The organism is Dokdonella immobilis (genome assembly GCF_900115085.1).
Taxonomy (GTDB): Bacteria; Pseudomonadota; Gammaproteobacteria; order Xanthomonadales; family Rhodanobacteraceae; genus Dokdonella; species Dokdonella immobilis.
Genome location: NZ_FOVF01000021.1, coordinates 1 through 57,671 on the forward strand (window position 1 = coordinate 1; position 57,671 = coordinate 57,671).

50 protein-coding genes (1 of these 50 running past the window's edge) are annotated in these 57,671 nt (G+C 65.7%); 23 read left to right on the forward strand and 27 right to left on the reverse strand.

Annotation, left to right across the window (positions count from 1 at the left end; genetic code table 11):
* From BM125_RS13430 to fghA, 3 genes are all read left to right on the forward strand, one after another.
* Nucleotides 1-350 (forward strand): integrase core domain-containing protein (locus tag BM125_RS13430; protein WP_245778921.1); only part of this gene is annotated, 350 nt, incomplete at its 5' end.
* A 465-nt stretch (nt 351-815) separates the two neighbouring features.
* Complete coding sequence (locus BM125_RS13435; protein ID WP_092408826.1) at nt 816-2,108, forward strand: NTP/NDP exchange transporter; 1,293 nt, start codon at nt 816-818, stop codon at nt 2,106-2,108.
* Between the two features lie 40 nt (nt 2,109-2,148).
* The gene (gene fghA, locus BM125_RS13440; protein WP_092408828.1) at nt 2,149-2,997 is read left to right on the forward strand and encodes an S-formylglutathione hydrolase; all 849 of its coding nucleotides are present in this window, start codon (nt 2,149-2,151) and stop codon (nt 2,995-2,997) included.
* A gap of 15 nt (nt 2,998-3,012) precedes the next feature.
* Here the strand turns inward: fghA and BM125_RS13445 are convergent, their stop codons facing one another.
* From BM125_RS13445 to BM125_RS13455, 3 genes are all read right to left on the reverse strand, one after another.
* Nucleotides 3,013-3,453 carry a hotdog fold domain-containing protein gene (locus tag BM125_RS13445; RefSeq protein WP_245778922.1) on the reverse strand — a complete coding sequence of 147 codons (441 nt, stop codon included), beginning with the start codon at nt 3,451-3,453 and terminating at the stop codon, nt 3,013-3,015.
* A 25-nt stretch (nt 3,454-3,478) separates the two neighbouring features.
* Nucleotides 3,479-5,950 (reverse strand): acyl-CoA dehydrogenase, encoded by a 2,472-nt coding sequence (locus BM125_RS13450; RefSeq protein ID WP_092408938.1) that lies wholly within the window; start codon nt 5,948-5,950, stop codon nt 3,479-3,481.
* 208 nt (nt 5,951-6,158) lie between these two features.
* On the reverse strand, nt 6,159-7,031 hold the full coding sequence (locus tag BM125_RS13455; RefSeq protein WP_092408832.1) for an alpha/beta fold hydrolase: 873 nt from the start codon (nt 7,029-7,031) through the stop codon (nt 6,159-6,161).
* A gap of 98 nt (nt 7,032-7,129) precedes the next feature.
* On the opposite strand from BM125_RS13455, the gene BM125_RS13460 reads away from it, so the two are divergent.
* The 6 genes from BM125_RS13460 (at nt 7,130) to BM125_RS13485 (ending at nt 13,429) form a co-directional block, all read left to right on the forward strand.
* A complete protein-coding gene (locus BM125_RS13460) occupies nt 7,130-7,714 on the forward strand; it encodes a TetR/AcrR family transcriptional regulator (RefSeq protein WP_092408834.1) in 585 nt (194 codons plus the stop codon).
* Nucleotides 7,715-7,825: 111 nt separating this feature from the next.
* Nucleotides 7,826-9,607, forward strand: coding sequence for a phosphoenolpyruvate carboxykinase (GTP) (locus BM125_RS13465; RefSeq protein WP_092408835.1), 1,782 nt, complete (start codon nt 7,826-7,828; stop codon nt 9,605-9,607).
* 142 nt (nt 9,608-9,749) lie between these two features.
* Nucleotides 9,750-10,334 (forward strand): RNA polymerase sigma factor, encoded by a 585-nt coding sequence (locus tag BM125_RS13470; protein ID WP_175498085.1) that lies wholly within the window; start codon nt 9,750-9,752, stop codon nt 10,332-10,334.
* Nucleotides 10,327-10,797, forward strand: a complete 471-nt coding sequence (locus tag BM125_RS13475; protein ID WP_092408839.1) for a hypothetical protein — start codon at nt 10,327-10,329, stop codon at nt 10,795-10,797. The genes BM125_RS13470 and BM125_RS13475 overlap by 8 nt, the downstream gene beginning before the upstream one ends.
* 9 nt (nt 10,798-10,806) lie before the next feature.
* The gene (locus BM125_RS13480) at nt 10,807-11,715 is read left to right on the forward strand and encodes a DUF4097 family beta strand repeat-containing protein (protein WP_092408841.1); all 909 of its coding nucleotides are present in this window, start codon (nt 10,807-10,809) and stop codon (nt 11,713-11,715) included.
* Nucleotides 11,716-11,827: 112 nt separating this feature from the next.
* Nucleotides 11,828-13,429 carry a peptide chain release factor 3 gene (locus tag BM125_RS13485; protein ID WP_092408843.1) on the forward strand — a complete coding sequence of 534 codons (1,602 nt, stop codon included), beginning with the start codon at nt 11,828-11,830 and terminating at the stop codon, nt 13,427-13,429.
* A 59-nt stretch (nt 13,430-13,488) separates the two neighbouring features.
* Here BM125_RS13485 and BM125_RS13490 read toward each other — a convergent pair whose 3' ends face one another.
* From BM125_RS13490 to BM125_RS13505, 4 genes are all read right to left on the reverse strand, one after another.
* Complete coding sequence (locus tag BM125_RS13490; protein WP_092408845.1) at nt 13,489-14,028, reverse strand: hypothetical protein; 540 nt, start codon at nt 14,026-14,028, stop codon at nt 13,489-13,491.
* Nucleotides 14,021-14,572: an RNA polymerase sigma factor gene (locus BM125_RS13495; RefSeq protein ID WP_092408847.1), complete on the reverse strand. Its 552-nt coding sequence runs from the start codon at nt 14,570-14,572 to the stop codon at nt 14,021-14,023. The genes BM125_RS13490 and BM125_RS13495 overlap by 8 nt, the downstream gene beginning before the upstream one ends.
* A 132-nt stretch (nt 14,573-14,704) precedes the next feature.
* A complete protein-coding gene (locus tag BM125_RS13500) occupies nt 14,705-16,660 on the reverse strand; it encodes a M48 family metallopeptidase (RefSeq protein WP_092408849.1) in 1,956 nt (651 codons plus the stop codon).
* A 67-nt stretch (nt 16,661-16,727) separates the two neighbouring features.
* The gene (locus tag BM125_RS13505; RefSeq protein ID WP_092408940.1) at nt 16,728-17,315 is read right to left on the reverse strand and encodes a LemA family protein; all 588 of its coding nucleotides are present in this window, start codon (nt 17,313-17,315) and stop codon (nt 16,728-16,730) included.
* Nucleotides 17,316-17,364: 49 nt separating this feature from the next.
* Between BM125_RS13505 and BM125_RS13510 the strand changes: the two genes are divergently transcribed.
* The gene (locus tag BM125_RS13510; RefSeq protein WP_245778923.1) at nt 17,365-18,660 is read left to right on the forward strand and encodes a serine hydrolase domain-containing protein; all 1,296 of its coding nucleotides are present in this window, start codon (nt 17,365-17,367) and stop codon (nt 18,658-18,660) included.
* Nucleotides 18,661-18,819: 159 nt separating this feature from the next.
* Complete coding sequence (locus tag BM125_RS13515; protein WP_092408853.1) at nt 18,820-19,446, forward strand: GPP34 family phosphoprotein; 627 nt, start codon at nt 18,820-18,822, stop codon at nt 19,444-19,446.
* A gap of 381 nt (nt 19,447-19,827) precedes the next feature.
* On the opposite strand, the gene BM125_RS13520 is transcribed toward BM125_RS13515, so the two are convergent.
* Nucleotides 19,828-20,781, reverse strand: coding sequence for an energy transducer TonB (locus tag BM125_RS13520; RefSeq protein ID WP_139225003.1), 954 nt, complete (start codon nt 20,779-20,781; stop codon nt 19,828-19,830).
* A gap of 501 nt (nt 20,782-21,282) precedes the next feature.
* Here BM125_RS13520 and BM125_RS13525 point away from each other — a divergent pair.
* Both BM125_RS13525 and BM125_RS13530 read left to right on the forward strand, forming a co-directional pair.
* A complete protein-coding gene (locus tag BM125_RS13525) occupies nt 21,283-21,684 on the forward strand; it encodes a glycine zipper domain-containing protein (protein WP_139225004.1) in 402 nt (133 codons plus the stop codon).
* A gap of 10 nt (nt 21,685-21,694) precedes the next feature.
* A complete protein-coding gene (locus tag BM125_RS13530) occupies nt 21,695-22,159 on the forward strand; it encodes a hypothetical protein (protein WP_092408859.1) in 465 nt (154 codons plus the stop codon).
* A 313-nt stretch (nt 22,160-22,472) separates the two neighbouring features.
* On the opposite strand, the gene BM125_RS13540 is transcribed toward BM125_RS13530, so the two are convergent.
* The 14 genes from BM125_RS13540 to BM125_RS13600 all read right to left on the reverse strand — a co-directional run bounded on the left by BM125_RS13540 (nt 22,473) and on the right by BM125_RS13600 (nt 38,304).
* A complete protein-coding gene (locus tag BM125_RS13540) occupies nt 22,473-24,197 on the reverse strand; it encodes a glycoside hydrolase family 44 protein (protein ID WP_092408863.1) in 1,725 nt (574 codons plus the stop codon).
* A 352-nt stretch (nt 24,198-24,549) separates the two neighbouring features.
* Entirely contained in the window at nt 24,550-25,095 is a 546-nt protein-coding gene (metJ, locus tag BM125_RS20825) for a met regulon transcriptional regulator MetJ (RefSeq protein WP_092408865.1), read from the reverse strand.
* Between the two features lie 184 nt (nt 25,096-25,279).
* Nucleotides 25,280-25,552, reverse strand: a complete 273-nt coding sequence (locus tag BM125_RS19875; RefSeq protein ID WP_139225005.1) for a hypothetical protein — start codon at nt 25,550-25,552, stop codon at nt 25,280-25,282.
* A gap of 208 nt (nt 25,553-25,760) precedes the next feature.
* On the reverse strand, nt 25,761-26,156 hold the full coding sequence (gene gcvH, locus BM125_RS13550; RefSeq protein ID WP_092408867.1) for a glycine cleavage system protein GcvH: 396 nt from the start codon (nt 26,154-26,156) through the stop codon (nt 25,761-25,763).
* A 74-nt stretch (nt 26,157-26,230) separates the two neighbouring features.
* Nucleotides 26,231-27,316, reverse strand: coding sequence for a glycine cleavage system aminomethyltransferase GcvT (gene gcvT / locus BM125_RS13555; RefSeq protein ID WP_092408869.1), 1,086 nt, complete (start codon nt 27,314-27,316; stop codon nt 26,231-26,233).
* A gap of 66 nt (nt 27,317-27,382) precedes the next feature.
* Nucleotides 27,383-27,844, reverse strand: a complete 462-nt coding sequence (locus BM125_RS13560) for an NfeD family protein (protein ID WP_092408871.1) — start codon at nt 27,842-27,844, stop codon at nt 27,383-27,385.
* 12 nt (nt 27,845-27,856) lie between these two features.
* Nucleotides 27,857-28,816 carry an SPFH domain-containing protein gene (locus BM125_RS13565; protein ID WP_092408873.1) on the reverse strand — a complete coding sequence of 320 codons (960 nt, stop codon included), beginning with the start codon at nt 28,814-28,816 and terminating at the stop codon, nt 27,857-27,859.
* A 61-nt stretch (nt 28,817-28,877) separates the two neighbouring features.
* Nucleotides 28,878-30,203, reverse strand: a complete 1,326-nt coding sequence (locus BM125_RS13570) for a sensor histidine kinase (protein WP_092408875.1) — start codon at nt 30,201-30,203, stop codon at nt 28,878-28,880.
* A gap of 303 nt (nt 30,204-30,506) precedes the next feature.
* Nucleotides 30,507-31,850, reverse strand: a complete 1,344-nt coding sequence (locus tag BM125_RS13575; RefSeq protein ID WP_092408877.1) for a sigma-54-dependent transcriptional regulator — start codon at nt 31,848-31,850, stop codon at nt 30,507-30,509.
* A 211-nt stretch (nt 31,851-32,061) separates the two neighbouring features.
* A complete protein-coding gene (locus BM125_RS13580; protein ID WP_175498086.1) occupies nt 32,062-33,273 on the reverse strand; it encodes an ABC transporter permease in 1,212 nt (403 codons plus the stop codon).
* Between the two features lie 112 nt (nt 33,274-33,385).
* The gene (locus BM125_RS13585; RefSeq protein ID WP_092408881.1) at nt 33,386-34,597 is read right to left on the reverse strand and encodes an ABC transporter permease; all 1,212 of its coding nucleotides are present in this window, start codon (nt 34,595-34,597) and stop codon (nt 33,386-33,388) included.
* A 111-nt stretch (nt 34,598-34,708) separates the two neighbouring features.
* Entirely contained in the window at nt 34,709-36,013 is a 1,305-nt protein-coding gene (locus BM125_RS13590) for an ABC transporter permease (RefSeq protein ID WP_092408883.1), read from the reverse strand.
* A gap of 103 nt (nt 36,014-36,116) precedes the next feature.
* Complete coding sequence (locus BM125_RS13595; RefSeq protein ID WP_092408885.1) at nt 36,117-36,872, reverse strand: ABC transporter ATP-binding protein; 756 nt, start codon at nt 36,870-36,872, stop codon at nt 36,117-36,119.
* Nucleotides 36,873-37,032: 160 nt separating this feature from the next.
* Complete coding sequence (locus tag BM125_RS13600) at nt 37,033-38,304, reverse strand: efflux RND transporter periplasmic adaptor subunit (RefSeq protein WP_092408887.1); 1,272 nt, start codon at nt 38,302-38,304, stop codon at nt 37,033-37,035.
* 278 nt (nt 38,305-38,582) lie between these two features.
* Between BM125_RS13600 and BM125_RS13605 the strand changes: the two genes are divergently transcribed.
* The 5 genes from BM125_RS13605 (at nt 38,583) to BM125_RS20830 (ending at nt 44,957) form a co-directional block, all read left to right on the forward strand.
* On the forward strand, nt 38,583-39,176 hold the full coding sequence (locus BM125_RS13605) for an RNA polymerase sigma factor (protein ID WP_245778924.1): 594 nt from the start codon (nt 38,583-38,585) through the stop codon (nt 39,174-39,176).
* Nucleotides 39,173-39,718: a hypothetical protein gene (locus BM125_RS13610; protein WP_092408891.1), complete on the forward strand. Its 546-nt coding sequence runs from the start codon at nt 39,173-39,175 to the stop codon at nt 39,716-39,718. Before BM125_RS13605 ends, BM125_RS13610 begins: the two co-directional genes overlap by 4 nt.
* A 21-nt stretch (nt 39,719-39,739) precedes the next feature.
* Nucleotides 39,740-41,050 (forward strand): PDZ domain-containing protein, encoded by a 1,311-nt coding sequence (locus BM125_RS13615; protein WP_175498087.1) that lies wholly within the window; start codon nt 39,740-39,742, stop codon nt 41,048-41,050.
* A 108-nt stretch (nt 41,051-41,158) separates the two neighbouring features.
* Nucleotides 41,159-44,128, forward strand: a complete 2,970-nt coding sequence (locus BM125_RS13620) for a serine/threonine protein kinase (RefSeq protein ID WP_175498088.1) — start codon at nt 41,159-41,161, stop codon at nt 44,126-44,128.
* Nucleotide 44,129: 1 nt separating this feature from the next.
* On the forward strand, nt 44,130-44,957 hold the full coding sequence (locus BM125_RS20830; RefSeq protein ID WP_092408897.1) for a hypothetical protein: 828 nt from the start codon (nt 44,130-44,132) through the stop codon (nt 44,955-44,957).
* A gap of 116 nt (nt 44,958-45,073) precedes the next feature.
* Here the strand turns inward: BM125_RS20830 and BM125_RS13630 are convergent, their stop codons facing one another.
* The 4 genes from BM125_RS13630 to BM125_RS13645 all read right to left on the reverse strand — a co-directional run bounded on the left by BM125_RS13630 (nt 45,074) and on the right by BM125_RS13645 (nt 51,332).
* Entirely contained in the window at nt 45,074-46,342 is a 1,269-nt protein-coding gene (locus BM125_RS13630) for an OmpP1/FadL family transporter (RefSeq protein WP_092408899.1), read from the reverse strand.
* A gap of 211 nt (nt 46,343-46,553) precedes the next feature.
* The gene (gene dusA / locus BM125_RS13635) at nt 46,554-47,558 is read right to left on the reverse strand and encodes a tRNA dihydrouridine(20/20a) synthase DusA (protein ID WP_092408901.1); all 1,005 of its coding nucleotides are present in this window, start codon (nt 47,556-47,558) and stop codon (nt 46,554-46,556) included.
* Nucleotides 47,559-47,764: 206 nt separating this feature from the next.
* Entirely contained in the window at nt 47,765-48,244 is a 480-nt protein-coding gene (locus tag BM125_RS13640; RefSeq protein ID WP_092408903.1) for a VOC family protein, read from the reverse strand.
* Between the two features lie 91 nt (nt 48,245-48,335).
* Nucleotides 48,336-51,332 carry a ligand-binding sensor domain-containing diguanylate cyclase gene (locus tag BM125_RS13645; protein ID WP_092408905.1) on the reverse strand — a complete coding sequence of 999 codons (2,997 nt, stop codon included), beginning with the start codon at nt 51,330-51,332 and terminating at the stop codon, nt 48,336-48,338.
* A 484-nt stretch (nt 51,333-51,816) separates the two neighbouring features.
* On the opposite strand from BM125_RS13645, the gene BM125_RS13650 reads away from it, so the two are divergent.
* Nucleotides 51,817-52,905, forward strand: a complete 1,089-nt coding sequence (locus BM125_RS13650; protein ID WP_092408907.1) for a phytanoyl-CoA dioxygenase family protein — start codon at nt 51,817-51,819, stop codon at nt 52,903-52,905.
* Nucleotides 52,906-52,960: 55 nt separating this feature from the next.
* A complete protein-coding gene (locus tag BM125_RS13655; protein WP_092408909.1) occupies nt 52,961-54,262 on the forward strand; it encodes a cupin domain-containing protein in 1,302 nt (433 codons plus the stop codon).
* A gap of 103 nt (nt 54,263-54,365) precedes the next feature.
* Here BM125_RS13655 and BM125_RS13660 read toward each other — a convergent pair whose 3' ends face one another.
* The gene (locus tag BM125_RS13660; protein WP_092408911.1) at nt 54,366-55,106 is read right to left on the reverse strand and encodes a TorF family putative porin; all 741 of its coding nucleotides are present in this window, start codon (nt 55,104-55,106) and stop codon (nt 54,366-54,368) included.
* Nucleotides 55,107-55,313: 207 nt separating this feature from the next.
* Between BM125_RS13660 and BM125_RS13665 the strand changes: the two genes are divergently transcribed.
* The 3 genes in view from BM125_RS13665 to BM125_RS13675 are tightly spaced (at most 5 nt apart) and all read left to right on the forward strand, a layout consistent with a single transcriptional unit that may run on beyond the window.
* Nucleotides 55,314-55,949: an RNA polymerase sigma factor gene (locus tag BM125_RS13665; protein ID WP_092408942.1), complete on the forward strand. Its 636-nt coding sequence runs from the start codon at nt 55,314-55,316 to the stop codon at nt 55,947-55,949.
* Nucleotides 55,946-56,689, forward strand: coding sequence for a zf-HC2 domain-containing protein (locus tag BM125_RS13670; protein ID WP_092408944.1), 744 nt, complete (start codon nt 55,946-55,948; stop codon nt 56,687-56,689). Before BM125_RS13665 ends, BM125_RS13670 begins: the two co-directional genes overlap by 4 nt.
* Before the next feature lie 5 nt (nt 56,690-56,694).
* Nucleotides 56,695-57,671, forward strand: partial view of a S8 family peptidase gene (locus tag BM125_RS13675; RefSeq protein WP_245778926.1) — the 5' portion only. 343 nt of this gene lie beyond the right edge of the window; the window shows 977 of its 1,320 coding nt (coding positions 1-977); the start codon lies at nt 56,695-56,697; its stop codon lies off the right edge, out of view.

The following is a 57,671-nucleotide window of genomic DNA, read 5'->3' on the forward strand; positions in this document are numbered from 1 at the left end:
CTGCCGTCGCCTACTACGCAAGCTTGGGCGTGATCATTCGCCGATTGCTCACCGACAACGGCGGTGCGTATCGCTCAAAGGCCTTCGCCGCCGTGTGTCGGGAACTGGATATCAAGCACCGCTTCACCCGGCCTTACACCCCACGCACCAACGGCAAAGCCGAGCGCTTCATCCAGACCGCACTACGTGAATGGGCCTATGCCGTGACCTATCAGACCAGCGCCGAACGCCAAGCGGCGCTGCAACCTTGGATACACCGTTACAATCACCACCGACCTCATTCCGCCCTCAGCTACAAATCACCCATCAGTCGAATTCCGCGGAACAACCTATCGAACCTCAACAGCTAGGGAGGCTCTGAACAAGTGGCACAACCGTCACGACACCTGCCTGCGTGCAGATCGCGGCGCGCCGACGCAGACAGACTGGCCGTCTTTCAAGTCGGCGCAACAAAGAGCTGCGCGCAGGCAGTTGTCGCCCAATAGAATGATTTCATTGCGAAAGGGTGGCGCTCAGAAGGCCCGCCACAGGCACCGCGCGGCTCGTCAAGGCCACCAGCCTTCACGTCGCCACGCAGCACCTGTGGCGAGCCTTCTGAGCGCCATGACGATTGCGCCACTTGTTCAGAGCCTCCCTAGCCCGGACTATTCATGAATCGACGCGATGATTGCGCAGAGACTTGTTCGCACAAGGAATTCTCCGACCGAGCGGAATACACCACTGTATTGCCGAGGGAGGAGAATTTCTTGTGCGGACAAGGATCAAGCAAGGGCGCGAGCGCATTCATGAATAGTCCGGACTAAGGAACCCCCCGCGTGCCAAAACGCCCTGCCATCCAGCGCCATGAATGGTTCGCCGTTGGCATCGCCTTCGCCTACTTCTTCTGCGTGCTGGCCGCCTACTACGTGATCCGCCCGGTCCGCGACCAGCTCTCGGCGGCGGTCGGCTCGACCGCACTGCCCATTTTCTATGCGGCGACCCTGGTCGTCACCCTGGCCCTGGTGCCGCTGTTCGGCGCCCTCGTCGCACGCTACCGGCGGCGCACCTTCGTACCGGTCGTCTACCTGTTCTTCCTGCTTGGCATGCTCGCCTTCATTCCGCTGTTCCAGATGCAGGAGGCGATCGGCGCGCGCCTGCTCGGTTCGATCTTCTTCGTCTGGGTCAGCGTCTTCAACCTGTTCGTGGTCGCCGTGTTCTGGAGCTTCATGGCCGACCTGCTCGATGCCGAGCAGGCGCACCGGCTGTTTCCGGTCATTGCCCTCGGCGGCACGCTCGGCGCGGTCGCCGGACCGGCCCTGACCCGCGCCCTGAACGAGGTGATCGGCGTGTCCGGCCTGCTGGTCATGTCCTCGACCCTGCTCGGTCTCGCCATCGTCTGCATCCTGGCCCTGTCACGCTGGTCGCAGGGCCATCCGGTCGTCGGCGACGAACAACGCGAAACGCGGGTCATCGGCGGCAGCTTCATCGCCGGCGCGATCGAGACCGTGAAGTCGCCGCTGATGCGGCGGCTGGCGATCCTGATGCTGCTCGGCGATGCGGTCGGCACGGTCATCTACGCCCTGCTCGCCGACTACAGCGGGGCGACCTACGCCACGCGCGCCGAACGCATCAATTTTTCGGCGAATGTGGATTTCTACGCAAACCTGCTGCAGATCGTGCTGCAGCTCGGCGTGACCCGGGCCCTGCTGGTCCGCTACGGTCCCGCGCCGGCACTGGCCCTCGATGGTGTGCTCAAGGCGATCATGCTGGCCGGCCTGGCGGTCTTCGCCGGCCCGTGGATCGCGGCGGTCGCGGTCGTCACTCGGGCCAGCGCCTACGGCGTGTTCAAGCCGGCCGCCGATTCGCTGTACACACGGGTCGATGCGGAAACCCGCTACAAGACCAAGAATTTCATCGACACCTCGGTCTGGCGCTTCGGCGACCTGGTCGTGACCAGCGGTTTCAATCTGCTGCGCGGCCTCGGCACCACGGTTCCGGGACTGGCCCTGCTGTCGATGATCGCGGCCGGCAGTTCGGCCTGGATCGGCTGGCGTGCGGCGCGCATGTTGCCGGATTCGCCGAGGACGGCTGCCGGCTCCGGGCGCGAAGCCGTCGACGGCAGCGTCTGAGCGCCCAGCGCCGCCCGCGGCGAACCTGACAGGAGAGACCATGCCATTCGAAGTGCTTGCCGAATACCGCTGCCACGGCGGCGTCCAGGGGTTCTACCGGCATCGTTCCGTCGAGACCGGCGGGGCGATGAAATTCGGCCTGTTCCAGCCTCCGCAGATATCCGCCGGCAAGCTTCCGCTGCTGATCTTCCTCGCCGGCTTGACCTGCACGGAGGAGACCGCCGCGATCAAGGCGGGTGCGCAGCGGCTTGCGGCCGAACTCGGCCTGGTCCTGCTGACCCCGGACACGAGCCCGCGCGATACCGGCATCGAGGGCGCCACTGGCGACTGGGAGTTCGGTGAAGGCGCCGGCTTCTATCTGGATGCGGCCACGGCGCCGTTTTCGAAGTGTTTCCGCATGGACGCCTGGATCACCCGCGAGCTGCCGACACTGATTGCGGCGAACTTCAATGTGGACATCGACCGCAGCGGAGTCTGCGGGCATTCGATGGGCGGCCATGGTGCACTGACCTTGGCCCTGCGCAATCCCGGCCGGTATCGCTCGCTGTCGGCCTTCGCCCCGATCGTGGCGCCATGCCAGGTACCGTGGGGCCAGAAAGCCTTCTCGCGCTATCTCGGCAATGACAGGGAGGCCTGGAAGCGCCATGACAGCGTCGAGCTGATCCGCAGCGGCCAGCGCTTCGACGGCACCATCCTCGTCGACCAGGGCGATGCGGATGCGTTCCTCGAAGCCCAGCTGCGTCCCGAATTGCTGCGCCAGGCCTGCGTCGAATCCGGCCAGCCGCTGACCTTGCGCCTGCAGCCGGGTTACGACCACAGCTACTGGTTCATCCAGTCCTTCATCGCCGACCATCTGCAGCATCACGCCCGCGCACTGCTCCGCAACTAGCCCATTTCGCCGCGCTCAGCGTGGCGAAACCCACATCGTGATGTCGGCGTCGAAGACGATGTCGTCCGCGCCATCGCGGACTTCGACGATCGCGTGCAGCTCCTGCGCCGTGGCGGCGTCGGCGATCGGCGCGACGCGCGCGGTCGTGGTCAGCGCACCGAGCGCCTTCTTGCGATAGCGCACGCTCATGCCCTTCGGGATCCAGCGCATCGAGGCCGGAATCGTCACTTCGGTGGCCATGCCGCCGGCCAGCTCGGCGGCATTGCACATCGCGATCGCATGCACGGTGCCGATATGGTTCTGGATGCGGCGGCGCTGACGCAGGCGGACCACGCAACGGCCCGGTTCGAGCACCTCGATGCGAGGCGAGATTGAACCGAAATACGGCGCCTTGAAGCAAATGATGCGCGAAAACAGCCAGCGGCCCGGCGCCGAGCCGCCGAGCCTGCGGAACATGGCGAGCGCCTGCGCCGCCATGCGCTCAGGCGACGCTGCGCAGCGACTTCGGCGGCGTCTTCTTCGTCGCCGCGCGCAGTTCCTCCGGAGCGAAGTCATCGACCGAAATGAACTCGAAGCTGGCCGTGCGCACGCGCTCGAGCAGCTTGCGCTCGGCGCTCGTCAGCACCCCCTTGGCTTCGGCCTCGGCGATCTGCGCCTCGAAGTCGAGGCCAGCGACGTCGCCCGACTTGACCGCCTTGAGGAACTTGCGTTCGATCGGCTCGGCCGCGACCACCTCGGGCAGCAGCGCGTTCATGCGGCCGACCGGATTGTTCGCGCTCGGGGTCAGATAGGCGCCCGAAGCGAGCCGCGTGCGTGCCTCGTTCGGCGTCATCAGGATCGCCGCGACGCGATGGCCGAGGCGGTCCGAAGGCGGTACCTCGCGACGACCCAGCGGGAACACGAGCGCGCGCAGCAGCCAGGCCACCGGACGCACCGGGAAGTTGCGGATCACGCCATCCAGCGCCATCTGCATGCGCCAGGTGCACTCATGGAAGGCCCAGGCCAGCAGCGGCTGGTCGGCGACCGGGCGGCCCTCGTCCTCGTAGCGCTTGAGCATGCTCGAGGCGATGTACAGGTAGGACAGCACGTCGCCGAGGCGGGCCGATATCTTTTCCTTGAACTTGAGCTTGCCGCCGAGCACGAGCATCGAGGTGTCGGCGACCAGGGCCAGGGCCGACGAATAACGGTTGAGCTTGCGATAGAAGCGGCGCGTGTAGGCGTCACCCGGTGCCGCGCCGATTTTCGCGTGGGTCAGGCCGAGCACGAAACTGCGCACGCCATTGGAGATGCCGAAGCCGATGTGCTTGAACAGCAGGTCGTCGAAGCTGCGCAGGCGATCGCCGTAGTCGGGCAAGGCAGCCGCCTGCATTTCGGCCAGCACGTAGGGATGGCAGCGGATCGCGCCCTGGCCGAAGATCATCAGGCTGCGCGTCATGATGTTGGCGCCCTCGACCGTGATCATGATCGGTACGCCTTCCCAGGAGCGACCGAGGTAGTTGCCCGGGCCGAGGATCACGCCCTTGCCACCGTGCACGTCCATGGCGTCGGTGCAGATCTGCCGGCCCCATTCGGTGGCGTGGTACTTGGCGATGGCCGAAGGCACCGCGGGCTTCTCGCCGCGGTCGACCGCGGCGGCGGTGGCGCGCGACAGCGCCGTGGTGGCGTAGGTCAGTCCGCCGATCCGCGCCAGTGCTTCCTCGACGCCTTCGAAGCGACCGATCGCAAGGCCGAACTGCTTGCGGATGCGTGCATAGGCGCCGGTCGCGGCAACCCCGGCGCACGCGCCGCCGGTGGCGCTCGACGGCAGCGAGATGGCGCGTCCGACCGAGAGGCACTCGACCAGCATGCGCCAGCCCTGGCCGGCCATGTCCGGCCCGCCGATCAGTTGCGAGAGCGGCACGAACACGTCCTTGCCGCGCACCGGTCCGTTCTGGAACGGCACGTTCAGCGGGAAGTGGCGGCGGCCGATCTCGAGGCCGTCGGTGTCGCGCGGGATCAGCGCGAGCGTGATGCCGCGATCCTCGACGTCGCCGAGCAGGTGGTCCGGATCGAGCAGGCGGAAGGCGAGGCCGACGATGGTCGCGACCGGGGCCAGGGTGATGTAGCGCTTGTCGAAAGTCAGGCGCACGCCGAGCACATTGCCGCCCTCCCATTCGCCCTTGCAGACGATGCCGTAGTCCGGCAGCGAGGTCGCGTCGGAGCCAGCGTAGGGACCGGTCAAGGCGAAACAGGGGATCTCGCGCCCGTCGGCCAGACGCGGCAGGTAGTGGTTCTTCTGTTCCTCGGTGCCGTAATGCAGCAGCAGTTCAGCCGGACCGAGCGAGTTCGGCACGGCCACGGTCGAGGACACGGTCGCCGACATGCTCGCGATCTTCTGCAGCACGGCGGAGTGGGCCAGCGCGGAGAACTGCAGGCCGCCGTACTGCTTCGGGATGATCATGCCGAAGAACTTGTTGGCCTTGAGGAATTCCCACATGTCCTCGGGCAGGTCGGCCAGCTCGTGGCTGATCTCCCATTCGTTGATCTTGCTGCACAGCTCCTCGACCGGGCCGTCGAGGAAGGCCCGCTCGTCGACGCTGAGTTCCGGACGCGCCTGGCCGAGCAGTTCGGACCAGTCCGGCTTGCCGCTGAACAACTGGCCTTCGAAACCGACCGTGCCGGCCTCGAGCGCGATCTGCTCGGTCTCGGACAGGTTCGGCGTGATCTTGCGATAGATCGCCAGCAGCGGTGCGCTGATGCGGGCGCGGCGGAATGCCGGCAGGTTCAGCGGTACGGCGATGGCGGCAAAGACCAGCAGCGGCAGCAGGACGGCCAGCCAGTGCGATCCGGCCAGCAGGCCGACGCCGATGATCGCGATCGCCGTGACGATGGTCCAGCTGCGCAGGCCGATGCGCAGATAGGCCGCCACCATCGAGGCGAGTACGCCAGCGAGCAACGGGATCAGGTACGCGATCATGTGCAACATGTCGATGACTCCTCTTCAACTGCCTGGCGCCCGCCGCCTGCATGCCCGACGATCCGGACGGCGCCGCGGCCAGGCCCCTGTTCGCCCTCGCCGCAATCGATTTCGCGGCAACGGCCTTGTCTGATTGAGAACTTCGCCGCGGCGAAGCCCTTGTTGCCTGCGCACGGAGCAACGATCCGCCGCTTTTCCGCTTCCGTCAAATGGCCGGCAGGCCTCCTAGAAACTCGAGGACATGGCGGGAAAACTGATCATTCTCGTCGCCGGCCACCATGTGCGTCGCGCGCGCCACGGCGACGTGGCGGGCGTGCGGCACGAGCTGCAGGAACTCACCGATCGTGGACTCCGAAACGACATCGCTGGCCGCGCCGCTGATCAACAGGGTCGGAACGCGGATCCGGGTCGCCGCTTCGAGCAGGTCGGCCTGGTGACGGGCACCGTCGGCGGCGATCGGCTCGAGCATGCGGGGATCCCAGTGCCAGCGCAGGCGCCCGTCCTGGCCCGGGCTGAGCAAGCGGCCCAGGCTTTGCGGCGACTTGCGCTGGGCACGGTGCGGCAGGTAGGCGGCAATGGCGTCGGCCGCCTCCTCGAAATCGGCGAATCCGTGCGGGTTGGCGCGCATGAATTCGAGAATGCGCTCGACCCCGGCCGGTTCCCAGCGCGGCGTGATGTCGACCAGGACCAGGGCGCGGCAGCAGTCGGGGTCGGCGCCGGCCGCGGCAATCCCGACCAGCCCGCCCATCGAGGCGCCGATCACCACCGGCGGCCGATCGCAACAGGACATGACCAGACGCAGGTCGCCGACCAGCTGGTCGACCGAGTAGTCGCCCGATTCGAGCCAGCTGCTCTGGCCGTGCCCGCGGGCGTCGTAGGTGATGCCCGTCCAGCCTGCCGTGGCGGTGACCCGGGCACAGCCGGACCAGGCCTCGCGGGTCTGGCCGAAACCGTGCGCGAACACGGCCACTTCGCCCAGGCCATCGCCATGGTGTTCGAGGGCCAGCGACACGCTGTCGCCGGTCTGCAGCCGGGTCGCATGCGACGGTGGATCGGAGGTGGCTGGATGCAAAACCATACGCACAAGTATGGAGGGCCCCGCAGCGCAAATCAATGGCCCCCAGGGACGCCGCACCCTCGCTTCTCATCGCGTCCCCGCTGCGGCACACTGCCGGGATGGGCGAAGCACACGAGAAGAGCGAGCCGCGCGGGCGACTGTCGGCGACGGACTGGGAACAGGCTGCGCTGCACGTCCTCGCCGAGGGCGGAGTGGCCGCCGTCGCCGTCGAGTCGCTGGCACGCACCCTGGGCGTAACCAAGGGCAGCTTCTACTGGCACTTCCCGACCCGCGAGGCCCTGCTCAAGGCCGCCATCGACCGCTGGGAACAGCGCGACGAGGATGAGGTGATTTCCCGGGTCGAGCGCATCGCCGACCCGCGCGAGCGCCTGCGCGAGCTGTTCCACCGGGTCAGCCGCGAAGTCCAGTCGCATCTGGTCTATGCCGCCCTGCTGCAGGCCTCCGACCACCCCCTCGTGCAGCCCGTGATCGAGCGTATTTCACGCCGACGCCTGGCCCTGCTGACCCAGGCCTACGCCGAAGCGGGCTTTGATACCCGCGCCGCGGCCCATCGCGCGCGCCTGGCCTATACCGCCTACAGCGGATTTCTCCAGCTCAATCAAAGCCATGGCATGCCGCGCATGGACCAGGAGGAATACGAGGCCTACGTCGACCACGTCATCGCGACCCTGATTCCGGCCTGATCCCGGGGCCGCGCCGATGTCGCAGCTGACCTTGCCAAGGCCAGCCCCTGCCGCTAACGTCGCTGACCCTACATTCATGAACGCGGGCCCCGGCTCGCGGATAAGGAAAACATGGCAAGTTCGCTGGAATCCTTGAACCGTTGGGTCGAGGAAGTGGCCGGTCTGACCCAACCCGCCGAAATCCACTGGTGCAACGGTTCCGACGGCGAAAGCCGCCTGCTCAAGGAGCACATGCTGGCCCGCGGCGACCTCCTCGAACTGAACCAGGAGACCCACCCGGGCTGCACCCTGCACCGTTCCAGTCCGACCGACGTCGCCCGCGTCGAGCACCTGACCTTCATCTGCACGCGCGAGCGCGAAGACGCCGGCCCGAACAACCCGTGGATGGATCCGGCCGAAGCACATGCCAAGGTCGACGCCCTGTTCGCCGGGGCGATGCGTGGACGCACGATGTACGTGGTGCCCTACTGCATGGGCCCGATCGACTCGCCATTGTCGCGCTGCGGCGTCGAAATCACCGATTCGCCATACGTCGTCGCCAACATGCGCATCATGACCCGGATGGGCGCGCCGGCGCTGAGCCGCATCGAGCGCGAGGGCCGCTTCGTCAAGGGCCTGCATTCGACCGGAGAACTCAATCCGGACAAGCGCTTCATCATGCATTTCCCCGAGGAGCTGACGATCAAGTCGATCGGCTCGGGCTACGGCGGCAATGCCTTGCTCGGCAAGAAGTGCCACGCCCTGCGCATCGGCTCCTGGCAGGCGCGCAGCGAAGGCTGGCTGGCCGAGCACATGCTGATCGTCGGCATCGAGAATCCCGAGGGCGAGACCCACTACATCGCCGCGGCGTTCCCGTCGGCCTGCGGCAAAACCAACCTGGCCATGCTGATTCCGCCCGAGAGCTACCGCAAGGCGGGCTGGAAGGTGTGGACAGTCGGCGACGACATCTGCTGGATGACGCCCGGCGAAGACGGCCGGCTCTGGGCGATCAATCCCGAGGCGGGCTTCTTCGGCGTCGCCCCGGGCACCGACCGCACGACCAACCCGAATGCCCTGACCACGATCCAGCGCGACACGATCTATACCAACGTCGCCGTGACTTCCGACAACCAGCCGTGGTGGGAAGGCCTGCGCGAAGGCACGCCAGTGAAGGACTGGCAGGGTCGCGACCATGATCCGGCCAATGGACCGGCCGCGCATCCGAATTCACGTTTCACGGTGTCGGCCAGTCAATGCCCGAGCTGGACGCCGATGGCCGAGGCGCCGCAGGGCGTGCCGATCAGCGCGATCATCTTCGGTGGTCGCCGGCCCTCGCTGATTCCGCTCGTTTTCGAAGCCCGCGACTGGAGCCACGGCGTACTCGTCGGTGCGGCCATGGGCTCGGAAACCACGGCCGCGGCGACCGGCGCGGTCGGCGTGCTGCGCCGCGACTCGATGGCCATGAAACCGTTCTGCGGCTACAACTTCGCCGACTACTTCGCGCATTGGCTTTCATTCGACAAGCCTGGCGCAAAGCTGCCGAAGATCTTCCATGTCAACTGGTTCCGCAAGGGCGCCGACGGCAGGTTCCTGTGGCCCGGCTTCGGTGAAAACCTGCGCGTGCTGGAGTGGATCATCGGGCGATGCGAGGGCCGCACTGGCGCCCTCGAAACGCCGATCGGCCTGGTTCCGGATTCGACCGACATCCACCTCGACGATCTCGGCCTCGGCCCTTCCGCCATCCGCGAACTGCTCGAGATCGACGCCGCCGGCTGGCGCCGCGAAGTCGACGCGATCGGCAGCTATCTGGACAGCTTTGGCGCGCGCCTGCCCGACCGCCTGAAGCAGGAGCAGCAGCGCATCGCCACCGCGCTGGCGCAGTCGCGCCCGGTCGCACAGGCAGCCAGCGCTTGAGCGTGCGGTGCCGGCGGCTGCAATCGCGGCCGCATGGCCCGGATCGCGGCATCCGGTTCGCCCCGGCGCAGGCCGGGTCCGACCTGCCCTGCATGGGTCGCCTTTAAACCTCTCGCTGCCGACCGGCATCCAAGCTGGCACTATGAGCACAGCCTGCCTTGCCATGCCCTTGCCGATGATCGACGCACCACGGACCGAGACCGAGGATAGCGAACTGGTCCGGCGCGCCGCGGCGGGCGACGTGGGTGCGTTCGAGCACCTGTACCGGCGCCATGCCGGGCGCGTGCACGGCGCCGTCTGGCGTCTGTCGGGAATGAATGCGGCGCGTGCCGAGGAACTGACCCAGGAGGCCTTCGTCCGGGCCTGGCAGAAGCTGTCGAGTTTCCGTTTCGAGAGCGCCTTCACGACCTGGTTGCACCGGCTCGCGGTCAACGTCGCCCTGATGGACCTGCGTCGCCACGATCCGGAGGAAGCGGCCGACGACGCGACGCTGGAGGCGGCCAGTGAACCGGACCGCCCCTTCTGTGCCGGCGAACGGGCCGACCTCGAGCGCGCTGTCGCCAGCCTGCCGCCGCGCGCGCGCGCAGTGCTCGTGCTGCACGACATCGAAGGCTGGAAGCACGAGGAAATCGGCCGCGAACTCGGCATGGCGGTCGGTTCGTCGAAGGCGCAATTGCATCGGGCCCGCGGATTGCTCCGACGGTTCCTGGGAGAACAACATGACTGACTTCGAACTGCGCCGCGAACTGCGCGAGTTGCGCGTGTCGCGTGAACCGCAGCGCGACCTCTGGCCGCAGATCGCGCACCGCCTCAACGCCGGATCCGAACAGCCGGCCGCCCCCGCGCGGCGACGCGCCTGGCTGCCACTGGCGCTGGCCGCCGGCATCACCGTGGCCCTCAGCGCCGGCCTGTTCTCGCTGGTCCAGCACCACCAGGCGGCCGTCGACGATACGGCCATGGCCAGCCTTCAAGACGGCCCTTCGGTGCGCGAACAGATCGAGCGGGCACGCGAACTCGCCAGCAGCGGCGATCCGCGCCTTGCCGGCGCCGAGGTGGTCATCGATTCGGCCAACGAAGAACTCGAACAGGCCCTGCAGCAGCGACCCGATGCGGTCTTCCTGGTTGGCCTGATCAACCGCACACACGCGCAGCGGCGCAAGCTTGCCCGCCTCGGCATCAATGCCGGATAAGGATCCACGATGAAACTCGACAAGACCCCCACCCTGCTGTCCTTCGCGCTGCTGCTGGGCAGCGTGCCGGCCTTCGCCGGCACTCCGATCAACGAGAGCCGCACGGTCGATGCCACGGCACGCATCGACATCAGCAACGTGCGCGGCTCGGTCACGGTCAGCGCCTGGGACCAGGACAAGGTCGAGATCACCGGCACGCTCGGCAGCGGCAGCAAGGGACTCAGCGTGACCGGCGGCGGATCGCGGCTCGACATCAAGGTCGAGGGCCCGGAAAAATCGGGCTGGTTCGACTGGGGTTCGAGTTCGCGCATGGAGGACTCGATCCTCGACATCCGCGTGCCGCGCGGGGCCGAACTGACCGTCGAGACCGTCAGCGCCGAGATCTCGGTCACCGGAACCGGTGGGCCTCGCCTCGACGTCAGCAGCGTCAGCGGCAAGATCCGGCTCGACAGCGTCGCCGAGGAGCTCGAGGTGGGCAGCATCTCGGGCACGATCGAACTGGCTGGCGCCGGCAAGCGCGCGCACGTCGATACCGTATCGGGTGACATCGAGGTGCGCGCGAACCGCGAGCGCATGAAGCTCGAAACGGTCTCCGGCAACATCAGCGCCACCTCCGATGGCTATCGTGAATTTTCCGGAAGCTCGGTGTCGGGCGATATCCTCCTGCGCGGCAAGCCGGTGACGGACGCGCGCCTCGACGCCGAAACCATGAGCGGCGATGTCGGCGTCGACCTGCCGGCAGACGTGTCCGCGCGCATCGAGGCGGAGACCTTCAGCGGCCGCATCCGCAGCGACTTCGGCACGGTCGAGGAACCCGAGCACGGACCCGGACGTTCACTCGATGCAACCGTCGGCGACGGCAATGCCCGGGTCAATATCGAGACCTTCAGCGGCGACATCACGATCCGCCACGACTGAGCGGCGCCAGCTGCGCGGCAAACCGGCGGCCTGAAGCGAACGCCGGGCTCGCGTACAATGCGCGCCCCGCACGCCACCGAATTCGTCGGTCGCGGCAGTTCCAGGCTATCGCATGAGCAATCCAGTCAGCGAAATGCGCCGGCGGCGCACCTTCGCGATCATCTCCCATCCCGATGCGGGCAAGACCACCCTGACCGAAAAGCTGCTGCTGTTCGGCGGAGCGATCCAGATGGCCGGTTCGGTCAAGTCGCGCAAGGCCGCCCGCCACGCGACCTCGGACTGGATGGCCCTGGAGAAGGAACGCGGCATCTCGGTGACCAGCTCGGTCATGCAGTTCCCGTACTCGGGCAAGGTCGTCAACCTGCTCGATACGCCGGGCCATGCCGACTTCTCGGAAGACACCTACCGCGTGCTGACCGCGGTCGACTCGGCGCTGATGGTGATCGACTGCGCCAAGGGCGTCGAGGAGCGCACGATCAAGCTGATGGAGGTCTGCCGCCTGCGCGACACGCCGATCATGACCTTCATCAACAAGCTCGACCGCGAAGGCCGTGCGCCGATCGAACTGCTCGACGAGGTCGAATCCGTGCTCGGCATCGCCTGCACGCCGATCACCTGGCCGATCGGCATGGGTTCGCGCCTGAAGGGCGTCTATCACCTGCTGCTCGACGAGGTGCACATCTTCGAGCCCGGAAAGAACTTCACGCGCCAGGATTCGACGATCTTCAAGGGACTGGACGATCCGGCCCTGCGCGCGCGCATCGGCGACGAAGCCTGGCGCGAGCTCAACGACGAGCTCGAACTCGTGCGCGGCGCCTCGCATGCGTTCTCGCAGGAGGAATATCTGGCCGGCCAGCTGACCCCGGTGTTCTTCGGGTCCGCCGTCAACAACTTCGGCGTGCAGCTGCTGCTCGACTTCTTCGTCGAACATGCGCCACCACCGAAGTCGCACGCGACGACGACGCGCACGGTCAGCGCCGACGAGCCGCGCATGAGCGGGTTCGTGTTCAAGATCCAGGCCAACATGGACCCGATGCATCGTGACCGGGTCGCCTTCATGCGCATCTGCTCGGGCACCTTCAACGGCGGCATGAAGGCCCTGCACGCGCGCACCGGCAAGGAAATGAAACTGGCCAACGCGCTGAGTTTCATGGCCTCGGATCGCGAAATCGTCGACCAGGCCTTCGCCGGCGACGTGATCGGCATCCACAACCACGGCACGATCTCGATCGGCGATACCTTCTCCGAGGGCGAGCTGCTGAGCTTCACCGGCATCCCGAATTTCGCGCCCGAACTGTTCCGCCGTGCGCGCCTGAAGGACCCGCTGAAGATGAAACAGCTGCAGAAGGGCCTGGCGCAGCTCTCCGAGGAAGGTGCGACCCAGTTCTTCCGTCCGCTGATGTCGAATGATCTGATCCTTGGCGCGGTCGGCGTGCTGCAGTTCGACGTGGTCGCCTATCGCCTGAAGGACGAATACGGGGTCGAGTGCGCGTTCGAGAACGTCGGCGTGGTCACCGCGCGCTGGGTGCACTGCGCGAATGCGAAGAAGCTCGAGGAGTTCCGCGAGAAGGCCGCGCAAAACCTGGCCATCGACGCCGCCGGCGAACTGGTCTACCTCGCGCCATCGCGGGTCAACCTGCAACTGACCGAGGAGCGCTGGCCCGACGTGCGATTCGCGGCGACCCGCGAACATGCCAGCGCGGTGCATGTCTGAAAGGAAAAACGCCCGGCTGACCCGGGCGTTTTTCCTGTTCCTCGCGGACGGGCGGGAATCTAGCCGCCGTTGAAATCCGACTGGAATACACCATCCGCAGCGGCCTGGGCCACGCGATCGTCGTTCATGCTGAAGATGCGATCCTGACTCGTGAAGATGCGATCCGGCCGAGCCGCGGCCTGCATCGTGATCGAAGAACCGGCATCGGCCGGGGAGTCGAGCCGCATCTGCCAGAAAACCGCACCGACGACCAGCGACAGGCAGGCCGCCAGCCCGACCCAGCGCAACGGCCGTGCATGCCGGCGACTCGCATTGCCCAGGCGCTGCGCGCGCCCGTGGCGGGCATGCGCAAGCCCCTGGCGTTCGGACACGGCCGTCGCCAGTGCGGCCGATTCGGGTGCGAGCTCACGCAACAGGCGCACGAGGTCGGTCTGCAGTGGCGAGCGCGAAAGTCGCGCCGCAACTTCATTGCGGCGGTCGCCCTTGAGCGTACCCGCGGAAGCGGCGACCAGGGTTTCGGCATCGAGGAGGCCAGCGGGCCCGGAAGCCGATTCCACAAGCATGCGGCGGTACAGGGTGGACAGCTTTTGCTCAGTCATCGAATTCACCGTATCCCAATTCCCGCAGCCTCGATTTCAGGCCATCGAGCCCGCGAGTGACCAGTTTTCTCGCCGCCTCGGTCGAGGTTCCGACCACGTCGGCGATTTCCTGCAGGGAAAAGCCCTGCAGGTGAAGGGTGATTGGCAGGCGCCGGCGCTCGGGAATCTCCGCCAGGCAGCGCTGCAGACCCGTCATGCGCTCGTCATCCGTGGCCGACTGCTCGGGAGAGACACCGGGTTCGGCCCATTGGCCGGTTTCGCCGTCATCCTCGGGCAATGGCTCCGCGGCCCGGACTTCGGCCCTGCGCAGCGCATCGATCACGGTGGTCGCAACCACCCTTTGCACATAAGACGCATGAAAGGCCCCGGAGCGGTCACGCGCGATCGCCTTCCACAGGCGAATGCGCACCTCCTGCTCGACGTCCGCCGGATCAATCCCATGCCGATCAAGGCGATAGCTGCGCATCAGCACGCCCAGGCGGGCTCCGAAATCGCGCAGGACCTGCTCGAGACGGGCGTCTACGGATTCGGATTCTTGGCTCATCGGGTGGCTGGTCTCGGCGGGGCCGCTATGCTCCACGACCCGGCCCGGTATCGCAACGTGCCGCGCGCGCGCGATGCCTCAGCGGTACCCGGAAGATCGGTCTGCCCTGGGCCGGCGCGGCCGTCGGCGCCCTCAGCCGGACTGATGCAGCATCGGCGGCAATGGACAGTGCAGGGCGGCACAGACCGTACGCAGCAATTCCGCCTCCTCGACGCTGACCACGCCATCGGCGCTGATCGCATGGGTCAGACCGCGGACCACGAGTTCCTTGCCGGCGGGCGCCAGCAGGTCGAGTCGCGGCAGGGCGCGATCGAGAGCCAGGGCCCAGTCCTGCGGCGGCGCATAGGACGGTCTTGCCGCGGGCAGCACCTCGTTGAGTCCGAGCACGTAGGCCCGACGCGCACTTTCGGCGTCGTCGTGCCCATATTCGGCGACTACCGAGAACAGGTCGCGCAGTTCGGCCGCGGTCTCGGTCAGGCGAATCCGGCCCATGACCCGGGTCGCCGAAGGATTGAGGGCATCGATGACCTGGATGCCGACCAGCTTGGCGAGGCAGTACTCCTGCAGGCTGACCTTGCCGTCGGCCTTGATCAGCTGTTTGAGCACGATGACGAAGACCTGCAGCTTCGGCCGCGGATGCCGGCGCAGGGCAGGAAAGGCCATCGCGGCCAGTGGCAGGCGCTGCATTGGATGCAGCACCTCGGTCTGCGCGGCCAGCGCTTCGACCTCGGCTGCGGTTCCGGCATCGTAGTACTGCCCGATCAGGTCCAGTTGCTGGCGGCGCACGCTGTCGTCGGCATTCAGGAGGAGTGCGAATACGACCGAAACCGACTGCTCTCGTCCGTGGGCGGCCGCGCTGAGGGCCGCCGGGATGGCCTGGTTCAGGGTCGCCGCCGCCTGATAATCACCGGTGTCGGGATGGCCGACCTGCTCGGCCACCGCCGTGGCCGACAGGCGCATTTCCCCGGACGCTGCCGGAAGCACGCCCGCGCGGGACTCCGGCGCATGCTTCGACGAGCGCCGCGCCGGCGCGAAGCCGGCCAGCGAAACCTGCGGATCATCGCTGTCCCCAACGCGTCGCGGCTGCGTCCAGTCAGCGGCGATCTCGACGAACTCGGCCGGATCGAAGCGCGGTTGCAGGCGCTTGATGCGGTCGACCAGGGGTGGATGCGTGGCGAACAGGGCCGAATAGCCGACACCGTCTCCAAACAGCATATGGGCGACTTCCTCGCCATCGTGGCTGGCGAGTTTCGAGCCTTCGGCGAGTCCGCCGATCTTCTTCAGCGCTCCGGCGATGCCTTCGGTCTGGCGCGTGAACTGCACGGCCGAAGCGTCGGCCAGGTACTCGCGCTGGCGCGATATCGAGGCCTTGATGATGCGCGCGAAGAACACGCCGATGTAGCCGACCACGAGCAGGGCGATGCCGAGCACGACGATGCCGCCGCTGTCGCGGCTGCGCGAGCGCCCGGAGACTTCGGCGATCTTGCGCCCGACGATGGCCAGCACGAGGATGCCGAAGGCGACGCCGACGAGGCGGATGTTGAGCCGCATGTCGCCGTTCAGGACGTGGCTGAACTCATGCGCGATGACGCCCTGCAGTTCGTCGCGGGTGAGCTTGTCGAGACAGCCGCGCGTGACGGTGAGCGCGGCGTCGGCCGGGGTATAGCCGGACGCGAAGGCGTTGATCGCGACTTCGTCCTCGAGCACGAAGATCTCCGGGACCGGGACGCCGGAGGCGATCGCGATCTCCTCGATCACGTTGCGCAGGCGACGGTAGGCGAAATCGGTCGTGTCGGCCGGCACCGGCGTCGCGCCGAGCTGCAGGGCGACCGCGCTGCCACCCGCGCGCAAGGTCGAGATGCGGTACAGGGTGGCCAGCCCGATGACCGCAATCACACTGAGCGTGCTGGCCACGAGCGCGCCGGAATTGACGCCGACCGCTCCGCGTCGCCCTTCACGGCCGATGCCGAACGCGATCATGACGACAGCGTCGACGGCGACCACGATGCAGATCACGGCGATCGTGAACAGCACGATCATGCGCCGTGTCTGCTTGCGCGCGACTTCCTGGTGGGCGAAGAAGTTCAACGCCGTGGCCTCGGGTGCGGACGGCCAGGATCGCCTGCCTCGAGCGACAGGCGATCCGGCACGACGATCAGGTAAACGAAACCTTCACGGCCTCGCGCTTCTCGGGCGCCTCGATCTCGAGCAGTTGCGCCGGCTGGAAGCTGAACATGTTGGCCACGATCGAGCTCGGAAACACTTCACGCGCGTTGTTGTAGCCCATGACCGAGTCGTTGTAGGCCTGGCGGGCGAACGCGACCTTGTTTTCGGTCGACGTCAGTTCCTCGCTGAGCTGCATCATGTTCTGGTTGGCCTTCAGGTCCGGATAGGCCTCGGACAGGGCGAACAGGCGTCCTAGAGTCTGGGTCAGCGCGTTCTCGGCGCCGGAAAGCTGCTGCATGGCCTGCGGGTCGCCCGGATTGGCCTTGGCCGCGGACAGTCCGGAGACCGCCGAGTTGCGCGCCTGGATGACCGCCTCGAGCGTCTCGCGCTCGTGCTTCATGTAGCCCTTGGCGGTCTCGACGAGATTGGGGATCAGGTCGTAGCGACGGGTCAGCTGGACGTCGATCTGGGCAAACGCATTCTTGTAGGCGTTGCGCGAGGTGACCAGGCCGTTGTAGACACTGATCGCGTAGAAGGCGAACGCGACGATGATCGCAAGCAGTATCAGGGAACTCATCATTTCCTCTCCACGGATGCGTGTTTCAACGTATGATTTCGAGCATAGCATGCGTCCACAACGATCAATGATCTCCTCCACGAAACGCCGTCTGTTCCCCTGCGTGCTCCTGTTCGGTGCCGTTTTCGCCGGCCACTGCGCGGACCTCGCCGCCGGCAGCCGGCGACCGCATTCCCGGGTCCCGGCCCGACCGCACGTCGACGTCCACGACATCGCCAGTGACGCGGCGCCGGTCGCCACGGAATTCAATCGTTGGTTGGATCGCCTCGAGACTTCGGGTCAGGTCGCCGGCCTTGCCGTGGCCATCGTCAAGGACGACCAGGTCCTTCTCGAACGCGGTATCGGCTATGCGGACTGGGCCAGTCGGGAAAAGGTCGAGCCCGACACCGTGTTCCGCCTGGCTTCGCTGTCCAAGGCCTTTGCGACGACCCTGGCCGGCATGCTGGTCGAGGATGGCCTGATGCAATGGGACACGCATGTTGCCAACGTGTTGCCGACCTTCGCCCTTGCCGATGACGATGCAAGCAGCAAGCTGACCGTCGGCGACATCCTCAGTCATCGGGTCGGCCTGCCGCATAACACCTACGACAACCTGCTCGAGCAGGACGAGCCCTACCCGCTGCTGGTCGAACGCCTCAGCGAAGTGCCGATGGCCTGCCCGGTCGGCGAATGCTACGCGTACCAGAACATCGCCTTCAGCCTGATCGGCGACGTCACCTATGCGCTGACTGGCGACTTCTTCTATCACGAGGTCGAGAAGCGCATCTTCCATCCGCTGGGCATGCACGACGCCACCTACGGACGTGATTCGCTCGAGCACTCGCCGCGCTGGGCGCGGCCGCATCGGCGCGCCGGACGCGTCTGGAAGCCGTTCATGCCGAACGAGACCTACTACCGCATGCCGCCCGCGGCCGGGGTCAATGCCAGCCTGCGCGACATGGAACAGTGGCTGATCGCCCAGATGGGCGGTTACCCGGACGTCCTTTCGCCGAAGCTGCTCGACGAGCTGCACAAGCCCGTGGTGGAAACGCCGCGCGATTTGCGCTCCACCCCATGGCGTCGCGGTCGCTTGCTCGACGCACAATATGCGCTCGGTTGGCGGGTCTACGAATACGCTGGTGAAACCCTCATTTTTCATGCCGGTGCCGTGCAGGGCTATCGGGCCATGATCGGATTCCTGCCCAAGCGCCGATTTGGCGTCGTCATGTTGTGGAACTGCGAATCGGTCGCGCCGAGCGGCCTGCTGCCGATGCTGTTCGATCGCTACCTGGGCTTGCCATCGATCGACTGGGCCGGGCTTGGTCCCACGCGGATGTCGAGTGTTTCGGGCGGCGAAATCGACTGAGCGAAATCGACTCGATTCGCAGCGGCCGCTCGCCGGAACGGCGTGTGTGCACACGGAACTCCACTTCCCGCGCACGAATGGCTTAGCATAGGCGGCCGTTTTCGACGCCGTTGCGGGTCGGCGTTTCGCGTAGGGGCAACGAATGCCAGGAGGCGATTCATGCTGATTGCCGAGCAACTGATGTTGCTGTGCATCGATCCGCAGCGCGGCGACTTCGAGGTCGCCCGTGCCCACGCCGACATCAATTCGCTGGCCGCAGCCGCCCTGCTTCTCGACCTTGCCGAGCAGCATCGTCTGCGGTTCAAGAACGGACACATTGCCGTCGAGGCGTCCTTGCCGACGACGCACCCGCAGTTGACCCAGGCGGCGCAGATCCTGTCCGGGCCGGCCAACGGACTGCCAATGTCCGCGGCGATCGAGCTTCTCGTCGCGCGCATGCACCCGGTTGCCCTTCACCTGCTCGAGAGCCTGTTCCGTCGCGATGTCGTTCACCGCGTGCGCGCCTCGTGGTGGCCGTGGAGCGCGCTGCAGTTTCCGCTTCGCTCGCTGCAGGTCCTGAACGAGGCCAGGGCCCAACTGCACAGGGCCATCGATGCGGACAAGGCCAGCCTGCGTGGCCTCGGGCTGCTGGTGCTGACCGATTTCGCCGGCCAGTTGGCGGCCAGTCTCTCGGGCGACGCACACGAGGCAGCCGCGCAGAAGCTTCTGCACCTGGCCAGCGAGCCGGTCGGCCAGGACGCCGAACACGACATGCTCGTCCACCTGCGTCGCTGTCTACTCAGCTAGTGTGGTGTCCCACAAATACCATCAAATAATTCCGGCGTCTTTCACGGCGATACTGCGTTGCTCGTCGTCGCCATAGTGCCCACTATGACTCCTCCTCGCGCCTTGTCCCGCCATGAAATCCATCCGGAATTTCTTCGCGTTATTTGCGGGACACCACACTAGGCACGTTCCAAGAGCAGTCGCCCGATCGACGTCGCGCCTGGCATGGCGACCGGTCGCGTGGCGATTCGTGGCCGCGGTGACACGCGCACGTGCGGGTCGGGGACGCCGGCCCGGTGGTCCGGCGCGGGCGCGGCTCGGCGTCTTGCGACCGATATCCTTCGCCCGAGCCGCAACCGGAGCCTCTCCGGTTGCGAGCAGCGGTTCTCGGGGTCGCGAGGATCAGCGGCCGAGCTTGAATTCGATCCGGCGGCGGACGGTCGCACTGACCGGAACGCCGTTCTCCAGGCGCGGATTGAACTTGGTCCGCTCGATCGAACGGATCGCTTCACGGTCGAACACGCGCGCAGGATCCGAGGCGGTGACCTTGGCATCCTGGACGACTCCTTCCGCGGTCACGGTGAATTCGACTTCGACCCAGCCCTCTTCGCGATTGCGCGCGGCCTGGCTCGGATAGGACGGTGCGACCGGCGTCACCACTTCGACGTCGCGCGTCTCCCCACTCGGCGCGGCCGGTGGTGGCGCTGGGGCCGGCTTCGGCGCCACCGGTGCCGGCGCCGGCGGTGCCGTGGTTGCCGCCGTCTCCGCGCTCGGCGTCTCGGTTGCCGTCGCGGCGCTTGCCGTCGTCTCGGTCTCGCTGGCCGGCTTGGGCGGCGGCGGTGCCGCGGCAGCCGCTGCGGCCTGCGCTTCCTGCAATTCGATCTGCTTCTTCTTCGACTCGAGCTTGCTGCGCAGGATCGTCAACGTGTAGTTGCTCGGGTCGGCCTTGGCCAGCGAAGCGATGATGCGGGTCGCTTCGTCGAGGTTGCCCTGGTTGATCTCCTGCTCCGCCGTGCCGCTGGCGAACGGGAAGAGTTCGCGCAGGGCATCGGTGGCGCCCGAATTGGTCGGGTCCTTCTCGATGATCGCCAGGTAGTATTCGAGGGCGTTGTTGCCGGCCGGCGCAACCATGCGCTGCTCGGACATGGCCTTGCGCGCCTCGCGATAGAGCTGATCGATGGTCAGTTCCTCGACCGCGGGCGAGACCGCCGCCGACGGCGCCTCCTCGCTCGTGGCGGCTGGCGCGGTCGCGCTCGGCGCGCCACCGGGAGCTGCAGAGTTCTGTCGATTCAGAAACCACCACGCACCGCCTGCAAGCGCGGCGAGGACGAGCACGCCGATGATGATCTTGGGCAAGGCCGAACCGCGGACGGAACGCATATCAGGAAGGGACGGTTTCATTGTTGCCAGACGCTCCGAATTGGCGGGACAGGACATTCGCGATGCAGAAAGACTTGCCCACAGCGGAATCGATGAGAACAGGACGCAAGACGGCATGCACAAAACTTGCCAAATTGCTGAAAGCGGCGCGGAAGATCATTGCAATGCATTCCCCGCGGCGCGCTCTCGCCCCACCCTCGCTTTTTTGCCCGGTCCCTCGGCCAGCCACCGTGTGCCCCTCTTTTGCCGGCATCATCCAGCGAAAGGATGCCTGAACGATAACGCATTCCCGCGCGAGGTGTCACACCTTGGCGCTCGCTGTCACACCGTGGAGCGGGCGGTTATCGCGGATCTGCCGCGTATTCTTCGCGTGCGCCTCGCCGCTCCGGGACCTGCCGGCGGACGCGTTGGCGGTCGAGCCTGCCGGCAGGGCGTGCAGCAATCCAGCCATGCTGGCTTCAGGCTTGGCGTGGCAGCATGGATCCGGTGCGCAGTCACTTACCGCGGCTGCGCGGGGTTGGTTGGTCCGAGCCTCATCTCACCGTGAAGGAGCTGACAATGAGCACGATCTCAAGACAAGAAAGGAAGAACGTCGAAGACGCATCCGACGCCGCCGGCAATCTCACCGGCAAACTGGCCGGAAAGATCAGTGACGGTCTTGAAGAAGCCGCCCGTTCCGCTGGCCGCTTCAGCGAGCGCCTGCGCAACAACGGCGCACAACTGCATGAGGAGCTGTCCGCGGCCGGCGAGCGCTTCGGCGATGGCGCCAAGCGTCTGGGTTCGATCACGTCCGAACAGATTCGCGCCCATCCCTGGGCGGCCATTGGGATTGCCGTGGCGGTTGGCGCCATTGCAAGCCGCCTCTTGCGTCGTCGCTGAGACACCGGGCGTGCAATCGCCCGGCGAAGTGCCGGATGCGTCGGAGCCAGCGACCGCGTCGGAGTCCCTCGCGACCTCGACCGAGTCGCTGATCGGGCGAGCGCGTGATGCATTGATCAGTGCGCTCGAGGTCGCAGAGGCCTCGTTCGCACTGTTGCGCGCCGAACTGCGCCTCGCGCGCAGCAGCGCCCTGGCCCTGGTATGGCTGTCCTTTGCGCTGATCTTCTTCGGCGCTGGTGCCTGGCTTGCCCTCAGCGCACTGATTGCGACAGCGATTGCCAAGGCAACCGGGAGCTGGCTGCTTGGCGTCGGCGGCGTCGCCGCGGGCAATCTTCTCGGTGCAGGCTGGGTCCTGCTGTCGATGCGCCGCTGCTGGCGCGACCTCAGCCTGCCGCGAACGCGTGCGCTGATCGTCGGTTCGCGCGACTCGCAGGATTCCAATGGCGCCGGGCCCAGACCGGGACCGCAGGCATGAGTCTGCGCCGCCACCGTCGACAGGCTCAAGCGGCGGCCGGACGCCTGCAGGCGCGACAGGTGCGGCTTGCTGAGCAGACCCAGTTCCTGCGCAAGGCATTCGCACGCCATCGGTCCATCCTGATCGTGGCTGGAGGGCTGGTCGCGGGATGGATGATCGGAAGGCGCCGATTGCGTCGGTCCGCGCAGGTGATGGCATCGCTAGCCAGTCTCGCCCTGGGCATGATGCGTTCCCCGATCATGCCGCTGGCCTTGTCCGCGCTGTCCAGCCGATGGCTGCGGTCGGCACGCGCGCCTTCGGGTGCGCGCGACCCTCAGGGCTGATCGAACCCGTCCACGAAGATGCGATCGCTATCCGGCAGCACGAGCAGGCTGGCGGAACGCGCCGGCAGGTTGGCCGTAACCAGACTCGTGCCGTTCACGTTGCCGCTGCTGGCGAGTGCCAGGTTGCTCGAGCCGCTGAACTGGTAGAGCTGCCAGTTGCCGGCCAGCGTCGTACCGAAGTCGATGGCGGCGGCGTTGGCCGTTGTTGCCTTGTTGATCAGCACGACCATGACCCGGCTTCCGCTCGCGTGGAAGGCATACGCGCCGAGCGCATCGACGTTGGTACTGGTGGCGCGAACACTGTCGCCCTCGACCCGGCCGCCCTGCCCATCGAAATCCAGATATAGCCGGAACGCGCGCTCGACCAGCGAGCCGGCCGCCGGTGCGACCCATCGCGCAGCGACGTCGACCCCTTCGCGCGCGAAGATGGCCAGGGCCTCGGCATGGGCGATCGCACTGCTGGCGCCGTTGTCGGCACCCCAGTTGTACTCGGTGATGGCAAGCCCGGTACCGGGACACGCTTCATCGATCCAGGCCCGCGCGCGGCGAATCAATTGCGGATGGCTGTAGTACCACGGCGAGGCAGAGCCGAGATCGGCGAGCCATGATTCGGATTGCCAGGTCGGATCATAGAGCTCCTTCAGCGAACGCAGCCGACGCGCGGACACCGTGGCCGTTTCCGAGCCGTTGGGTGGATCGGAAAAGTCCACGACGCCATCGCCCTGCGGGTAGTAATGCAGGTCGAGGTAGTCGACCAGCCGGACACCGTGTTGTGCCTGATAGGCGCAGACCTGCTGCAGGTACCACTTCACGAACGGAATGCCGCCATGGGCCGCGCGGTCGCTGCCGTCGAGGCAGTTGTCGGCCGCCGAACCGAACAGGTCGCAATAACCCCAGGTGACCGGTCCGAACACCCGGGCATCGGGATCCTGGGCCTTGATGGCCCCGGCATAGGCCACGGTGCGTTGCCAGATTTCGTCATAGGTCAGCGGCTGCGGGTGGACATCGCGATGGGTCGAATTCCACAGCATCGGTTCGTTGTCGAGCGCGTAATAGCGCACGCCGCCGCTGGCGGCCGTCCCGAATCGCTGCTGCAGGTGGGCCATCCACGCGGTCTGCGTTTGCGGCGTGGCCGGATCGGCGGTATCCAGGGGATCGTTACCGACGATGAGTCCGTTGGCGCCGCAGTACCCGGTCTGGTTCTGCGCAGGATTGCAGCTGCCGTTGCCGGCGTCGGCCGTGCACCAGGCGGGCGGATTCGAACCGAAATAGCTGCACTCGGTGACAAGCTGGGGGCCGTACTTGACGACCGAATAGCCCCAGCGTTTTTGTTGCACCGCTTTCGGCGTCCAGCCGATGGTGCTGAGTGTCAGCAGGGGCTGCGAACCGGCCGCCAGCGTGCTTTCCAGCAATGCTTCGACCGACGATCCGGATGGCGTGCCGTTGCCGTCCGGGATGTTCATGAAGAACCAGTCCGAGGCGGTGTTGTGCACGTCTGCCTGCCAGTTGTAGCGGGTCGTCGAATTGCCACCCCAACGAAGCAACGGATAGGCCACGGCGCCGAGGTCCGGGGCGCCACTCACACCGAATATTTCGCGCTTCAGCGGATGCCGATCCGCGGCGAGATCGATGCTGACGTCGATCGTGGCGGCGTTCGCCAGCATGCCGAGACAGGACCCGGCGAGCCAGACGATCGGGGCGAGGGAATTGCGCATGACGGCACTCCGGAACGGAATCGGACGCCCTACGCTAGCAAGTACGGATGGACGGCGAATCGTCGGCCGTCACAGTTCGGATTCGCCCGACGGATTTCGAAGGGAAGTGAGACTGCGGGAGGCCAAATTCGGCCTCGACCGCGGGTGGCAAGCGCTGCGCCGGAGGATTGGCTTTTCGAAATCTCTCCCTGCGCTGGGCATACCGCAGGGAGAGGAGTTCGATTGCAACATCCAGTGAAGCTTCTTTACCTGCACTTGCCGTGCAGTGACTCTGTACTGCCTTGCATCAAGGGTGTGATGCGTGGCGTCCAGTCAAGGGTCATTCGCCCGAAGGCTCCTGACCGGGTCGTGATTACTTCTTCTTGGCAGCCTTCTTTGCAGCTTTCTTGGCTGGTGCCTTCTTGGCGGCTGGCTTTTTCGCCGGCGCCTTCTTCATGGCCGTGGCGGCCTTGGCCTTGACTACCTTCTTCTTGGCAGTCTTCTTCTTGGCCGCTTTCTTGGCGACCTTCTTCGCAGGCGCCTTCTTCATGGCCGTGGCGGATTTTGCCTTGGCCGTCTTCTTCTTGGCCGGCGCCTTCTTGGCTACGGCCTTCTTGGCCGCCTTCTTGGCGGCAGGTTTCTTTGCGGCAGGTTTCTTTTTCGCAGTTGCTTTCTTGGTTGCCATATCGCGTCTTAGCTCCTCGTCAGTTGGCAGTGGTTGCCCAGTAAAAGCGTGTAGAAATGCTTCGCACAGCAGATTGCTGTTGGTGGCGTGGCGCAGGTTGGCGACCTGGCGCCGGGTCCGTTCGTCGGACAGAAGTCGAAGAATGTGCAGCGGAATCGATACCGTGATTTTTCTTACGGCCGATGATTTCAGACCGTGCTCGATGTATGGATCGACGAATCGGGGTGCTGCCATGATTCTTTTTTGTGTCTGTTGTGTTACTGCCGCGAAAATTATTCCTGTCGCGTGCGCGTGTCAACAAATTTCTGAGGGGATGCAAGCCCCGAAAAACGGCTCCGAAAGCCCCGAAAATCCAGCCACGGCAACCACTTGCGAACAGCCATTTTTATCGAATATAGCCGTCTATACGTCTAGACGCTTATTCAACATGAGACGGTCGATTGTCCGGATAACCAGCAATGGCGCGCCCTGCAGCCAGCAAGGCACGCTGGAGGCCGCGCGGCGCAATGCCATGCGGCATATGACGATCGATGCCGCGCAATCGGTTCGACAGCGCCCGAATACCCGAAAAACGGATCCAGAACGCCAACCAAACGACGTGAAAAAAAGTTTTGCTGGACCGGCGTTTTCCGCCTCCGGAGATCGAAAATCCGGATTCTCGCGCCGAGGATCGCGAGCAGACGACCTTCACGCAAATCGATTTTCCTGGCGAAGGTTCTGCGCAACTCTTCAATCGAACACATCTCCATGGCGCACCTCGCCCGGAAATCCTGCGCTGCTCGAACAGCCGACTGCGGCATCGATCGGGGAACCGGCCGCCCGATGGAGTTCCATGCCGCGATCAAAAAAAAACGGGCCGGAGTTCCGGCCCGCCTTGATGCGTCGTCGATCCCCGCGGGTCAGTCGTCTTCGTTCTCGACCAGCTCGGCATAGGCATCCGGGTCGAGCAGTTCCTGCAACTCGTCGCGATCGGACAGCTTGACGACGAAGATCCAGCCGTCGCCGTAGGCGTCCTCGTTGATCGTCTCTGGCTTGTCCGCCAGCGCATCGTTGACCGCAACGATTTCGCCACTGACCGGGGCGTAGACGTCGGAGGCGGCCTTGACCGACTCGACCACGGCGGCTGCCGTGCCGGCCTGTGCCGTATCGCCCACGTTGGGCAGCTCGACATAGACGAGGTCACCGAGCAACTCCTGGGCATGGTCGGAGATGCCGACCGTGGCCGTGCCGTTGTCTTCGACACGCACCCACTCGTGTGACTTGAGGAACATCAGATCGCCGGGAATTTCTTTCATGACGGAAGCCCTGGATTAGGAGTCGTTGGAGGGGAGTGCCAGGCCCCGGATTCTAGCAGTCGCCGGCATTCGAATCAGTCGGTGGCCACTGCCTGGCCATCGCGCACGAACGGAACCTTCGCCAGGCGCACCGGCACCTCGCGGCCGCGAATGTCGACGCGCAGGCCTTCGCCGGCAGTGGCGGGAATCCTGGCGAAGCCGATCGCCTTGCCAAGGGTCGGTGAGAACGTGCCCGAGAGCACTTCGCCGTTGCCGGCGTCGGTGAGCACGGTCTGGCCATGCCGCAGCACGCCCTTCTCGTCCATGACGATGCCGACCATGACACGATTGACGCCCCCGGCCCTGGCCGATTCAAGCGCGGTTCGGCCGATGAAGTCACGCTCCTCGCCCAGTGCCACGGTCCAGGCCAGTCCGGCTTCCCAGGGCGTGATCGTTTCGTCCATGTCCTGGCCGTAGAGGTTCATGCCCGCTTCCAGGCGCAGGGTATCGCGCGCACCGAGACCGGCGGGCGTGACGCCGGCCTCCAGCAGCCGCTTCCAGAGGTCCACCGCGGCCGCTTCGTCGACCATGATCTCGAAGCCGTCCTCGCCCGTGTAACCGGTCCGCGCAATGAACAGGCCGTCACCCTGCATGGCCACGAACTTGCCGAGCTTGAGCGCCTGTGCGGCCACCTCGGGAGTGAACAGCGAGGCCGCGCGCGAACGCGCATTCGGGCCCTGCACGGCGATCATGGCGAGATCGCGGCGCTCGCTGACCTCGACGCCGAAGGCCTGCGCCTGGCGTGTGATCCAGGCCAGATCCTTGTCGCGGGTGGCAGCATTGACCACGGTACGGAAGAAGTCCTCGGTCACGAAGTAGACGATCAGGTCATCGATCACGCCGCCGCTTTCGTTGAGCATGCATGAGTACAGGGCCTTGCCCGGCTTCTTCAGTTTGTCGACGTCGTTGGCGAGCAGATGGCGCAGGAACTCGCGGGTCCGCTCGCCCTTCAGATCGACCACGGTCATGTGCGAGACATCGAACATGCCGGCGTCGCGCCGCACGGCATGGTGCTCCTCGATCTGCGAGCCGTAGTTGAGCGGCATGTCCCAGCCGCCGAAATCGACCATTTTCGCGCCGAGCGCACGGTGCGATTCGTTGAGGATCGTTTTGCGGGTCATGTTGGACGCCTTTGGAAGAGGCGCGGATTATAGTGAATGCGTCGAGCCGGCGCCGCCCGGGCGCGCTCAGCTCCCGGGCGACCTGGCGATCTGCAGGGTCGTGCCTTGCACGCCGATGATTTCAACCAGGGTGCCGACCGGACAATCCGCGCCTTCGACCAGCCATACGGAATCACCAACCTTGACCTTGCCGCGTCCATTGACGATCGCCTCGACCACGGTCACGTGGCGACCGATCATGCGATCGCCCTTGCGATTCAGCAGCGGCTGATCGTCGCGCAGTTCGGCGGCTGGGCGGATGAATTTCCAGTACACCCAGCAGACCCCGATCGAGAGTCCGGCGAAGACGATGGCCTGGGCCAGGAACGGCAGTCCGGGGAACACCAGCATGACCAGGCCCATGACGCCGGCCGCCAGTCCGATCCAGAGCAGGAAGTAGCCTGGCGCGAGCAGTTCCGCGGCGATCAGGACCAGGGCCAGCAGCCACCAACCGTAGCTGGCGAGCAGGTTGGAAATCATGTTGTCCATGCAAACTCCCGATCAGCGCATGACGGGCGGCGTCGCGCGCGGCGGCGGCGGTGGCGCGGCCGACTTGTCGAACGCGCTCTTGGCGATCTCGGCGATGCCGGCCAGCGAACCGAGGATGCCGGTCGCCTCGAACGGCATCAGCAGCAGTTTCTGGTTCGGCGAATTGGCCATTTCCTTGAGCGCCTCGACATACTTGTTGGCGACGAAGTAGTTGATCGCGTTGATGTCGCCGCCGGCGATCGCGTCGGAGACCATGGTCGTTGCCTTGGCTTCGGCTTCGGCCAGTCGTTCGCGCGCTTCGGCTTCGCGATAGGCTGCCTCGCGCTTGCCCTCCGCCTCGAGGATGGCCGCCTGTTTTTCGCCGTCGGCCTTGAGGATCGCAGCCTGGCGGAAGCCCTCCGCCTCGAGCACGTTGGCGCGCTTCTCGCGCTCGGCCTTCATCTGCCGGGCCATCGAGTCGACCAGGTCGCGCGGCGGCGAAATGTCCTTGATCTCGATGCGCGTGACCTTGACGCCCCACGGGTGGGTCGCTTCGTCGACGACGGCGAGCAGCTTGGCATTGATCTCGTCGCGCTTGCTCAACGACTCATCGAGGTCCATCGAGCCGAGCACGGTACGGATGTTGGTCATGATCAGGGCCAGCGAGGCCTGCTCGAGGTTGGAAACTTCGTAGGCGGCCTTGGCTGCGTCGAGGACCTGGTAGAAGACCACGCCGTCGACGCGGACCACTGCGTTGTCCTTCGTGATGACTTCCTGCGACGGAACGTCGAGGACCTGCTCCATCATGTTGATCTTGTGGCCGACGCTCTGCACGACCGGCACCAGCAGGTGGAATCCGGGCGTCAGCGTGTGCGTGTACTTGCCCCAGCGCTGCACGGTCCACTCGTAGCCCTGCGGCACGATGCGCACGAGCTTGGCCAGCACGATGAAGGCGACTACGAAAATGACCAGGCCGATGAATCCCCCTCCCATGACACTCTCCCCTGCGTGGTATGTCCGCGCAATCTAGCAGGACTCGGCCGGCAAGAGTATGTCAGTCAGTCGCGGGAGGGTCCGGCTGCGGCAACGCCAGGGTGACGGCCAGACCACCGTCGTTGCGATTGGCCAGTTGCAGTCTGCCGCTGTGCGCCTCGGCGATCTCCCGGGCCAGGGCCAGGCCCAGCCCGGTGCCGCTGCGCTTGGTCGAGTAGAACGGCAACAGGGCATTGGCCAGCACGCTCTCGCTCATGCCGGGGCCGCGGTCGCGCACCTCGATGCGCAAGTCGTGGCCGCGCGACTCGACGGCCATTTCGATGCCTTCGACATCGCCGCCGGCTTCCCTCGCGTTCTTGAGCAGGTTGATCAGCAGTTGCTCGATCTGGGCACGATCGAACCACGCCCGTGCCGGCGCGCCCGCTGCGATCAGACGGAACTGCGAGTGCTGGCCGAGCGCATCGAGAAAGGGCTGCAACTCGACCCAGGCCTGTTGCGGCACCGGCAGCTTGGCGAAATGCGCATAACCCTGGACGAAACCGCCGAGATGGCGGGCGCGCTCCTCGATCGTGTCGAACACCGTGGTCAGACGTTTCAGCTCTCCGAGCCTTGCCAGTTCCCTGCCGGAATGCGACAGCGAACGGATCGGTGCCAACGAGTTGTTGAGTTCGTGGCTGACCACGCGGATCACCTTCTTCCAGGTCGCCACTTCCTGGCGCGACAGCTCCCGGGTCATACGACGCAGGATGATCATGCGATGCGTGCGCCCCTGCAGTTTGAAGTTGCGCTGCGAGAGGTGGAAGGTTTCATCCTCCTGCTTGATCTGCACGCTGAACAACGCGTCTTCTGCACTGGACAGGGCTTCGGCGAGTTCCGGCGGCGCTTCGGAGATGACCCGCTCGATGTGGATGCCGTTCATGCTCTGGCCGCCATTGAGCAACGCGCGCGCGGCCAGATTGGCGTACACCACGTGTCCACCCGGCTCGATGAGCACCAGTGCATTCGGGGTGTTCTGCACGACCGTGTCGAGCAGCAATTCGCGCTGGAACAGGTTCTGCCGCTGCTCGCGCAGGACGCGGCCCAACGCGTTATGCGCATCGACCAGGTCGCCGACTTCATCGCGCCTCGTATTGCGGATCGAAAAACTGAAATCGCCGTCGCCGAAGGCCGACACGCTGCCGGACAGGGCCCTGATCAACTGGGCCACCGGGCTGGCCAGGTGGCGGGCCAGCAGCAGGCCCGGCAACAGCAGCCCGAGCACCGCCAGTCCAGCCGCTGCCTGTACCGAACCGAGCCATTGGACAAGAACGACGACCGTGAGTGCCGTCAATATCGACCACGCGACCAGCGCGCCGGCGAGTTTGCCTTCCAGAGAGAAAATTCGCATAGGAAATCGCGCCAGCAGAGGTGGTGAGCCGATCGGACGCCCAGCTTGCGCGCGCGAAGCGCAATGCCGCGACGCCCAATCCGCCCGACTTGCCCGCATGGCCGGAAAATCCTGAGCCCAGGCGTTCCCGGAGGATAGGCCAATCCGCGAGCGACGACATCCCATGGCGAGTAGGATCGGGTCGCACCGACACATCCGCTGCCCGTGGAGGTCACGCGGCACGCCGCAGCTGCCGATATCGAAGCGCTTCCTGCACGAACGGCAGATCGGTTCCCGAAACGGGCCCGCGACCAGCTCCGCTGCTCAGGTTTCGATACCCATCTTTTCCATGCGTCGATACAGGGCCTGGCGCGAAAGACCGAGATCGGATGCGGCCTGGCTGATCACTCCGCGCGCACGCTGCAGGGCGGCTTCGATCATGCCCTTGTCCGGTTCCGCCTCCGCAGGCAGGCGTCCGCCACCGAGGCGCGCCGGACCGAGGTCGAGGTCACGCGCCGTGATCGTGGCATCGCTGCAAAGCAGGCTGGCCCTTTCGATCGCGTTCTTCAGTTCGCGCACATTGCCGGGCCAGGCGTGCGCGAGCAGGGCCGAGCGTGCCCCGCTGTCGAGGCTCGCGCGACCCTGCAGGAAGTGCTCGGCCAGCGGAAGGATGTCGTCGCTGCGCTCGGCCAGTGGTGGCAGGCGCAGCTCGATCACATTGAGACGATAGTACAGATCTTCGCGAAAGCTGCCGTCGCGGATCTTCGCCGGCAGGTCGGCATTGGTCGCACTGATCACGCGCACGGCGACCTGGCGCGTCTTGCTCGAACCGAGTCGCTCGAACTGGCCAGTCTCGAGGATGCGCAGGAGCTTCATCTGTCCGGCCAATGGCAGGTTGCCGATTTCGTCGAGGAACAAGGTTCCACCGTCGGCGGCCTCGAATCGCCCCTCGCGGGCCCGGTTCGGCGCGCCGGTGTAGGCGCCCGGATCGGCACCGAACAGTTCCGCCTCGATCAATTCGGACGGCAGCGCACCGCAGTTGACCGTGATGAACGGGCCCTTCGCCCGCGCCGAGTTGGCCTGCACGATCTCGGCGATGCGTTCCTTGCCGGCACCATTCGGGCCGGTGATCAACACCGGCACGTCGGCGCGCGCGACCTGACAGGCCAGTTCGACGACACGTTCCATGCCGCCGGAGGCATAGACGATGCCACGCAGGTCGTAGCGGTCATCGAGCTGGCGGCGCCGACGCCGGCGCTCCTCGCGGAAACGCGAGACCTCACGCGTCGCTTCGGAGAGCTCGAGCAGGTTTTCGACCGTGGCCAGCAACTTGTTGTCATCCCAGGGCTTGCCGAGGTAATCGCCGGCGCCGGCCTTGACCAGCTCCACCGCCGTCTCCAGCCGCGTCCACGCGGTCAGCAGGATGATCGGCAGGTCGGAGTGATCGCGCCGGATCGCGCGGTACAGTTCGATGCCCTCCTCGCCGGAGGTCGTATCGGCGCTGAAGTTCATGTCCTGCACGACCAGGTCGATACGCTCGCGCGCAAGCACGGCCAGGCCCTCCTCGGGCGAGGTCGCGATCACGGTCTTGATGTCACGCAGTCCGAACAGCACGTCGAGTGCCGTCCCGACCGCGGGGTTGTCGTCGATCACCAGTACGGTGCGCATGGCTCGGTTTCGGCTTGGGTATCGACGCATGGCTGCTTGGATGCAGCCCGGCGCCGAATGGTTACATTAATTTGGGAATGGGGAATGGGGAATGGGGAATGGGGAATGGCAGAGAATACATCCTGCGCCACGACCCGTCCCGGCAAGTCTTGCGATTGGCTTCGCGTTTCCTATTCCCTATTCCCTATTCCCTACTCTCCATTCCCGACCTTCACACACTCCGCGTCGCCACCGCGGGGGGCACGCGCGAGGCTCGCAGGGCCGGGCCGAGGACGGCCAGCTGGCCGAGCGCCCACAGGCAGACGAACCCGATCGGCACGTAGTACCAGGGCAACCGCGGCGACTGGTAGCTCTGCATCATCCACAGGCTGAATGCATAGGCGAGCACGGCGCCGACCAACAGGCCGAACGTGGTGATGATGAAATTCTCGGTCTGGAAATAGCGCAGGATGTCCTTCTTCGAGGCACCGAGCGCGCGCCGCGTGCCGATCTGTCGAGTGCGCTGGGCGACCCAGAAGCTGGCCATGCCGACGATGCCCAGTGCCGTGATCGTCAGCAGGGCGACAATGACTGCGCCAAGAATGATCGACATCGCGCGGTCGCCCGCATAGGCGTCCCGGCGCACGTCCTCCATCGTGCGGATCTTGCCGATGATCCGGCTCGAATTGGACTCGGACAGCTTCTTTTCGACCTGCGCGATCACCTCGTCGCGTCGACCTGGTTCGGTCCGCACCAGATAGCGCGATGAATTGCCGTAAGGCATGTAGCCCGGCACGAAGGTCGAGTTCTCGACCGTATCGCTGCTCATCCAGGGTTGCTGGGTACGTTCGACGATGCCGATGATCGTGCTGGCGGGCGGATTTTCGCTGAGGTAGACCTGCTTGCCGATGGCGTTTTCGCCCGGAAACATCTTGTCGGCGACGGCCTGGGTCACGATGATCACCGGAGGACGCAAGGTGTCGCCGGCTTCGAGATCGGCCACTTCTTCGGGCTTGAAATCGCGACCGGCAATCAGCTTGCTCCCGAATGTGCCGAGTCCCTTCTCGTTGACCATATAGATCGTGGTCTGGGTCGTCGAGGTCTTCTGCTGCGGCTTGAGGCTGAGCCCCTCACCCCAGCCACCACCACTCATCGGCACCGAATTGGTCGTGCTGACCGAGGCAACGCCCGGCATGTGCGCGAGCACCGCGAGATCCTCGCGGATGGTGGCCCGCGGATCGAAGCCGTGACCAAACCCCGAACTGCTGAAAAGGAACGTATCGGACTCGTTCACACCGCTCGGGCGCCGCATGTGATCGAGTCGTTGCCCGATGATGAACAGGGCATTGCAGACAATCGCGAGAGTCAGGGCCACCTGTACACCGATCAGGATCATCGAGACCTTGCTGCGCATCAGGGCGGAGAGTATCGGTCGGAGTTCCATGGCTTTTGTCCGGGAGTCGGGAATGGGGAATAGGGAATGGCGAAATCGAATCGGTGGCGGTGCGATGCCTTGGCTTGACCACTCCCGATTCTCCATTCCCCCTTCCCGGCCGTTAAACGCTGCGCGTCGCTACCGCGGGCGGCACGCGCGAAGCGCGCATGGCGGGGCCGAGGACGGCCAGCTGGCCGAGCGCCCACAGGCAGACGAACCCGATCGGCACGTAGTACCAGGGCAACCGCGGCGACTGGTAGCTCTGCATCATCCACAGGCTGAACGCATAGGCGAGCACGGCGCCGACCAGCAGACCGAGCGTGGTGATGATGAAATTCTCGGTCTGGAAGTAGCGCAGGATGTCAGATCTCGAAGCACCGAGCGCGCGTCGCGTGCCGATCTGCCGGGTGCGCTGGGCGACCCAGAAGCTGGCCATGCCGACAATACCGAGGGCAGTCACCATGAGCAGGGCGAGAATGACGGCGGTGAGGATGATGGCCATCGCGCGATCACCCGCATAGGCCTCCCCGCGCGTCTCCTCCATCGTGTGGACCTTGCCGATGATCCGGCTCGTGTTCGACTCCGAGAGTTTCTGTTCGACCAGTTTCATGACCTCATCGCGCCGACCCGGCTCGGCCCGCACCAGATAACGGGACGAATTGCCGTACGGCATGAAGGCCGGCACGAAGGTCGAGTTCTCGATCGAGCTGCTGCTCATCCACGGCTGCTGGAGTCGATCGACGATGCCGATGATCGTGCTGGTGGGCGGATCTTCGCCCATGTAGATCGACTTGCCGAGCGCATCGCCATCCGGAAACAGCTTGTCGGCGAGCGCCTTGGTGACGATGATCGAGGCGGGCTGCAGACGATCGCCGAAGGTCACGTCGGCGATTTCCTCGGGCTTGAAATTGCGCCCGGCGATCAGGTTCACGCCGAATGTATCGAGCGCACGGTCATCGACGATGTAGATCGCGGTGTCGGCGGTCGAGGTCTTCTGCTTGGGCTGAAGGCTGAGGCCGGTACTCCAGCCACCTTCGCTCATCGGCACGGAATTGCTGACCGTGGCATCGGCCACGCCCGGCAGCTGCCTGAGCGTGGCCAGGTCTTCGCGAATCGTTGCCCGCGCGTCGAAGCCTTGCCCGAATCCCGAACTGCCGAGATAGAACGTGTCGGCTTCGTTCATGCCACTCGGCCGGTTCATGTGGTCGAGTCGCTGGCCGATGATGAACAGCGCGTTGCAGACGATCGCCAGGGTCATGGCCACCTGCACGCCGATCAGGATCATCGAGACCTTGCTGCGCATCAGGGCGGAAAAGATGGGACGGATTTCCATGGCTTTTATCCGGGAATGGGGAATGGGGAATGGGGAATCGAGATAGGAGTCAGGGAGCCAGGATGATTTGCTTTACCCATTCCCTATTCTCCATTCCCGATTCCCGGCCTTTCATATCTTCAACTGCGCGGCCGGCTGCACGCGGCAGGCGCGCCAGGTCGGATAGACCCCGGCGAGCACCGAGGAAACCACTGCCAGGGCGACCGTGACGAAGATCATCGTCCAGTCGAGGTGGGCCACGGTCTTGTATTCCGAGTAGAGCGCGCGCACCGCAAGCAAACCGAGTCCGGTCAGGGCGAGGCCGAGGACACCGCCGCTGAGGCCGACCACGCCCGACTCGATCAGGAATTGGCTGAATACTTCGCGGCGGCTAGCGCCGAGGGCGCGGCGCAGGCCGATTTCGCCGGACTTGCGCGTGAATTTTGCCAGCAGCAGGCCGACTGTGTTGACCAGGCAGACGACGAGGAAGGCAAACGCGAGACCGGTCTGCACCTGCACGTCGCGCGAAACGACTTCCTGGTCGGCCATCCACTCGTTGACGTCGAGCAGGCGGTTGTTCAGCGGGCGCGGGAAGCGGCCGAGCTTCTTCTGCTCGTTGACGTAACTGTCGAGAAATGACTTGTACTCGGCCAGGCGCGCCGGCGAGTCGAGCTGCACCCACATCTGGATCCAGACGCAGTCGGAATCGAGGTAGGCGTCCCAGCCGTCACCGGAGGATTTCCAGCAACTGTTGTTGCCGGTCGAGCGCTGCTTGAGATCGATGGCCGCGGTAAACGGCATGAAGAATTCATCGGGGTCCTCGAACGCACCATTGGTCAGGTCGTAGTAGCGCGAGCGCAGCTTCCAGTCGTCGAGCACGCCGACGATCGTGTAGTCGATGTCGTCCATGCGCACGGTTCGGCCGACGCTGTCCTGGCCACCGAACAACTTCTCGTTCATGTCCTTGCCGAGCACCACCACGCGCTCGTGGCCTGCATCCTGGTCGTGGCTCCACGGACCGCCGTACTTGAACGGTGGCTCGAACATGCCGAAGAAATCGGTATAGGCCACACGCCCCAGTGAACGGAACGGCTTCAGCTCCTTGTTCTCGGGCTGGATCGGCAGCGACAGCTTGAACATGGCCGACTGCTTGTCGGCCTTGCCGGCCTCCATCAGCGCGACGGCATCACGATAGGTCACCTGGTCCGGTGGCCGGCCATCGTCGTAGTAGCTGTTGTCAGCGCTCCAGTTGTCGAGTTGTACATAGTGCAGCTTGTCGCTCTTCCACGGGATCGGATCGCTGCCCATCAGGTGCATGACGGTCAGCGTGGTCATGCTGGCGGCGATACCGAGGCCGATGCCGATGACCATCAAGGCAGTCAGGATCGGGTTGCGCCGCAGGCTGCGCATGCCGAGTTGCAGGTAGTAGGAGAACATGGCTTTGGTCCGGAAATGGGGAATCGAGGATGGGGAATCGGTGAGGACTGATGAGCGGAACCGGCGCCGACGATGGGTGGATCACGGCAGCGGTCGGCGACGCTCAGTCCATGGCACCGACGGCTCGTCCGCTTTCCGCTCCGGATCCTCTGTCCGCGTTGCCAGCGGCGACTTCGCGCAAACGCGGCGCCTCATCGAAATCGGTAACCTGGCCATCGATGACGTGCACGTTGCGCTGGGCGCGGGCGGCCAGTTCGGGATCGTGGGTGACCATGACGATCGTCGTGCCCTGGCGATTGATTTCCTCGAGCAGTTCGAGCACGCCACGTGCCATCAGCGAGTCGAGGTTTCCGGTCGGTTCGTCGGCGAGCAGCAGGCGTGGCGATCCGGCCAGCGCGCGGGCGATCGCGACACGTTGCTGCTGGCCGCCGGACAGTTCCGACGGATAGTGCTTCATGCGCGAAGCCAGACCGACCCGGGTCAGCGATTCCTCGATGCGCTTCTTGCGCTCGGCGGCACCGAAGCCGCGATAGCGCAGCGGCACGTCGACGTTGTCGAACAGGTTCAGGTCCGGAATCAGGTTGAAGCTCTGGAAAATGAAACCGATCTTCTCGTTGCGCAGCTTCGAGCGCGCATTGTCGTTGAGGCCGCTGACGTTGACGCCGTCGAGGAGGAACTCGCCACCGCTGAACTCCTCGAGCAGGCCCGCGATATTGAGGAAGGTAGTCTTGCCCGATCCAGAGGGACCGGTCACCGCGACGAACTCGCCCTCACGGACGTGGATCGAGAAATCACGCAGGGCATGGGTCTCGATCAGGTGGGTGCGGTAGACCTTCTGCAGGTGGGTCATCTTTAACATCGGCTTTGCCTCTGTTTGGGAATGGGGAATGGAGAATGGGGAATGGGTTGACCGGGAATCGGGAACAGAGAATGGGGAGTCGGAAAGAGAGGAGCGCCGCACAATTGAGAAATTTGGCCTCCAGCTTTCAACCATTCCCTATTCCCTGTTCTCGATTCCCTCAATTCAGAGCCACGCGCTGCGCGCCATTGAACAGATCGGTGCCGGAGATCACGATGCGGTCGCCCTCCTTGACGCCCGACACGATTTCCACCGCATTCAGGCTGGTTGCGCCGACTTCGATCGGCGTGCGCTCGGCGACGCCATCGCGTACCACGTAGGCGACGCGACCGGCGCCGGAGTCGATGAAGGGGCCGCGCTCGACCATCAGCACGTCGGGGTGTTCGTCCATCAGAATGCGCGTGGTCAGGCGTTGGTTCTGGCGCAGTCCGGCCGGCTTCTCGCCGACGAAGCGGATGCGTCCGCTGACCTGGCCGTCGATGACCTCGGGCGATACCGCGCTGATTTCGCCCTTGTAGTTGCCCGAGCTGTCGCGGATCTCGGCGGCCATGCCGATGCCGAGATCGTGGGCGAATACTTCCGGCACCTTGACTTCGATCTCGAGCGCGCTGAGGTCGACCACGGTCAGGATCGGCGCATTGGCGGCAAGGTTGGCCCGCTGCTGCGCGATCAACTGGCCGACCTGGCCGTCGACCGGCGAACGCACCTTGAGTTCCTCGACCTGGCGCTGCACGTTCTCGGCGAGCAGGCGCTGGCGGTCGAGGGCCAGGCGCTTGCCTTTCAGTTCGAAGGCCAGGCTTTCGATATCGAGCTTCATGTCGGCCTCGGCATTGGCGACCGTGATGTCGGCCTTGGCCAGGGCGTCCTTGGTGCGCAGCAGGTCCATCTCGGACATGGCGCCGGCGTCGTAGGCACGCTGGGTGCGCTCGACTTCGCGCTTGGCCGTCTGCCGGTCGATCATGGCCTGGTCGAGCAGCTTCTTGGCCGCCAGTTGCTGCTTGCGGTGGTCGAGGCTGGCCCGCTGCACGTCGATCTCGAGGCTTTCGCGCGTCGCCTGCTCCTGCTGCAGCCGGTTGCTCAGTTCGGGGCTGATGATCTCGGCCAGTACCTGGTCCCGGGTGACCTTGTCACCGGCATTGACCAGCAGGTTGACCGTGCCGGGACTCGCCGCGTAAAGCGTCGGGCTGACCGCAGCGACCACACTGCCCTGCACCGAGACGTCGCGAGTCAGGGTGCCGCGCTTGACTTCGGCGATGCGCAGCCGGCTCATGCTCGCCGCGGAGTCCGATGAAAACAGGCGTGCGGCGGTCGGCACGATCAGGACCAGCAGGACGATGGCCACCGCTGCGGCCAGTCCGATCTTCAGCCAGCGCTTGCCATGCTGGGGCTCGATCCTGATCTGCCGGTCCTGCGCCGAGGTGTCGCGAATCATTCATGTCTCCACGGGCAGCCCCTGTGGCTGCTCCCACGCCCTTTTCAGCAACAGGCGTGCCAACTCGCAAGTCGCTGAATTCCATGCATTTATACTGGCCGTCACCCGGTGCGGACAGTGTCCGGGCAAAGCGTCCGGACAGGCCCGGACAACTGCACCAGGGGCCGGCCGCGCAATGGCGGAAGGCCCCCGACGGCGCCCGAGCAAGCGGCGTCCGATGCACGCACCCAAGCCGGCGCGTTGCGACCCTTGGCCACGCCGGCGCATCCTCCATCGCCGTGAACAGTTCCTTCTGCATCGACATTCCGACTCGGCTCATTACCCGAATCCAGCGCGGCGAGTTGGGCGCGTTCGAGCAGGTCTACCGGCTTTTCGAACGACCGGCCTGGACGCTCGCCCTGCGCATGATCGGTAACCCGGAGGATGCCCGCGAGGTCGTGCACGATGCGATGCTCAGGGTCTTTGACCGCGCCCGGCAGTTCCGCGGCGATTCTCCATTCTGGGGCTGGGTCCGGCGCATCGTCGTCAATGAAGCGCTGATGCGCCTGCGGCGCGACCGTACGCACGTCGAGCAGGCCTACGACGAAACGGAACAGGCGCACGAGGCCGACACGTCGACGCCGGCGCCGTGGGCATGGACCGAGGCCAGGCAACTCGAGTCCGCGCTCGAGGCCCTGCCGGCGCTGACCCGCAGCGTGATCTGGCTGTACCACGTGGAGGGCCACACGCATCCCGAGATCGCCGAGATGACCGGCAAGTCGGTCAGCTTCTCCAAATCCCAACTGGCCCGCGGCACCGCGCGACTGCGCGAGCTGCTCGGCACATGCACTCCGGAAAGCCCATGTTCCCCGACCCTGATGGCCACGCCATGAAATCGATTGATCCGCTCGGCGCGGCCCTGCGCGCGCTGCCTCCGGCTGCGCCGCCCGGTGATCTGTACGCGCAGGTGGCGCGGACCCTCGAGGCACGCCGCGCGGGCCGACGCTGGCAGGTTCCGGCTGCCCTCGCGGCAAGCATCCTGTTCGGATGGCTCCTGGTGAACCAGCCGTGGAACGGCCGCGACCGGTCCGGCGGGCCGGCCGATACGCCGCTTGCCACGGCGACGACGCCGGCGCCATCGGCGAATGACGAGCTCGCCAACCTGCAGGATTATTCGCGACGGCTTGAAAGCTGGCTGGCCGACCTCTCCGACGGTGTCCCGAGGGATGGCCGCAACCTGATGGCCGCCGCCGAACTCGAGGACCTGGTCGGTCTCGTCGACGTGCAGCTGTCGGCTGCGCGCAGCGCGTCGGAGTCATTGCCGCTGTGGCGCCAGCGCGTTGCCTTGCTTGAAGACCTCGCCACCGTGCGCAGCGAACCATTCGCGCTTGCTGCCGAACCGGCACGGAACGGGGCGGCGAGCCCCACGCTCTGATTGAACATAAAGGAACCCATGATGATTTCCCGCCTGTCTGTCCTCGTGCTGGGCCTGCTTCTCAATGCAGCGCATGCCAGCGAACCTGCGCCCCGAACGGGCGCTGCCGCCGCACCCGCCGCGCGAGCAGCGGCCGCCCCGAAACCCGCTGCGAGCCCGGAGGAAGCGCGGCGCGAAATCGGTGAATTGCGCGAACGCATCGGCGTCCTGTCGCGACGCATGGCCGAGCTGTCGGTGCAGCTCGGCGACGTCGGTCCGCAGGCCTACGCATTCCGCTACCTCAACGATTCCGATCGCGCGATGATCGGGATGGTGCTTTCGGCCGAGCCCAAGGGAGCCCGCATCGACGCCGTCACGCCCGATGGACCGGCCGAGCGGGCCGGCCTGCACAGCGGCGACCTGCTGGCCAGTATCAATGGCGAGGACCTGGCCGCATCGAGCCCCGAAGTCTCGCTCGAAAAGGCGCGAAAGCTGCTCGGCGATCTCAAGCCGGGCGAAGCCGTGCGCCTCGGCTATCGACGCGGCGGGCGCGAGATGGCGATCGTCGAGGTCAAGGCCGAGCGCCGTGAGGCCTGGAACTGGCAACGCCTGTTTGCCGATGACGATGGCGAACGTGATGTCGAGGTCGTCGTCGATCGCGATCACCGGGGCGCCAGCGAAGGCAAACGTGAGGTGCTCGTCCGCAAGGATGTCGAAAAGGACTTCCGCACCCGCGAAGAGCGCTATGAGCGCATGCACGAAGCCATGGCCGAAGCGCGCAGGGCGATGCGCGAGGCGCGCCTGGAGATCGAGAAATCGCATCGTGGACTCGACGTCGCCCGAGCCGATGGCGCCTCGCCGGCGACGGACGACAGCTTCGCGCTGATGCCATGGTGGGGACTCAACCTGGCCTCGCTGAATCCCGACCTTGGTCGCTACTTCGGCGCCGAGAGTGGCGTGTTGGTGCTGTCGGCCAGCCGCAACGCGCTGAAGGAACTGCGCGCCGGCGACGTCATCAGGAAGGTCGGCACGCAGCCCGTCGAGCGTCCGGAACAGGTCCTGCGCGCGCTGCGCGACAGGCGCTCCGGCGAAACCGTCGAGCTGGTTCTGTTGCGCGAACGCAAGGACCTGACCATCCCGGTCGCAGTGCCGGAATACAAGGCCATCTTCGATATCCGTTCGCTGCCCGTGCCGCCCGCTCCGCCCGCGCCGCCAGTGCCGCCAGCGCCCGTCACGGCGGCCGCACCGCCAGTCCCGGCAAGCCCGGCGAGCCCCGCGACACCGGCATCGCCCCCGGCACCGCCCCCTCCTCCGGCACCACCGGTCCATGACGATCTGCCCAACCTGTACTGAGTAGCCGCTGCCCCGGCAAGCGACGGCGCCGCGCCCGGGCGCCGTCCATCCTGCGAACCCGGCAAGCCCCGCCGCTTTGCTATGATCGGGCGGCACGAGGACAGGGGCATGACCGACCGCATCCAGGACATTCCTGGTTACGAAATGATCAGCGAGCTGGGCGAGGGCGGCATGGCGACCGTGTACCTCGCTATCCAGCATTCGCTGGATCGCAAGGTGGCGATCAAGGTCATGCGTCGCGAACTGCGCGCGGGCAGCGGCCCGATGCCCGAGTTCGAGCGGCGCTTCCTGCTCGAAGGCCGGACCATGGCCAAGCTGCCGCATCGGAACATCGTCGCCGTCTATGACATCGTCACCCGCGACGACATCGCCTATATCTCGATGGAACTGCTCGAGGGCGGCACGCTCTCGGAACGCATGCGCGGCGGCGTCTCTCTCGGCGAGGCGATCGGTATCGTCGTGCAGCTCGCCAACGGCCTCGAGTTCGCGCACAAGAACGGCGTCATCCACCGCGACCTGAAGCCGTCCAATGTCATGTTTCGCGATGCGACGACGCCGGTTCTGACCGACTTCGGCATCGCCAAGCAGTCCGACGTACTGGCCTCGCGGATCACCCAGACCGGGCTTGTCCTCGGCACGCCGACCTACATGAGTCCGGAGCAGGCCAGCGGTCGCGAGATCGACGGCCGTGCCGACCAGTACGCGCTCGGCATCCTGTTCTACGAAATGCTGACCGGGCGGCCGCCGTTCACCGGCGAGAATCCGATGGCCGTGCTGATGGGCCATGCCCTGCAACCGCCGCCGCCGCTGCCCGACGACCTCGCTCCGCTGCAGCCGATCTTCGACCGCATGCTGGCCAAGGAACCGAACGACCGCTTTCCGAACCTGCAGGATTTCGTCAGGGCGCTGCGCGGCCTCGTCGTCGGCAATGACGCACTCGGCAAGAAACTCGGCAACATCACCAGTGCGAGTGCGAGCACGTCGGAACGCTTGCGCGCGCTCGGATTCTCCGGCGACTACACCGGCGGCGACAGCGGCTTCGCCCTCGACCTGCTGCGCATGCCGCAAGGCGACCCTGCGACCAGCCAACACACCACCTCGCTGGTCATGCAGGCCATGCAGCGTCCGCGCCTGCTGGCCGGCGTTGCCGCGGGCGTTGGCATCCTCATCATCGGCCTGGTTCTCTGGGCGGTATTCAAGCCGCGCACGCTGAGCCAGGACGACCAGTACCTCGTGCGCACCCTGCTGCGCGAAGCCGACCGCATGGTCGACAGCGGCGATCTGCTGACCCCGCCCGGCGCGAATGCGTTCGAGGATCTGCAGAAGGTCCTGCAGAAGGATCCCGAGAACGAGCAGGGCCTCGAGCTGCTCGGCAAGATCGCCGGGCTGTTGCGTGCCGATGCGGAGAAGTCCTTCGCCAGTGGCGACCTGGAAGCAGCAAGCGAGAAGGCCAACCAGGCCCTGAACATTGCCCAGGACGACGCCGAAGTGCAGGCCCTGGTCAAACGCATCGCCGACGAGCAGGAACGGCTCGCGGTCGCGCGGCGCGTCGATGAACTGCTGCGCAAGGCGGCGGACGCGGAGCGGCGCAATCAGCGCAGCGGCAGCGATGGCGCCTACGCGCTGCTGCGGACCGCGCTTGGGCTCGATCCCGCAAACGCCGAGGTGCAAAAGAAGCTGAAGGCCCTGACCGACGCCGAATTCGCCCGGGTCCGTGGCCTGCTCGACGAGGACAAGGCGGATGCCGCGGCACGGGCGCTGGAAGAGCTGCGCGCCGAATTCGGTGCCGACCCGGCCTTCGCGGACCTGGGCCAGAAGATCCAGCAGCGCCAGGAGGCGCTGGCCGGCGCCGCACGTATCAAGGCCCTGCTGGACAAGGCACGCGACGCACTTGCTGCCGGGCGCATCAGCGAACCGGCAGGCAACAACGCCTTCGACTGGTTCGAGCAGGCACGCCAGACCGACAGCGGCAACGCCGACGTCAACGCGTTCAAGGCGACCCTCGCGCAACGCATCCTTTCCGATGCGAAAGCCGCGCAGGGGCGCAAGGATGCGGAAACCGCGCTCGATCGCGCCGAACTGGCCCTGCGCGTCGATCCGAACCTGGCCGATGCCGTGACGATCCGCGAAACCGCGCAGCAATCGCTGGGATCACGGCGGGCGGCGATTGCCTCGCAATTGAACCTGGCCCGCGCGTCGATCGCCGCGGGCCGCTTGCTGCCGCCCGTCAAGGACAACGCGCGCGACGTCCTCGATCTGCTGCTGCAGGGCGATCCGGAAAACGCCGATGCGCTCAAGTTGCGCGAAGCCTTGCCGCGCGTGGTCGCCGACGCGCTGCGTGGCGCCGTCGAGCGCGACGACATGGACTACGCCGTGGCGCTGGCCGATTCCGCCGCCAGTATCTATCCCGACGATGCGAAGATCGCCGGACTCGTCGGCGATGTGCGCAGCCGTCAACGTGAGCAGAAGGCCGAGCTCGAGCGCCAGGCCAGCGAACAGCGCATCGCCGCGTTGCTGCTGAAGCGCCCGCTCGACAGTCGCAACGCCGAGGCGGCGGCGCAGGCCATCGAATCCCTGCGCAGTTCTGCCGCGAGCGACGCCGAGCGCTACGAAAAGCAGATGGCCGAGGTCCTCGCCGACGATGTGCGCGGCGCAACGAACCTCGAATCGGGCCAGGCCAGCCTCGCGGCGATCCGCGCCGCGGCCAGCGTCCTGAAGACCAGCAAGGCGTTGAGCGCGATCTCGAGCCCGGCCGAGGCGCGCATCGCCGATCTGCAGAAGCAACGCGATACCGAACTGGCCGCGCAGAATGGCGACCTCGTCATCAATGCCCAGCCCTGGGGCACGGTCGACCAGGTCCTCGATGCCTCGCGCAAGCCGGTCGCGTTGCCCGAGGATCGAACCACGCCCCTGCGCCTGACCCTGCCCGCAGGCAGCTACTACGTCACCCTGCGCCACCCGCGATCGAGCAAGACCGTATCGGCATTCGCCCGGGTCAGTGCGGGCAAACGCAGCGAGACCAGCGCCAGTTTCCCGACCCTGAGCGCCGAGGAGTACCTCAAGAATGCGGGTCTCTAGCGTGCGCGCAATCCTCGCCGCGCTGGCAATGCTGGCGACGCCGGCCATGGCCGACTGGAAACAGGACTACGCGCGTGGCCTGGAGGCGGCAAAGAAGGGCAACTGGGAGGATGTCGACCGTTACATGCAGGGCGCCCTGGCCGGCAATGCCGAGCCTGCCGAGCGCCTGCGCCTGTACGGGCAACGATTCGAGGCATACGCGCCGCAACACTATGCGGGCATGGCGGCGCTTCGCCTGGGTGACTGCGCGGCCGCGCTGCGCTACTGGTCACAGGGCGGCAACGAATCGTTCATCCGCGGCGTGCCGGAACTGGCAGAGGAAGAGCAGCAGGGGCGCGCGGAGTGCAGGACGCAGCTGGTGCGCCAGGGTGAACCGACCAAGCCAGGCACCGAATCCATCGCCAAGCAGACGCCGGTGGCCGAAGCGCCGGCGCCAACGCCTGCCCCGCCGCCGTCCAGACCCGTCGCGGTTGCACCGCCATCGCGACCCGCGGAAACACCGGCTGCACGTCCACCCGTGGTCGAGCGGCCGGCGACCAGTTCGGTCAATGCGCAGATCCTGCGCCCCTTGCTGGATGCCTATCTGGACGGACGCTACAGCGATGTCCTCAAGCTCAGCGGCAGCGTGCCGCCAACACCCCGGCTGCGCTGGCACATGCTGACCTTGCGCGCGGCCGCCGCCTATAACCTGGCCCAGCTCGGCCAGTCTGCCGACGCCGCGAAGATTGCCCGCCAGGCCGCCGACGAGGCGCGCAAGGCCGATCCGGCGTTGAAACCGGATTCCAGCTACTTCTCACCGAAGTTCCTGAACTTCTACGCAGGCCGCTAGCGGCCGATCCGATGGCGGCGCCCGACCATTTCGGGCCACCGCGACCATTCACGTGGCACGCAAATGGACGCCTGCTGCCGCAGCCCTGCCCGGACCTTCCGGACAGGGCGGTCGGATCAGAAGCGGAACACGCCCGACATCGAGAAGGTGTCGTTGGTGTCGGAGAAATCCGCACCGAGATCGATCTGGAAGCTGCTGAAGGCCATGCCCGCGCCGAGCGAGTAGTGGGTCTGGCTGCCGCGTCCGGCCGAGAAGGTGGCTGCATTGATCGCGATGTCGGCCGGCACACCCTGGTAGACCAGCTCGTGGGCCGGATCATGCCAAACGCCCGCGCGCAGGCTGAACGGATGCGTGGTGGCAAAGGTGTATTCGGCGCCGAGGTGCACTTCGGTGCCGTCATCGAGCTTGAGCGGAACCAGCTCGAGCGACGGATCCTGGTCGAACACCGAGGTGATGTTGTCGGTCAGCTGGGAGTAATAGACCTTGTTGACGTCGAAGTTGATCACCCAGCTGTCGCTCGGGCGATAGCTCAGGCCGAGCCCGATCACATCCGGAATGTCGAGATCGGTGCGCACGCTGAACAGGTCGTTGACGACGCCCGGTACGGAGAGCACCGCGTCGTAACGCAGTTCGGGGGCATGGCGATAGGAAAAGCCGGCACTCAGCCATTCGTTGAACGCGTAGCGGGCGCCGAGGGTGAGACCGACCTTGCCGTCGCCGTCGAGATTCGCCTCGCGATTGACCGGGACACCCTCGAGCGTGAAGCGGTCGGTCGTGCTGTTGATGTCGAGCAGGTAGTAGTTCAGGCCGACGCCGAAGGAGAGCTTGTCGGTGGCCTTGTAGCCCAGCGCGACGCCATAGGTTTCGACGTCGATGCTCGTATTGACGTCGTAGGCGAAGATCGTGCCGGTGACGAGGCCGTCGGCGGTGGCGTAGGTTTCGCCGGCGCTCTGGAACTCGGAGTCGTAGTTGACCAGTTCGTAGCGATAGACCGCCAACGAGAGTCTCTCGCCCGGGTAGACGAACGAGAACGAGCGCAGCGACGACGTCGTATCGTTCTGCGAGGAGTAGTTGAGTCCCGACGTGTTGAACCCGTTGTATTGCAGCGAGCCGCCGTCGAGCCAGCGCGTGTCGGTCCGTACCGAACGGATTTCGGCGGAGACTTCCGGGCTGACCAGCTGGGTCAGGCCGGCCGGATTGGCGTAGGCGGCCGACGCGTCGTCAGCCAGGCCGATGAAGGCGCCGCCCATGCCGAGCGCACGCGCGCCCGGGCTCGAGAAGCTGAAGGGAAGGCTCGCGTTGGCCTCGTTGTCGGTAATCGCGAGTGCATTGCCCGCCATGCCGGCGAGTCCGAGTGCCACGGCAGTTGCCAGTAACTTTTTCATTCCTTTACTCCCCGAGTGAACGAATGCGGTACAGCCAAAGAAGCGTCGGGCGCAAAGATAACACGCTCTTAACGCCGCGGCACCGCATCCAGTGCGGACTTTTGCTGCCGCGCAGCAGAGAAAAACCCGGCCCTCCGGGGCGCCGGTTGCGGGCCGGCCGGCCGACCGCTCAGGGCTATGCCGGCCCCGCTTCGGTCACCGGCACGAGCTTTCAGGCCGCCTCGGCGCGGAGTTGCGCGCGGCAAGCCCGCAGTGCCTGCTCAACCACGGCGAAGCCGGCATCCGGGCGGTGCGCGTTTTCGCTCAGGGTCCGGCGCCAGGCGCGCGCGCCAGGCAGGCCCTGGAACAGGCCCAGCATGTGCCGGCTGATGTGCTGCAGCTTGCCGCCGCTGGCGAGATGCGACTCGATGTACGGACGCATGCGTTCGATGATCGCCTCGCGCTCGGGCAGGGGCGTCCCGAACAGCCGATTGTCGAGCTCGGCCAGGCGATACGGCTCGTGGTAGGCGGTGCGCCCGAGCATGACCCCATCGGTCTGGCGCAGGTGCGTCTCGACCTCGGCCACGGTCTCTATGCCGCCATTGATGATGATCGCCAGCTGCGGAAAGTGGCGCTTGAGCTGGTACACGCGCTGGTAGTTGAGCGGCGGCACGTCGCGGTTCTCCTTCGGCGACAGACCCTTCAACAAGGCCTTGCGCGCGTGCACGACGAAGACCGCGCAGCCAGCCGTCGCGACGACCTCGACGAAATGCTGCAGATCGGCGTACTCGTCCTGCTCGTCGACCCCAAGCCGACACTTCACCGTGACCGGAATCGAGACGGCCGCACGCATGGCGCTGAAACACTCGGCGACCAGCACCGGCTCGCGCATCAGGCAGGCGCCGAAGCGGCCCGACTGGACGCGATCGGACGGACAGCCGACATTGAGGTTGATCTCGTCGTAACCGTACTGGGCGCCGATCCGCGCGGCTTCAGCCAGTTCGCCCGGATCCGAGCCACCCAGTTGCAGGGCAACCGGATGCTCGGATGCATCGAAGCCGATCAGGCGCTCGCGGTCGCCATGAACGAGCGCCGGCGAGGTGACCATTTCGGTGTACAGGCGCGCGTTCGGCGACAACAACCGATGAAAATATCGGCAGTGCCGGTCCGTCCAGTCCATCATCGGCGCGACGGAAAGGCGCCATGCGGCTGCGGAAGGAGCCTTGAGAGTGTTCATCCGGCCATTCTAGCCGCGTTGAGGCGCGCATCCGAAGCCGGTCGGAGGCGAAGGCCTGTTCGGGCAGAAGGAAAGCGCCGCCATGCCGAAATGCATCGACATCCAAAAAGGGCGTCGCATGGACCAGGATGGATGGCCTGGATTCGAATCCGCGCCTCCCGGCAGGGCACGGGGCACACCCTGTTTCAAAGGCTGCTTCCTGACCGCTAACCGCGCCGCGCCGCCTCGATCGTCGCGATGTCGATCCGGGTCATGGTCATCATGGCGTCGAAGGCCCGCTTGGCCGCCGCCGGGTCGGGATCGGTGATCGCGTCGGTCAGGGCGCGTGGCGTGATCTGCCAGGACAGGCCCCATTTGTCCTTGCACCAGCCACAGGCGCTTTCGCGACCGCCGTTGCCGACAATTGCATTCCACAGGCGATCGGTTTCGGCCTGGTCGTCGGTCGCTACCTGGAACGAGAAGGCTTCGGTGTGGGTAAACGCCGGCCCGCCGTTCAGGCCGAGGCACGGAATGCCGAGCACCGTGAATTCGACCGTGAGGACGTCGCCCTGCTTGCCCGATGGGAAATCGCCCGGCGCGCGATGGACGGCATGCACCGCGCTGTCCGGGAAGGTCGCGGCATAGAAGCGCGCTGCCTCTTCGGCAGCGCCGTCATACCAGAGGCAGATTGTGTTCTTGCTGGTCATGGTTCATCTCCGGAAAACAGTGGCTGGAACAAATCCGAGGCCGCGATCGCAGCGAAGAGGCGCAGTCTGCTTCGGACGATACCCGCGCTCTTCAGGGAATCCGCCGCAGAAGATCGGGATGCCGGTCAAAAACCTGGGTGCGCCAATCGGCGTGGGTGCGGTCGATTTCGTCGACGGCGAGATCGGGCACATAGCCAAATGCGCAATTTCGACCGCTCTCCTTCGCCAGATACAAGGCACGGTCGGCGACGCTCAGCACAAAATCCATGTTGAACAGATCAACGCGCTCCCGATAGAACGGATAGACCGACCATCCCACCGAGGCAGTCGGATCGATCAGCACGCCGCTTTCCAGTTCGACGGTGGTCTCGCGCAAGGCCTCGACGATCCGGCTGGCCAGTTTCCCGCCGTCGTCGCGGAGCCGGTTCATGCCGAGGTAGATGAACTCCTCGCCGCCGAAGCGGAAGATCAGGTCGTCCTTGCGCTTGATCTCCTGCAAGCGTTGGGCGACGGCCTTGAGCACCATGTCGCCGGCGGCGTGGCCGTGCTGGTCGTTGATGTGCTTGAAATGGTCGAGGTCGATCGCGCAGACGATCACGTCGACCGGATCGCTCGCCCTGACGCGCTTTGCGTTGTTGGTGATCGCGGGTACCTCTTCGCGCACCCATTCGCCGAAGCGATGCCGGTTCCAGAGTCCGGTCAGGGGATCGGTCGCTGCGGCATGCTGCAGTGCCTCGGTCTTCAACGCCACCAGCCGTTCGAGCTCCGCGCTGCGAGCGCGCAGCGCGCGCACCCGCCACTGGCCGGCCAGCACGATCAGACCCAGGCCGGCCACCCAGAATGCGACGACGGTCGATGTACGCCGGTACCAGGGCGCGATCACGGTGATCGGAACCGAGGCCAGGCCGCCTGGCGCGCCCGCCGCGTCGCGCGCCTCCACTTCAAAAAGCAGGTTCCCGGCCGGCAGGTTGGTGAAATCCCGCCGCACCTCGTTGCTCCACTTGCTCCATTCTCCGTCGCCACCCTCCTGGCGAATTCGCGAGCGGTAGCTGTTGAGCTCGGAAGCGCGGTAACTGGGCAGGGCGAAGCCGAAGCGGGCGCTGTCGCCCTCGGCCAGGCTCAACGCCGGGACCGCACCGTAGCCCGAGTAAAGGGTCCGATCGCCGTTCGATATCTCGCGGATCAGAACCTGCAGGGTCCGGGGAACCGGCAGATTGACCGAAGGGTCGACGCGCACGATGCCCGAGTCGGTGGCGAGCCAGACGATGCCACTCTTGTCCATCAGGATGTCGCGAATATTGCCGAACCCGGCGATGCCGTCGAACACGCTTTGCTGGTAGGTGTAGACGCCCGAAACGCCCTTGGAGAGGAGCTTGAGCCGGCCAGACGAATTGGCAACCAGGATTTCGTTCGGGTTGAGTGGCAGGAACTGCGTAACCGGGCCGCTTTGTTCGAACGGCAGCCGGGAACTCGATTCGAATCGACCATTCGAAAAATGATGGAATCCGCTGAGGCTGCCGATGAACGCCTCGCCGCCGATGAGCTTGAGGGCAAGTTCGCCGGGCGGTACGCCGTCGCGTGCATTGAATTCCGTCAACGCGGCGTCGGCCAGGAATTCGGAACCGGTTTTTGGGGTCAGTCGCGCGACGCGACCCAGGTTCGAGGACAGCCAGATGTCGCCGCCCGGCTCGTGGACGATCCCGAGCACGTCGAAGCTCACATCGTCGCGCACATCCATTTCGGACCAGGTTCCACCGGCCTCGCGGATGCGGGCCAGTCCGAACCGCAGGCCGAGCAGCACCTCGTCAGGTGACGCGGGGCTGACAAAAGAAGAGAAGACGTTGCGCTTCTGCAGAACGAGCAAACGACCCTCGCTGCTCCAGACGCCATTGTCGGTCAAGGCCAGAAAATCATCGCCCTGGCTCACTGCGCGATGGATCCAGGGAAAATTCGGCGTCATCCTCTCGAAGGTCGTCATGCGACCCTCATTCTTCAACAGCGTGAAGCTCTTGCTGGTGTAGGCGATGATGCCCTGGCCGTTTTCGATCGCACCGATTGGAGATTCGTAGATCCCCTGCGATTCCTGGAACAGCGAGACGCGCGAGGGCCAGTCGATGCGCGTGATCGCATTGCTCCAGGCGACCCAGATGCTGCCTTCGTAGTCGACGTGGATGGCCTGGGCACCCGGCAGGGCGCCGAATTGGCTGGCCTGGAAGCGGGCGATCTCGTTCCAGGTTTCATCGAGTATGACGAGGTCCCCGTTGACGAAAGGCAGGCCGAATGTGCCGTCCACCAGCGCCCGCGCGACGCCAATCTGCCCAACCAGGGCTTCGGAATTTCCGAGCACGGCAGGTTCCGGGGGCTGGTCGAGGTCCGCCCAGGTCGCGATTTCTATCGGGTCATGGGAAATCCCGGCCAGTCCCCGAACACCGTAGGGCATCAGCGCCGCAAGCGACCGCTGGGCGTGGAACTCGCCGCCCGTGACGAGTTTGAGACTTCGTCCCGACACATGCTTGAGGCCGAAACGATCATCGCGCACATACAGTTCGCCACGGACTGAGAACAGGCGGCCAAAACGATTCTCTGCCGGCAACACGAACATGCCCTTGGAATCCCGGCATATCAGACTGGGTTCGGAACGCACGCACCATTGACCCGAACCCGATGCGAATTCCCAGATATGGCCGAGCCCGACCAGACCGCCGGGCACCTCCGTTGCCAGATCCCTGGCCCGCACCCGGTGACCCTCGCTGGACACGGCGAGCAGGAATTCGGAGCCGCCGACGATGATCTCGCCCGCGTCGGTGATACCCAGTGCGGTCACCATGCGCGCATCGGGCAACGGCAGCCGACTCCACTTGATGCCATCGAATTCCAGCACGCCGACATTGTCGGCCACATAGATCAAGCCGTCCTTGCCCTGGACGATGCTTCGGAACGGCGGCGCGGCGTATTGATCGTCCGCGATGATCTCCTTGAAGTTCCAGGTCTTCGATTGCGGCATCGCCGACTGGGCGAACGCCAGCGCGGGCACCAGCAGGATTCCGATCACGAGAAGGATGGAAAGGGGGATTTCGTCGATTTTCATGTCGGGCGCCCGGTGGACAAGGGTGCCAGCCGCGACTGGCCATGGCAATGCACCGATATCCAAAGCTTGACTTGGCCGCACCCTGGTTCTAGCTTCACCTGGCGGGTTCTGCAAATGTCCCGTTCCCAAGCAACCGACAACGAGGCCACAAGATGAACCAGGACACCCAGGGGAAACTGGAAATTTCGGGGAAGGTCGTCGAACAGCTCAATGCCATGGCACGCAACAGTGCGACACCAGGCGGCTATAGCCAGGCTCCGCGAACGCCTGGGCCCACGCCGAGTCCCAACATCAGCCGCGAAGGTCAGCAAGACTAGCCGGATACGCCCACAGCGGAGGCGGGATCTCTCGCCTCTTCGGGCAACTGCGATTTTCGCGCGGCTCGGGAGGTGCATCGCTTCCCGGCAGGGCGCCGCGATTTCACCCCTATCGATTCCTGAAGTGGTCGCCGGCTGTTGGTCCGCGACCGGTCGAGACCGGCCCCATGAGTCCCAGTCCGCAGAGCCTTGAGCTCAATCCGCGCGCCAGAATCTCGATCCACGACCACGAGCAGCCGCCGTCGTTTCTGGTCGAGGCGCCGATCAAGGGCGCATCGTTTTCCTCCGTTCGGGTCGGCGCCGACAACCTGCCCGGCGCGCATGCCTTTCTCTGTTCGATCCTGATCGAAGGACGCCAGGATGTGCAGGTCAGTGCACTGGATGCAGACGAACTGTGCCGGATCGGCCTGTTTGCGCCGGTCGATGCGCTGCCGCAGGCCGTGACCTACCAGTTTCCTCTGCGTGACCCTGCGCCGGGGACCCCGTTGCGGTCGCGCCCCAGCGTCACCGACCCGGAGGGCCGGACAGGGCGTCGCCTCTCCTCCCTGCGTCTCCCCGCCGAGTGGTCCGAACAGGGGCTTCGCTTTGAACCACACCACCACGGCAGCGTCTGGTCGCCGGTGCAGGTCGCAAGCGCGGCAGAAACCGGCGCCCGCCACGATCAAGCGGACGAGGCCGCAAAGCTGCAAGCGGCGCTGGACAGCGAAGCGACCCGCGCCCACTTCGAACGTGAGGGGTTCGCCGTCCTCGACAACCTGCTTCCCTCCGAGCATGTCGAGGAAATGGGGCGATATTTCCAGGCCCTGGCGACGCAGGGATTCCTGACCTGCAGCGAAGACCGTGGAACCCGCCGCTACATCGCGCACAATGATCCGGTCGCCCATTTCTGGCACGGCCAATTGAACGAGCGCGTCTCGCAACTGGCCGGGCGGCGGACCAAGCCGTCCTACTCGTTCGTGTCGGTCTACCTCGCCGGCGGGGACCTGTTCTGGCACACCGACCGACCTCCCTGCGAGTACACGCTCACCCTGCTGCTCGACTACGCACCGCTCGACGCCGAGGGCCGTTCACCCTGGGCGCTCAAGCTGACCGGACGTGACGGCACGGTCCACTCGCTGCATCAAGGCATCGGCGAGGCGCTGATCTTCAAGGGGCGCGAACTCAGGCACGGGCGCGACATGTTGCCGGAGGGACACCGCTCCGCCTCGCTGCTGTTCCACTTCGTCGACCAGGACTATGACGGGGTGATGGAGTGAGCCACGCGCGCGCTCGTTCGATCGACGTCATTGCCGTCGCGCCGCGGATACCGGGATGACCGCCGCGACGTGCCCTGCGCCGTCTGCGGTCGCGGGCGCGCATAGCGTCCAGGCCTACTTTCATCGCCTCGGAGAACGCATTTCATCCGAGCTCGGCGAGGGCCGCGCAGCGGTCTACGCCGGTCTCGAACGCGTGGCCGCGGAGCAACTGGCGGCGTTCAATCCCTCCGCACACATCAGCCACGCCGATCTGGTCGATTACGTGCTCGGCGCGGAGACGCTGTGCAAGCAAGCCGATCTCGACGGCAATTTCGCCGAACCGCCCGTGTCGCTGTACAACGGCGGCGACTTCGATATCTCGGCGCTGACCTGGCTGGACGGCACCACGAGCATCCACCAGCATGCATTCTGCGGCGCCTTCCATGTGCTTTCCGGCTCGAGCATCCATTGCCGCTACCGTTTCGATCCGTGGCGGCCCCCGGAGCCCCGCCAGCGCGCCATCGCCGGTCGCCTCGCGCTGCTTGACCTCGAAGTCCTGCATGCCGGCGACACGCGCGTCATCGCCCGAGGCGACGACCTGATCCATTCGCTGTTTCACATGATCCGGCCCTCGGTGACGATTGTGATCCGCACGATTACCGATGATGCCGGCGCCGACGTGCAATACGACTACCGATGGCCCGGCCTCGCCCACCATCCCTTCCAGCGCCATGCGCCGACCATTCGCAAGCAACAGTACTTGCGCATGCTGCGTGTGCTCGATGAAAGCGCGGCACCGGCGCATCTGCGACGCGTCCTCGCCGATGCCGATCTGTTTCTTGCCTACGTGCTGGTCTCGGAGCAGACGAGGATATCCGCGGACCCGGACCAAGCCCGAGCGCTATCCTCGTTGTGCTCAAGGTTGTCCGCCAACGAACAAGACCTGGTGTGCCGCGCCGCGCACAACGACCTGCTGAGCCAGACCCTCGTCGATTGCCGGCGCAAGCTGCACGACCCTGGCCATCGTTTCCTGCTCGCCCTGCTGCTCAACGTGTTCGATCGCGAGGAGTTGCTCGGCCTGGTCCAGCGTGAGTTCGAGGTTGCCGACTCGGTCGACCAGGTCATGTGCTGGGTCGCCGAAATGACCGGCAACACCGATCGTTACCAGAACCTGATCGGGCTCGACTTCAGTGCGACCGAGCTGCAGATGCTCGAAGCGATGGTGCGCGGTGCCGGACTCGAAGTCGTGCTCGAACAATTCGCCGACCGCTACGGTGCCGCGGAAGTCGACCGCCAGCGCGACGCCCTGGCAGCCCTGTTCGCCGCCCTGAAACGCTGCGCGCTGTTCCATCACATCTTCGCCGACCTGCCGGAATAAACGGGGTCCGGGCAAACGGTGCCAGAGTGAGGCTTGCTCTTGCCGCCCGGACGATGCGGATGCTTTGTACCGGATCCGCCATGCTGATCGTCCTGACGGGCAATCAAAACACCCAGACCACCGACCCGACCCAACGTTGCCTGGCAGGAAATGTGAACTCGAAGGGTGGGTCAAGCGCCTCGTAACGAAATCGCAGTGGGCCGGTCCAGATCCGGTTGATGCTGAGGTAGAGGTCTCCAAAGGCCGCATTGAGGGCCAGGTTTGCATATCGGTAATCGTGTGGGGGCGTACCGCTCGGATGCGCATGACCGAGGCTGATATCGATGCTGAAGCCTCCGCCGAGCGGCTGGCGCCAGCTCGATTCGATGCGCAACCAACCGTTGTAGCCAGCCGGGTCACCGATGTAGGCGTTGCCGACCCGCGGCGACCATGCGAATGCCAGCAGCCAGCGGCCGCGCCAGCCGAGCGCGGCATTGAGCTCGTCATACTGGAAGCCGGCGCGATTGCGGGCTTGCAGCGGTTCGTAGTGGATCAGGCCGAGCTGGGCCGACCAGTCGTCATCGAAGCGCCAGCGGCGATCGAGGTAGCCCGTGAGCTGGGTGTCGGGGCGTCCGGATGGGGCCCGGATCGCATGGGCACCGAGGCCGACCACCCAGTCGTTTGCGAGCGTGCAATGCAGGTCGCCGAACGCGCTGGTCCGGCCTTCACTCTGGGAGATGCCGCGGTAGATGTTTTCCGAGGACAGTCCGAGCGCGCCCTTGCAAGGGCCGGCGCAGGCGGGCGCGGCCGCCATGAGGCCAGCGGAGCCCGCGGCGATGGCGATCGCCAGCGCGGCGCGCGTCAAGCCGGCCTCTCCGCGATGGAAAACAGTGCCCGGCGAGACTGTCCGCCGTATACCGAAAACCGCGTGCTTGCAGGCGCGAGCCGGTAAGCTGGACCTTCCGCCCGGAATGCGGTCATCGCGACAGGGCTGGCATTCGATGCAACCGTCGTGGTTCTCTCACGGTACATACCGTCGATGATCCAGGCCATGGGTGAACAGGAAGCGCGCATGAGAGAGAGTACCGCCTCGCGCAAGCATTGCGATCGAGCCCCTTCGGACGAGCATGAGCTCGCCCTGATCAGGGCTGTCGCACGCGGCGACCGCGCGGCGTTCGGGGCGTTGCATACACGCTACCACGGTCTGCTGATGCGGTTCCTGGTCCGCTCCACCTCGCGCCGCGATCTGGTCGAGGAGGTCGTCAATGACACCTTGTGGGCGGTCTGGCGCAGCGCCTCACGATTCCGCGGCGATTCCAAGCCACGCAGCTGGGTCATGGCGATCGCCTACCGCAGCCTGATGAAGGCCCTGCGCGATCGCCCCCTGCAAGCAGGGGCGATGCCGTCGACCGCCGCCGACGGTGGCGGCGACGGCATGGCCGAGCTCGTCGATGCCAGCAGCGACATCGCCCGCGCCGAGGCTCGCGACTGGATCCGGCGCGGGCTCGATCTGCTGCCCACCGAACAGCGCGTGACCCTCGAGCTCGCCTACTTTCTTGGCCAGTCCTGCGAGGAGATTGCGGTGATCATGGACTGCGCCGTGGGCACCGTGAAGGCGCGCATGTTTCACGCGCGCGTACGCCTGCGCAATACCCTGCCCGCTCTCGGCGGCGAGCCCGAACCCACGAATTCCCCGAAAACCGCATGACCACGCACGATCCCATCCATCGCCAGGCCTGGGAGCTCATTCCCTGGCTGGTCAACGACACCCTTGAAAAGGACACCCGCGAGAGGATCGAAGCGCACCTTTGCACCTGCGCCGACTGTCGTGAGGAGCTGGCCTTCCAGCGCCGGATCCAGGCCGGCATGGAGGAGGACCTGTCCAGCGGCGGGGTTGCGGCCCCCGTTGCGCTGGTCCGCCTGTTCGAGCGCATCGACGCCGAAGACGAGGCCGCGGCGCACGATGCCAGCCACGATCCGTTGGACCTCGACGATCGGAGACCTGCAACGCGGCCAGGGACAAGGGTGGGTCATGCGCGGACGAACCGATGGTTGGTCGCAGCCGTCATCGTCGAAGCCCTGGCACTCGGCGGTCTCGGCACCCTGTTGGCCAGCCAGCACGATGCAGGCAACACGACGGGAAGCTACGTGACCCTGAGCCAGGCGTTGCAGCCGGCGCCCGACGCGGCGATCCGGCTTGTGCCGTCGCCGACACTGAGGGTCGGCGAATTGCAGGCCCTGCTCGGCGAAGCCGGTCTGCGCATCGTCGGCAGCAATGCCGGTGGCACGATCCTCGCCCTCGGCTTCGACCGCACCGCTGGGCTGTCGGAGGACAGGCAGGGAAATGCACAGCGGCAGCGCATCGAAGCAACCGTGCGGCAGTTGCGCGCGAACCAAGCGATCCTGCTGGTCGAGCCCATTGGTGTGTCATCGGCGACTCCGCCTTGAGCGCGGTGAAGGACTCCCTTGCCCGCCGCGCGCTCTGGCCGCGCCATCTCGTGGCGGCTGCAGGACTGCTGCTTTTCCTCGGCACACTGCTGGCGACGAGCGCCGAAGCGGCCAGCGACCATGACGGTGCGATCTCGCGCCGCATCGTCGTCGCGATCACCGAGAAGCCCGACCCGATGATGATCAGCGGATCGAGTCCGCGCGGTTACGCCGGTTTGCCGGGCTATGCGGGGAGCGAACGTACGCGGGCGACGGCGGCACGGATCGCACGCGATCATGGGCTGGCGGAGGTTTCGGCCTGGACCATCGAACCGCTCAACCTGCGCTGCATGCTCTATGAGATTCCGGCCTCGGCCGATCGGGCCAGGGTGCTCGCCGAACTGCGCAAGGACCGTCGCGTGCATCTGGCCCAGCCACTGCAGGAATTCAGCACGCTGACGGCAACGTCGACCAGATCAACCAGCGAAGCGACCGCTACGAAACCTGGGTTCAATGACCCCTATGTCGGCCTGCAGACCGGCTTTTCGGCGATCGACGCCGGCGCGGCGCAACACTGGGCCAGCGGTCGAAGCGTCTCGGTCGCCCTCGTCGACAGCGGCGTCGATGCCACCCACCCCGACCTGGCCGAACGCATCGTCGAGCAGCGCGACTTCGTCGGCGGCGAAGCCGGCGATCCGGGGCGCGATCGCCACGGCACGGAAGTCGCCGGCGTGATTGCAGCCGTGGCCAACAACGGCGTGGGCATCGTCGGCGTGGCACCTGCGGTCGAACTGCATGTCTATCGCGCCTGCTGGCCGAGTGAGGCCGGTGCCAGCCACGCGCACTGCAACAGCTTCACCCTGGCCCAGGCACTGGCGGCGGCGATTCGATCATCGGCACGCGTGATCAACCTGAGCCTCGGCGGCCCTCCCGATCCGCTGCTCGCGGAACTGCTCGAGCATGCCATCGCGCGCGGAACCATCGTTGTCGGCGCGGTCGCTCC

What these genes read in the sequence shown, in the direction of transcription:
- fghA (WP_092408828.1), top strand. Translation starts at nt 2,149, where the DNA reads ATGCCATTCGAAGTGCTTGCCGAATACCGCTGCCACGGCGGCGTCCAG.
- BM125_RS13445 (WP_245778922.1), bottom strand. Translation starts at nt 3,453, where the DNA reads ATGTTCCGCAGGCTCGGCGGCTCGGCGCCGGGCCGCTGGCTGTTTTCG.
- BM125_RS13455 (WP_092408832.1), bottom strand. Translation starts at nt 7,031, where the DNA reads ATGGTTTTGCATCCAGCCACCTCCGATCCACCGTCGCATGCGACCCGG.
- BM125_RS13460 (WP_092408834.1), top strand. Translation starts at nt 7,130, where the DNA reads ATGGGCGAAGCACACGAGAAGAGCGAGCCGCGCGGGCGACTGTCGGCG.
- BM125_RS13465 (WP_092408835.1), top strand. Translation starts at nt 7,826, where the DNA reads ATGGCAAGTTCGCTGGAATCCTTGAACCGTTGGGTCGAGGAAGTGGCC.
- BM125_RS13470 (WP_175498085.1), top strand. Translation starts at nt 9,750, where the DNA reads ATGAGCACAGCCTGCCTTGCCATGCCCTTGCCGATGATCGACGCACCA.
- BM125_RS13475 (WP_092408839.1), top strand. Translation starts at nt 10,327, where the DNA reads ATGACTGACTTCGAACTGCGCCGCGAACTGCGCGAGTTGCGCGTGTCG.
- BM125_RS13480 (WP_092408841.1), top strand. Translation starts at nt 10,807, where the DNA reads ATGAAACTCGACAAGACCCCCACCCTGCTGTCCTTCGCGCTGCTGCTG.
- BM125_RS13485 (WP_092408843.1), top strand. Translation starts at nt 11,828, where the DNA reads ATGAGCAATCCAGTCAGCGAAATGCGCCGGCGGCGCACCTTCGCGATC.
- BM125_RS13490 (WP_092408845.1), bottom strand. Translation starts at nt 14,028, where the DNA reads ATGACTGAGCAAAAGCTGTCCACCCTGTACCGCCGCATGCTTGTGGAA.
- BM125_RS13495 (WP_092408847.1), bottom strand. Translation starts at nt 14,572, where the DNA reads ATGAGCCAAGAATCCGAATCCGTAGACGCCCGTCTCGAGCAGGTCCTG.
- BM125_RS13505 (WP_092408940.1), bottom strand. Translation starts at nt 17,315, where the DNA reads ATGAGTTCCCTGATACTGCTTGCGATCATCGTCGCGTTCGCCTTCTAC.
- BM125_RS13510 (WP_245778923.1), top strand. Translation starts at nt 17,365, where the DNA reads ATGCGTCCACAACGATCAATGATCTCCTCCACGAAACGCCGTCTGTTC.
- BM125_RS13515 (WP_092408853.1), top strand. Translation starts at nt 18,820, where the DNA reads ATGCTGATTGCCGAGCAACTGATGTTGCTGTGCATCGATCCGCAGCGC.
- BM125_RS13525 (WP_139225004.1), top strand. Translation starts at nt 21,283, where the DNA reads ATGGATCCGGTGCGCAGTCACTTACCGCGGCTGCGCGGGGTTGGTTGG.
- BM125_RS13540 (WP_092408863.1), bottom strand. Translation starts at nt 24,197, where the DNA reads ATGCGCAATTCCCTCGCCCCGATCGTCTGGCTCGCCGGGTCCTGTCTC.
- metJ (WP_092408865.1), bottom strand. Translation starts at nt 25,095, where the DNA reads ATGGCAGCACCCCGATTCGTCGATCCATACATCGAGCACGGTCTGAAA.
- gcvH (WP_092408867.1), bottom strand. Translation starts at nt 26,156, where the DNA reads ATGAAAGAAATTCCCGGCGATCTGATGTTCCTCAAGTCACACGAGTGG.
- gcvT (WP_092408869.1), bottom strand. Translation starts at nt 27,316, where the DNA reads ATGACCCGCAAAACGATCCTCAACGAATCGCACCGTGCGCTCGGCGCG.
- BM125_RS13560 (WP_092408871.1), bottom strand. Translation starts at nt 27,844, where the DNA reads ATGGACAACATGATTTCCAACCTGCTCGCCAGCTACGGTTGGTGGCTG.
- BM125_RS13565 (WP_092408873.1), bottom strand. Translation starts at nt 28,816, where the DNA reads ATGGGAGGGGGATTCATCGGCCTGGTCATTTTCGTAGTCGCCTTCATC.
- BM125_RS13570 (WP_092408875.1), bottom strand. Translation starts at nt 30,203, where the DNA reads ATGCGAATTTTCTCTCTGGAAGGCAAACTCGCCGGCGCGCTGGTCGCG.
- BM125_RS13575 (WP_092408877.1), bottom strand. Translation starts at nt 31,850, where the DNA reads ATGCGCACCGTACTGGTGATCGACGACAACCCCGCGGTCGGGACGGCA.
- BM125_RS13580 (WP_175498086.1), bottom strand. Translation starts at nt 33,273, where the DNA reads ATGGAACTCCGACCGATACTCTCCGCCCTGATGCGCAGCAAGGTCTCG.
- BM125_RS13585 (WP_092408881.1), bottom strand. Translation starts at nt 34,597, where the DNA reads ATGGAAATCCGTCCCATCTTTTCCGCCCTGATGCGCAGCAAGGTCTCG.
- BM125_RS13590 (WP_092408883.1), bottom strand. Translation starts at nt 36,013, where the DNA reads ATGTTCTCCTACTACCTGCAACTCGGCATGCGCAGCCTGCGGCGCAAC.
- BM125_RS13595 (WP_092408885.1), bottom strand. Translation starts at nt 36,872, where the DNA reads ATGTTAAAGATGACCCACCTGCAGAAGGTCTACCGCACCCACCTGATC.
- BM125_RS13600 (WP_092408887.1), bottom strand. Translation starts at nt 38,304, where the DNA reads ATGATTCGCGACACCTCGGCGCAGGACCGGCAGATCAGGATCGAGCCC.
- BM125_RS13610 (WP_092408891.1), top strand. Translation starts at nt 39,173, where the DNA reads ATGAAATCGATTGATCCGCTCGGCGCGGCCCTGCGCGCGCTGCCTCCG.
- BM125_RS13615 (WP_175498087.1), top strand. Translation starts at nt 39,740, where the DNA reads ATGATTTCCCGCCTGTCTGTCCTCGTGCTGGGCCTGCTTCTCAATGCA.
- BM125_RS13620 (WP_175498088.1), top strand. Translation starts at nt 41,159, where the DNA reads ATGACCGACCGCATCCAGGACATTCCTGGTTACGAAATGATCAGCGAG.
- BM125_RS13630 (WP_092408899.1), bottom strand. Translation starts at nt 46,342, where the DNA reads ATGAAAAAGTTACTGGCAACTGCCGTGGCACTCGGACTCGCCGGCATG.
- dusA (WP_092408901.1), bottom strand. Translation starts at nt 47,558, where the DNA reads ATGAACACTCTCAAGGCTCCTTCCGCAGCCGCATGGCGCCTTTCCGTC.
- BM125_RS13640 (WP_092408903.1), bottom strand. Translation starts at nt 48,244, where the DNA reads ATGACCAGCAAGAACACAATCTGCCTCTGGTATGACGGCGCTGCCGAA.
- BM125_RS13645 (WP_092408905.1), bottom strand. Translation starts at nt 51,332, where the DNA reads ATGAAAATCGACGAAATCCCCCTTTCCATCCTTCTCGTGATCGGAATC.
- BM125_RS13650 (WP_092408907.1), top strand. Translation starts at nt 51,817, where the DNA reads ATGAGTCCCAGTCCGCAGAGCCTTGAGCTCAATCCGCGCGCCAGAATC.
- BM125_RS13655 (WP_092408909.1), top strand. Translation starts at nt 52,961, where the DNA reads ATGACCGCCGCGACGTGCCCTGCGCCGTCTGCGGTCGCGGGCGCGCAT.
- BM125_RS13665 (WP_092408942.1), top strand. Translation starts at nt 55,314, where the DNA reads ATGAGAGAGAGTACCGCCTCGCGCAAGCATTGCGATCGAGCCCCTTCG.
- BM125_RS13670 (WP_092408944.1), top strand. Translation starts at nt 55,946, where the DNA reads ATGACCACGCACGATCCCATCCATCGCCAGGCCTGGGAGCTCATTCCC.